General features: G+C 63.2%; 50 protein-coding genes, 6 tRNA genes and 6 pseudogenes (2 of these 62 cut by a window edge). 24 read left to right on the forward strand and 38 right to left on the reverse strand.

From position 1 onward, the window contains the following. From ACFQDL_RS15295 to ACFQDL_RS15325, 7 genes and pseudogenes are all read right to left on the reverse strand, one after another. On the reverse strand, positions 1 to 629 hold the 5' portion of the coding sequence (locus tag ACFQDL_RS15295; RefSeq protein ID WP_379909798.1) for a TRAP transporter large permease. Its footprint begins 652 nt before the window's first position; 629 of the gene's 1281 nt are visible here — the first part of the coding sequence; the start codon lies at positions 627 to 629; its stop codon lies beyond the left edge, outside the window. Beyond that, complete coding sequence (locus tag ACFQDL_RS15300) at positions 626 to 1186, reverse strand: TRAP transporter small permease (protein ID WP_379909799.1); 561 nt, start codon at positions 1184 to 1186, stop codon at positions 626 to 628. Before ACFQDL_RS15300 ends, ACFQDL_RS15295 begins: the two co-directional genes overlap by 4 nt. Positions 1187 to 1243: 57 nt before the next feature. Continuing rightward, positions 1244 to 2272 carry a TRAP transporter substrate-binding protein DctP gene (dctP, locus tag ACFQDL_RS15305; RefSeq protein WP_379909800.1) on the reverse strand — a complete coding sequence of 343 codons (1029 nt, stop codon included), beginning with the start codon at positions 2270 to 2272 and terminating at the stop codon, positions 1244 to 1246. A gap of 72 nt (positions 2273 to 2344) precedes the next feature. Then, positions 2345 to 3016, reverse strand: coding sequence for a DUF1028 domain-containing protein (locus ACFQDL_RS15310; RefSeq protein ID WP_379909801.1), 672 nt, complete (start codon positions 3014 to 3016; stop codon positions 2345 to 2347). Next, complete coding sequence (locus ACFQDL_RS15315) at positions 3013 to 3435, reverse strand: RidA family protein (RefSeq protein ID WP_379909802.1); 423 nt, start codon at positions 3433 to 3435, stop codon at positions 3013 to 3015. Before ACFQDL_RS15315 ends, ACFQDL_RS15310 begins: the two co-directional genes overlap by 4 nt. 86 nt (positions 3436 to 3521) lie before the next feature. Beyond that, positions 3522 to 4520, reverse strand: a pseudogene (locus ACFQDL_RS15320) (flavin-containing monooxygenase); the annotation flags it as partial. Beyond that, complete coding sequence (locus ACFQDL_RS15325) at positions 4487 to 4840, reverse strand: hypothetical protein (RefSeq protein WP_379909803.1); 354 nt, start codon at positions 4838 to 4840, stop codon at positions 4487 to 4489. The pseudogene ACFQDL_RS15320 and the gene ACFQDL_RS15325, both read right to left, overlap by 34 nt. Positions 4841 to 4978: 138 nt before the next feature. Between ACFQDL_RS15325 and ACFQDL_RS15330 the strand changes: the two genes are divergently transcribed. From ACFQDL_RS15330 to ACFQDL_RS15360, 7 genes are all read left to right on the forward strand, one after another. Beyond that, the gene (locus tag ACFQDL_RS15330) at positions 4979 to 5926 is read left to right on the forward strand and encodes a LysR family transcriptional regulator (protein ID WP_379909804.1); all 948 of its coding nucleotides are present in this window, start codon (positions 4979 to 4981) and stop codon (positions 5924 to 5926) included. A 319-nt stretch (positions 5927 to 6245) separates the two neighbouring features. Continuing rightward, entirely contained in the window at positions 6246 to 8096 is a 1851-nt protein-coding gene (gene aspA, locus ACFQDL_RS15335; protein ID WP_379909805.1) for an aspartate ammonia-lyase, read from the forward strand. Positions 8097 to 8119: 23 nt separating this feature from the next. Then, positions 8120 to 9604 carry an aldehyde dehydrogenase gene (locus tag ACFQDL_RS15340; protein WP_379909806.1) on the forward strand — a complete coding sequence of 495 codons (1485 nt, stop codon included), beginning with the start codon at positions 8120 to 8122 and terminating at the stop codon, positions 9602 to 9604. Beyond that, complete coding sequence (locus ACFQDL_RS15345) at positions 9601 to 10197, forward strand: glutathione S-transferase family protein (RefSeq protein WP_379909807.1); 597 nt, start codon at positions 9601 to 9603, stop codon at positions 10195 to 10197. The genes ACFQDL_RS15340 and ACFQDL_RS15345 overlap by 4 nt, the downstream gene beginning before the upstream one ends. A 62-nt stretch (positions 10198 to 10259) precedes the next feature. Continuing rightward, a complete protein-coding gene (locus tag ACFQDL_RS15350) occupies positions 10260 to 11036 on the forward strand; it encodes a TIGR01458 family HAD-type hydrolase (RefSeq protein WP_379909808.1) in 777 nt (258 codons plus the stop codon). Between the two features lie 78 nt (positions 11037 to 11114). Next, positions 11115 to 11597 carry a DUF2489 domain-containing protein gene (locus ACFQDL_RS15355; protein WP_379909809.1) on the forward strand — a complete coding sequence of 161 codons (483 nt, stop codon included), beginning with the start codon at positions 11115 to 11117 and terminating at the stop codon, positions 11595 to 11597. Between the two features lie 35 nt (positions 11598 to 11632). Continuing rightward, positions 11633 to 12007: a hypothetical protein gene (locus ACFQDL_RS15360; RefSeq protein WP_379909810.1), complete on the forward strand. Its 375-nt coding sequence runs from the start codon at positions 11633 to 11635 to the stop codon at positions 12005 to 12007. Between the two features lie 167 nt (positions 12008 to 12174). Here ACFQDL_RS15360 and ACFQDL_RS15365 read toward each other — a convergent pair whose 3' ends face one another. The 8 genes and pseudogenes from ACFQDL_RS15365 to ACFQDL_RS15400 all read right to left on the reverse strand — a co-directional run bounded on the left by ACFQDL_RS15365 (position 12175) and on the right by ACFQDL_RS15400 (position 21557). Further along, positions 12175 to 13563, reverse strand: a complete 1389-nt coding sequence (locus ACFQDL_RS15365) for a response regulator (RefSeq protein ID WP_379913105.1) — start codon at positions 13561 to 13563, stop codon at positions 12175 to 12177. Then, positions 13518 to 14837, reverse strand: a complete 1320-nt coding sequence (locus ACFQDL_RS15370) for a histidine kinase dimerization/phospho-acceptor domain-containing protein (protein ID WP_379909811.1) — start codon at positions 14835 to 14837, stop codon at positions 13518 to 13520. The genes ACFQDL_RS15365 and ACFQDL_RS15370 overlap by 46 nt, the downstream gene beginning before the upstream one ends. Further along, complete coding sequence (locus tag ACFQDL_RS15375; RefSeq protein WP_379909812.1) at positions 14834 to 15520, reverse strand: ABC transporter substrate-binding protein; 687 nt, start codon at positions 15518 to 15520, stop codon at positions 14834 to 14836. The genes ACFQDL_RS15370 and ACFQDL_RS15375 overlap by 4 nt, the downstream gene beginning before the upstream one ends. Before the next feature lie 272 nt (positions 15521 to 15792). Then, complete coding sequence (locus ACFQDL_RS15380) at positions 15793 to 17844, reverse strand: TonB-dependent receptor plug domain-containing protein (protein WP_379909813.1); 2052 nt, start codon at positions 17842 to 17844, stop codon at positions 15793 to 15795. A 317-nt stretch (positions 17845 to 18161) separates the two neighbouring features. Continuing rightward, positions 18162 to 19450: pseudogene (locus ACFQDL_RS15385) on the reverse strand (TRAP transporter large permease). 105 nt (positions 19451 to 19555) lie between these two features. Next, on the reverse strand, positions 19556 to 20071 hold the full coding sequence (locus ACFQDL_RS15390; RefSeq protein WP_379909814.1) for a TRAP transporter small permease subunit: 516 nt from the start codon (positions 20069 to 20071) through the stop codon (positions 19556 to 19558). A gap of 17 nt (positions 20072 to 20088) precedes the next feature. Further along, positions 20089 to 21039 carry a TRAP transporter substrate-binding protein DctP gene (dctP, locus tag ACFQDL_RS15395; RefSeq protein ID WP_379909816.1) on the reverse strand — a complete coding sequence of 317 codons (951 nt, stop codon included), beginning with the start codon at positions 21037 to 21039 and terminating at the stop codon, positions 20089 to 20091. A 431-nt stretch (positions 21040 to 21470) separates the two neighbouring features. Next, positions 21471 to 21557 (reverse strand) — tRNA-Leu (locus ACFQDL_RS15400). 126 nt (positions 21558 to 21683) lie between these two features. Here ACFQDL_RS15400 and queA point away from each other — a divergent pair. The 6 genes from queA to rnr all read left to right on the forward strand — a co-directional run bounded on the left by queA (position 21684) and on the right by rnr (position 29792). After that, on the forward strand, positions 21684 to 22730 hold the full coding sequence (gene queA, locus ACFQDL_RS15405) for a tRNA preQ1(34) S-adenosylmethionine ribosyltransferase-isomerase QueA (RefSeq protein ID WP_379909817.1): 1047 nt from the start codon (positions 21684 to 21686) through the stop codon (positions 22728 to 22730). 14 nt (positions 22731 to 22744) lie between these two features. Next, positions 22745 to 23866 carry a tRNA guanosine(34) transglycosylase Tgt gene (gene tgt / locus ACFQDL_RS15410; RefSeq protein ID WP_379913107.1) on the forward strand — a complete coding sequence of 374 codons (1122 nt, stop codon included), beginning with the start codon at positions 22745 to 22747 and terminating at the stop codon, positions 23864 to 23866. A gap of 35 nt (positions 23867 to 23901) precedes the next feature. Then, positions 23902 to 24234, forward strand: coding sequence for a preprotein translocase subunit YajC (yajC, locus tag ACFQDL_RS15415; RefSeq protein ID WP_379909818.1), 333 nt, complete (start codon positions 23902 to 23904; stop codon positions 24232 to 24234). A 116-nt stretch (positions 24235 to 24350) separates the two neighbouring features. Next, on the forward strand, positions 24351 to 26207 hold the full coding sequence (gene secD / locus ACFQDL_RS15420; RefSeq protein ID WP_379913109.1) for a protein translocase subunit SecD: 1857 nt from the start codon (positions 24351 to 24353) through the stop codon (positions 26205 to 26207). Positions 26208 to 26217: 10 nt separating this feature from the next. Continuing rightward, positions 26218 to 27141 carry a protein translocase subunit SecF gene (secF, locus tag ACFQDL_RS15425; RefSeq protein WP_379909819.1) on the forward strand — a complete coding sequence of 308 codons (924 nt, stop codon included), beginning with the start codon at positions 26218 to 26220 and terminating at the stop codon, positions 27139 to 27141. A gap of 212 nt (positions 27142 to 27353) precedes the next feature. Beyond that, a complete protein-coding gene (gene rnr / locus ACFQDL_RS15430; protein ID WP_379909820.1) occupies positions 27354 to 29792 on the forward strand; it encodes a ribonuclease R in 2439 nt (812 codons plus the stop codon). Positions 29793 to 29992: 200 nt separating this feature from the next. On the opposite strand, the gene ACFQDL_RS15435 is transcribed toward rnr, so the two are convergent. Further along, positions 29993 to 31339 carry a VTT domain-containing protein gene (locus ACFQDL_RS15435; RefSeq protein WP_379909821.1) on the reverse strand — a complete coding sequence of 449 codons (1347 nt, stop codon included), beginning with the start codon at positions 31337 to 31339 and terminating at the stop codon, positions 29993 to 29995. A gap of 118 nt (positions 31340 to 31457) precedes the next feature. Here ACFQDL_RS15435 and serB point away from each other — a divergent pair, with 118 nt between their 5' ends. Next, entirely contained in the window at positions 31458 to 32681 is a 1224-nt protein-coding gene (gene serB, locus ACFQDL_RS15440) for a phosphoserine phosphatase SerB (protein ID WP_379909822.1), read from the forward strand. A 90-nt stretch (positions 32682 to 32771) separates the two neighbouring features. Here serB and ACFQDL_RS15445 read toward each other — a convergent pair whose 3' ends face one another. From ACFQDL_RS15445 to ACFQDL_RS15500, 12 genes and pseudogenes are all read right to left on the reverse strand, one after another. After that, positions 32772 to 34904, reverse strand: a complete 2133-nt coding sequence (locus ACFQDL_RS15445; protein WP_379909823.1) for an EAL domain-containing protein — start codon at positions 34902 to 34904, stop codon at positions 32772 to 32774. Positions 34905 to 35032: 128 nt separating this feature from the next. Further along, positions 35033 to 35107: transfer RNA gene (locus ACFQDL_RS15450), tRNA-Gln, on the reverse strand. A 109-nt stretch (positions 35108 to 35216) separates the two neighbouring features. Beyond that, positions 35217 to 35293, reverse strand: a tRNA-Met gene (locus ACFQDL_RS15455). A 7-nt stretch (positions 35294 to 35300) separates the two neighbouring features. Beyond that, positions 35301 to 35375, reverse strand: a tRNA-Gln gene (locus ACFQDL_RS15460). 47 nt (positions 35376 to 35422) lie between these two features. After that, positions 35423 to 35499, reverse strand: a tRNA-Met gene (locus tag ACFQDL_RS15465). Between the two features lie 193 nt (positions 35500 to 35692). Beyond that, positions 35693 to 36781 (reverse strand): annotated as a pseudogene (ychF, locus tag ACFQDL_RS15470) (redox-regulated ATPase YchF). Positions 36782 to 36798: 17 nt separating this feature from the next. Further along, positions 36799 to 37385 (reverse strand): annotated as a pseudogene (gene pth / locus ACFQDL_RS15475) (aminoacyl-tRNA hydrolase). 22 nt (positions 37386 to 37407) lie between these two features. After that, the gene (locus ACFQDL_RS15480; protein ID WP_379909824.1) at positions 37408 to 38007 is read right to left on the reverse strand and encodes a 50S ribosomal protein L25/general stress protein Ctc; all 600 of its coding nucleotides are present in this window, start codon (positions 38005 to 38007) and stop codon (positions 37408 to 37410) included. A 120-nt stretch (positions 38008 to 38127) separates the two neighbouring features. Then, positions 38128 to 39069, reverse strand: coding sequence for a ribose-phosphate pyrophosphokinase (locus ACFQDL_RS15485; RefSeq protein WP_379909825.1), 942 nt, complete (start codon positions 39067 to 39069; stop codon positions 38128 to 38130). Positions 39070 to 39136: 67 nt separating this feature from the next. After that, positions 39137 to 39211: transfer RNA gene (locus ACFQDL_RS15490), tRNA-Gln, on the reverse strand. An 84-nt stretch (positions 39212 to 39295) separates the two neighbouring features. Next, complete coding sequence (gene lolB / locus ACFQDL_RS15495) at positions 39296 to 39913, reverse strand: lipoprotein insertase outer membrane protein LolB (protein WP_379909826.1); 618 nt, start codon at positions 39911 to 39913, stop codon at positions 39296 to 39298. After that, a complete protein-coding gene (locus ACFQDL_RS15500; RefSeq protein ID WP_379909827.1) occupies positions 39913 to 41616 on the reverse strand; it encodes a tetratricopeptide repeat protein in 1704 nt (567 codons plus the stop codon). Before ACFQDL_RS15500 ends, lolB begins: the two co-directional genes overlap by 1 nt. A gap of 182 nt (positions 41617 to 41798) precedes the next feature. On the opposite strand from ACFQDL_RS15500, the gene hemA reads away from it, so the two are divergent. The 8 genes and pseudogenes from hemA (at position 41799) to ACFQDL_RS15540 (ending at position 48182) form a co-directional block, all read left to right on the forward strand. Further along, on the forward strand, positions 41799 to 43067 hold the full coding sequence (gene hemA / locus ACFQDL_RS15505; protein WP_379909828.1) for a glutamyl-tRNA reductase: 1269 nt from the start codon (positions 41799 to 41801) through the stop codon (positions 43065 to 43067). Then, a pseudogene (gene prfA, locus ACFQDL_RS15510) lies at positions 43068 to 44155 on the forward strand (peptide chain release factor 1). 3 nt (positions 44156 to 44158) lie between these two features. Next, positions 44159 to 45018 (forward strand): annotated as a pseudogene (prmC, locus tag ACFQDL_RS15515) (peptide chain release factor N(5)-glutamine methyltransferase). Next, positions 45005 to 45763 carry a molybdopterin-synthase adenylyltransferase MoeB gene (locus ACFQDL_RS15520; RefSeq protein WP_379909829.1) on the forward strand — a complete coding sequence of 253 codons (759 nt, stop codon included), beginning with the start codon at positions 45005 to 45007 and terminating at the stop codon, positions 45761 to 45763. Before prmC ends, ACFQDL_RS15520 begins: the two are co-directional and overlap by 14 nt. After that, positions 45763 to 46179: a CoA-binding protein gene (locus tag ACFQDL_RS15525; protein WP_379909830.1), complete on the forward strand. Its 417-nt coding sequence runs from the start codon at positions 45763 to 45765 to the stop codon at positions 46177 to 46179. The genes ACFQDL_RS15520 and ACFQDL_RS15525 overlap by 1 nt, the downstream gene beginning before the upstream one ends. Before the next feature lie 147 nt (positions 46180 to 46326). Further along, on the forward strand, positions 46327 to 46680 hold the full coding sequence (locus ACFQDL_RS15530; RefSeq protein WP_379909831.1) for a RidA family protein: 354 nt from the start codon (positions 46327 to 46329) through the stop codon (positions 46678 to 46680). A 20-nt stretch (positions 46681 to 46700) separates the two neighbouring features. Further along, on the forward strand, positions 46701 to 47909 hold the full coding sequence (locus ACFQDL_RS15535) for an MFS transporter (RefSeq protein ID WP_379909832.1): 1209 nt from the start codon (positions 46701 to 46703) through the stop codon (positions 47907 to 47909). 111 nt (positions 47910 to 48020) lie between these two features. After that, complete coding sequence (locus tag ACFQDL_RS15540) at positions 48021 to 48182, forward strand: hypothetical protein (protein WP_379909833.1); 162 nt, start codon at positions 48021 to 48023, stop codon at positions 48180 to 48182. 14 nt (positions 48183 to 48196) lie between these two features. Here ACFQDL_RS15540 and ACFQDL_RS15545 read toward each other — a convergent pair whose 3' ends face one another. Genes ACFQDL_RS15545 through ACFQDL_RS15570 form a run of 6 tightly spaced genes read right to left on the reverse strand, consistent with a single transcriptional unit; the run spans position 48197 to position 50477 of the window. Beyond that, positions 48197 to 49345 (reverse strand): potassium/proton antiporter, encoded by a 1149-nt coding sequence (locus ACFQDL_RS15545; protein WP_379909834.1) that lies wholly within the window; start codon positions 49343 to 49345, stop codon positions 48197 to 48199. Beyond that, complete coding sequence (locus ACFQDL_RS15550) at positions 49255 to 49905, reverse strand: cation:proton antiporter domain-containing protein (RefSeq protein WP_379909835.1); 651 nt, start codon at positions 49903 to 49905, stop codon at positions 49255 to 49257. The genes ACFQDL_RS15545 and ACFQDL_RS15550 overlap by 91 nt, the downstream gene beginning before the upstream one ends. Beyond that, positions 49902 to 50048 carry a hypothetical protein gene (locus tag ACFQDL_RS15555; RefSeq protein ID WP_379909837.1) on the reverse strand — a complete coding sequence of 49 codons (147 nt, stop codon included), beginning with the start codon at positions 50046 to 50048 and terminating at the stop codon, positions 49902 to 49904. Before ACFQDL_RS15555 ends, ACFQDL_RS15550 begins: the two co-directional genes overlap by 4 nt. After that, positions 50045 to 50191, reverse strand: a complete 147-nt coding sequence (locus ACFQDL_RS15560; RefSeq protein WP_379909838.1) for a hypothetical protein — start codon at positions 50189 to 50191, stop codon at positions 50045 to 50047. Before ACFQDL_RS15560 ends, ACFQDL_RS15555 begins: the two co-directional genes overlap by 4 nt. Then, positions 50188 to 50334 (reverse strand): hypothetical protein, encoded by a 147-nt coding sequence (locus ACFQDL_RS15565; RefSeq protein WP_379909839.1) that lies wholly within the window; start codon positions 50332 to 50334, stop codon positions 50188 to 50190. Before ACFQDL_RS15565 ends, ACFQDL_RS15560 begins: the two co-directional genes overlap by 4 nt. After that, a complete protein-coding gene (locus ACFQDL_RS15570) occupies positions 50331 to 50477 on the reverse strand; it encodes a hypothetical protein (protein ID WP_379909841.1) in 147 nt (48 codons plus the stop codon). The genes ACFQDL_RS15565 and ACFQDL_RS15570 overlap by 4 nt, the downstream gene beginning before the upstream one ends. A gap of 143 nt (positions 50478 to 50620) precedes the next feature. Here ACFQDL_RS15570 and ACFQDL_RS15575 point away from each other — a divergent pair, with 143 nt between their 5' ends. Beyond that, a complete protein-coding gene (locus ACFQDL_RS15575; RefSeq protein WP_379909842.1) occupies positions 50621 to 51133 on the forward strand; it encodes an MOSC domain-containing protein in 513 nt (170 codons plus the stop codon). A gap of 6 nt (positions 51134 to 51139) precedes the next feature. On the opposite strand, the gene ansA is transcribed toward ACFQDL_RS15575, so the two are convergent. Beyond that, positions 51140 to 52150, reverse strand: a complete 1011-nt coding sequence (gene ansA / locus ACFQDL_RS15580; protein ID WP_379909843.1) for an asparaginase — start codon at positions 52148 to 52150, stop codon at positions 51140 to 51142. Positions 52151 to 52183: 33 nt separating this feature from the next. After that, a complete protein-coding gene (locus tag ACFQDL_RS15585; protein WP_379909844.1) occupies positions 52184 to 52807 on the reverse strand; it encodes an ankyrin repeat domain-containing protein in 624 nt (207 codons plus the stop codon). Between the two features lie 55 nt (positions 52808 to 52862). Between ACFQDL_RS15585 and ACFQDL_RS15590 the strand changes: the two genes are divergently transcribed. Further along, entirely contained in the window at positions 52863 to 53792 is a 930-nt protein-coding gene (locus tag ACFQDL_RS15590) for a LysR substrate-binding domain-containing protein (protein WP_379909845.1), read from the forward strand. Between the two features lie 132 nt (positions 53793 to 53924). Here the strand turns inward: ACFQDL_RS15590 and ACFQDL_RS15595 are convergent, their stop codons facing one another. Then, positions 53925 to 55001 carry an SO_0444 family Cu/Zn efflux transporter gene (locus tag ACFQDL_RS15595; RefSeq protein ID WP_379909846.1) on the reverse strand — a complete coding sequence of 359 codons (1077 nt, stop codon included), beginning with the start codon at positions 54999 to 55001 and terminating at the stop codon, positions 53925 to 53927. A gap of 60 nt (positions 55002 to 55061) precedes the next feature. Further along, positions 55062 to 55903 carry the 3' portion of an AEC family transporter gene (locus ACFQDL_RS15600; RefSeq protein WP_379909847.1) on the reverse strand. Its footprint extends 121 nt past the window's final position, so the window shows 842 of its 963 coding nt (coding positions 122-963); its start codon lies off the right edge, out of view — the gene reads right to left on this strand; it ends in the stop codon at positions 55062 to 55064.

Here is a 55903-nt window from a genome sequence, read left to right on the forward strand (position 1 = left end):
AACCGCTGTGACCTGCTGGCCTTAGGCTCGACCGGTATCTGTTTGCGCCAGGCATAGATCACGGCATAGATGGAAAACATCGCCAGGATCAGCAACCCGGGTCCGATGCCGGCTATGAAGAGTTCCGATATCGAAGTACCGGACAATACGCCGTAGACGATCATGCCGATGCTCGGCGGGATCAGAAAGGCAATGTCCGAGGCGTTGATCGTCAACGCCATGGTGAATGCATCGTCGTAGCCGGCCTTGAGCATGCGCGGACGCATCGGCCCGCCGACTGCGACCACCGTAGCCTGGGTCGAGCCGGAGACGGCGCCGAACAGGGTGCAGGTGGTGGCAACGGTGACTGCCAGGCCGCCGCGGATATGACCAACGCAGCGCATCACCAAATCGAGCAGCCGGTCGGCGGAGTGGCCGCGGGTGATGATATCGGCGGCGAGGATGAACATCGGGATGGCGATCAGCGCGGTGGGTTTCACGCCGCTGACCATCTGCTGAATGATGATCGTCGGATTGAGCATTTCGAAAAAGAAAAAGAATCCCGCCAGGGTTGCGACGATCAGCGGCATCATCATCGGAAATCCGAGCAGCAGCAGCACGATCATGGTACTGAGCATTACTGCGGTCATGGGCTTACCTCCCCAGCAGCGGAGGTTTCGTCGTAGACGTCCAGTGCGCTGAATGACAGGAAGATGTCCCGGCTCTGCAGGTTCTTGATAAAGGCCAGGCCATATTGCAGACCGCCAATGAAGAGCCCCAGCGGTACCACGAGCAGTGTCCAGTAGACCGGGATCTGCAGCGCCGCAGTGATCATGCCGCGTTGCGCCACCTTGGCGACGTAGAGGCAGGCGTAGTAGCTGAGCAGGAACAGTGTCAGCGCCGTACTAAAGGTGATGACGAGCATAAGCGCCTTCTTGCGCCGGTCATTGAGCAGGTCATAGAAGGCCGACATACGGATATGACGACCCGTGCGGGTGACGTAGCCGAGTCCCATGAAGGTCACGATGACCATCAGGATCTGGTTCAGCTCTTCGGAAAAATAGAGACTTTGTGAGAAAAGGTAACGGCCGAACACGTTGACCACGGTGTTCAGCGCCATCAACAGTATGCTGGCCGACAGGCACCAGGCTTCGAAGCGGCTGATCCAGCCGTCCACCCGGTCCAGGCCACGTAACAGCGCGTGCATCTTGGCATCCTCGAACGATCGGCCGGCCGTCTGGGCGGCCGGCCGGGGTGGAAAGGATCAGTTCAGTTGCGCTTCCCACTGCTCGCGTTCTGCAAGGAAGTTGTCGAGCACCTGCCGACCGTTGTCGCCGACCAGTTCGACGAACTTGCCGCGGGTCTTTTCGGCGCGCTCGCGGAAAAGGTCGCGCTGAGCCTCGTTGAGACGAATGTATTCCATCTGTGGCTTCTCCTCGAGAATCTTGGCCAGGAACTGCTCTTCGAGGCGTGGCACCTCATCCATCATGTGGATGCTGACCTCTTTCAGTGTCTCCTGCACCAGTTGCTGGCGCGCAGGCGGAAGGCTGCCGAACCAGTCTTCGCCGGTGACGATGGCGCTGGTAAACAGCTGATGGCGGGCCGAGATCAGGTGGTCGGTAACCTCGAAAAACTTGCTCTGGTAGATCGACGAGATCGGATTGCCGACGCCGTCGATCACCTTCAATTGCAACGCGCCGTAGACCTCGCCGAACGGCAGCGGCGTCGGGCTCGAGCCCAGATCCTTGAACGCCTCTACCTGCAGCGGCGACACCAGGATGCGCATCTTGAAGTTGTCGAGATCCGCGGGGCTGCGCACCGCGCGATTGGCGGCCCAGGCATCCTCGCCCTCGGAATAGATGCTCATCAGGCGCAGGCCGCTCTTGGCGAAGTCCGGCGCCATGTCCTCGAACACCGTCTTCGACTCGGTCATCAGCTTCTTGTTGACGTCATTGCTCTCCGAGAGGATGAACGGGATCGAGAACAACTGGATTTCAGGTACGAAGGAACCGAGGTGGCCGAGGGAGACGTTGGCGAACTGTAGCGCGCCGTTGGCGGCGAGCTCAGTGGTGTCGGCCGAGGTGCCGAGGGTGCCGCCGTAGTAGATTTTGACCTCGACGTCGCCGTCGGTCTTTTGTTCGATGCGTTTTTTGAACTCCTGGGCGTAGAGGTCCTGAATATCGCCCTGGGACACTTCAATCGAGTACTTCCAGGTTTCAGCCTGGACGCCGGCTGCGAGGCAACTGAGGGCTGTGGCGGCGGCAAAACGGGTGAGGCGTTGGGACCATTTCATAGGATAAGACTCCTGTTGTTGTTGTCGGTGGAGCAAAATTGCCCCGCGCGAGCGCGGGGCCTGGTACGGCTGTTATTCGTCGCCGGGTACGCCGAATGACTCGGCGTTGGACGGATCGCTGGCGCGGGTGACATAAGCCTGCAATTGCGGTTCGTAGAGGAACCAGAGGTTGCGCAGTTCGCCGATCGGCGCCTGGTGCCAGTCTACGCGCAGGTCGACGACCGGCCATTTCGGCTCGGCGGCCACCAGCAGGCCGGCCGAGTGTACCGGCCCCATCTCGCCACCGGCGGCCAGTCCCGCCTCGAGCGCCTGCACCAGCCGTTCGGCCAGGTGGCCCTCGCTGTTTTCGAAGGCACTGATCATCGCTTGCGGCACTTCGGTGTTGGCCAGCAGGTTGCCCATCGCCAGGCAGTGCTTGCCTTCAGCGGTGGCGTGGATGCCCAATGCCCGGGCACCGCTGAAGGTGGCGGTTTCACCGCGGGCGTTGAGTACGCCGAGCTGGCGCCACTCGACGTCGCTGTCGGCCTCGGCCTGACGTGCGAGAATCGCAGCCGGGGCCAGGCCTTGCTGCAGCAGGTCGAGGCCCAGCGATCCCAGGTCGGGGTTGGTGACGTTCTGGGTCAGGGCCACGCCTGTGCCGCTGCGCACCCAGGCGCAGCGGCTGGCGACGCTGATGCTGGATGAGGTGATGGCGCAGCCGAGCATGCCGGTTTCGGGGCAGAACCCCGCTACGGAAAAGGTCATGCGGCCTCCTCGTCGGGAATCACCGCGATGACGTCGATCTCCATCAGCCATTCGGCCTGGGCAAGGCCGGCGACGACCAGGCCGGTGGAGATCGGATAGACACCCTTAAGCCACTTGCCCACCTCGCGGTAGACCGGCTCGCGAAAACGCGGGTCGGTGATATAGGTGGTGGTCTTGACGATATGGCTGAGGTCGGAGCCGGCTTCTTCGAGCAACTGCCTGACGTTTTTCATCGCCTGCTCGGCCTGGGCGCGCGGGTCGCCCAGGCCGACCAGTTTGCCTTCGAAGTCGGTACCGACCTGACCTCGTACGTAAACGGTGTTTCCGGCACGTACGGCCTGGCAGAGATCGTTGTCCAGCGACTGATTCGGATACGTTTCCTTGGTATTGAACATGCGGATTCGAGTATGGGTAGGCATCGACTGACTCTCGTTATGCTGATTGTTTGAACCTGTGAATAGCGACTTTAGAATCAAGGGACAGGCCATCAGGTCCGTCCCTGCGATCAGTCTTCCGCCTGGCGTTGCGAGGCATCACGATAGGCAAGATATTTGCGCTGAGTGGCGATATGGTCCGCAATATGCCTGGCATCATGCCAGACGCCCCAGATGAAACTGGAGCCACGACGTGACAGCCACGGCAGACCCACGAAATAGACGCCGGGCTCGGTTGAGACACCGCGCTGATGCTGCGGCTTGCCGTTTTCGTCGAAGGCGTTCACATTCAGCCAGCTGTAATCGACCGCGAAGCCCGTCGCCCAGACGATCGAGGTAACGCCGGCCTCGGCCAGGTCGAGTTCGAGAATGGGATGGGTCACGCATTCCGGATCCGGGAGCATCGCACGGGCTTCAGGTTCCTCCGGAAGGTCGAGGCCGTTGCGCTCAATGTAGGCGTCAGCGGCATCCAGCAGCGACAGATAGTTCTCATCGCCGCGTGCTAGGTTCCCGGCGAGGTCCGGCTGGAAGGTCACCACACCGTCGTTGAAGGACTTCGTCAGTCCCACGAGCGTCATCCCCTCGTTGGCAAGTCGTCGGAAGTCGACCGTCTGGCCACCATGGGCACCGCTCACGGCAATGGTGACGTGCTCCGTGCCCGGCTTCATGGCCTCGGCATCCCATTCGCCGAGGACGCCCAGCCACCAGACGAAGTCACGGTTGCGATAGGCGCGCGGAGGACGGTCGTGCGGTCCAACCGAAAGGTAGACTTTCTTGCCGGCCCGCTGCAGCTCATCCGCGATCTGCACCCCTGACGACCCCGCGCCTACCACCAGAACCGCACCCTCGGGCAGCTGCCCGGGGTTGCGATAGTCGGCGGAGTGGATTTGGGTGATGTTTTCATCGTCCGGCGCGATCGGCGGTATAACGGGACGCTGGAAAGGTCCGGTGGCGGCAACCAGGCGATTGGCCTCGATCACGCCCTCGGAGGTTTCAATGCAAAAGCCCGGACGATCGGCATTGCGTTCCACCTTCTTCACTTCCACGCCCGTACGGATGGGTGCGTTGAACTTCCTGGCGTAAGCTTCGAAATAGTCCGCAACGCGCTCTTTCGGGGGAAAGCGTCGGCGTCGAGATCGTCGAACTCCAGGCCCGGAAACCGGTCATGCCAGGCCGGGCCGTTGGCCACCAGCGAATCCCAGCGTTTCGTGCGCCAGGCTTCGGCGATACGGTTGCGCTCCAGAACCAGGTGGGGAACCCCGAGGTTGCTCAGGTGTTCGCTCATGGCCACGCCGGCCTGACCGGCGCCAACAACAAGCGTATCTATTTCTATTTTTTTAACTGTCATGTCTTTGTCCTTCTGGAGGGCGGGTTGATTCAGACCGGTCATGGCTTGCCTGTTCTGTATTCGCCAAGACTAGGTGTTGGTGTTGTATCGGTAAAATATTATTAACCTAACAATTGAATTTGAAAATTTGATACAGTGGTCCGAGACCCGCCACCAGGCGGTACTGATGGAGGTTTCAAGATGCGTTTTACCCTCAAGCACCTGCGCTATTTCGTTGTTGCCGGAGAGAAGAGCAGCGTCACCAAGGCGGCCGAGATGCTGCATGTGTCGCAGCCGTCGATCTCGTCTGCGATCCTGCACCTGGAGGACGTGACCGGCCTGCAGCTGTTCGTCCGTCACCATGCCCAGGGCCTGTCGCTGACGCCGCCGGGACGGCAATTTATGCGCAAGGCCAAGCAGCTGCTGGCCGAAGCCGACGGTCTCGAGCACTACGCCCAGACCCTGGGGCAGGATGTCGCCGGCTCGCTGCGTATTGTCGGCTTCCCGACCTTCACGCCGATCCTGCTGCCGGGCCTGATCAAGCGCTTCGTCAATGCTTACCCGGCGGTCAGCGTCCAGTGCGACGAGAAGCATCAGAAGGACATCATCCAGAGCCTGCACGAGGGCCGCTACGAACTGGCGCTGACCTACGACATGCAGATCCCGTCCGATATCGAGTTCGAGCCGCTGATGGAGTTTCCGCCCTACGCCGTGGTGGGACGGGAACATCCGCTGGCGGATCGCCAGGAAGTGTCGCTGAGGGAGCTGGCGCCTCACCCGATGGTGTTACTGGACTGGCCGATGAGCCGGGAGTACTTCTACTCGCTGTTCCTGAGCCTGGAGCTGGAACCCAACTTCGCCTACCAGGCCGAATCGCTGGGGATGGTACGCGGGCTGGTCGGCAACGGCTTCGGCTATACGCTGTTCAACAGCCCGATGGCCTGCAACCTGGCGTTCGATGGCACCGAGCTGGTGGCGATACCGCTGACCGAGAAGCTGCGACCGCTGCGCATGGGCGTGGCGCGTCTCTCCCAGTTCCGGCTGACGCCGGCTGCCGAGGCCTTCATCAAGAAGATCGGCGACCAGGCGCGTGAGCTGTCGAACAGCGTCTTCGAAGACAACCGCTTCTACCGGCTGCTGATCGATTGAATCCTTTGGGAGATTCGGCCATCCCTGATAGTGGCAGGCGCCATGGTCGAGATATCGTAGGAGCCTCGCACCGAGGCGAATGAGTTCGGCACGGCGGTTGTTCGCAACGGGGGCGTTGCTCCTACGGGTTCCACCGATAGGGCGTGGGAGAGGCGCCGGCCTGTGGTTGAAATAGCATAAAAAAAAGAATCCAAGAGAAATTATTTCTATATTTTACAAATATTGGTGCGCTTTCTAGTCTGGCAACCTGGAGTCCGAACAGCCCGTTCGGCCATCCTCGCAAGCGGCCGGCAATGCCGGGACCGTATCGGAGTGAAGAATGAATGCCAACACCAAAAAGTTGATCCGGGCCGCACTTGCGTGCGATGCCCTGGAGGCCAGCGACTTTGCCGGACTGCTCAAGCTGTGCACGCTCGAGGAGGTGAGACAGGGAACCCCGATCCCGGACCTGACACAGGGCCCGGAGCTGAGGATCCTTGTCAGCGGTGAAATTCAGCAGACGCTTCAGGGGCGCAGCTTCAGGCTCAGTGCGCCGGCGCTGTACGGCGGTGTCTGCGGCGGGCTTGAAATGCCGGGGCTGGCAGAGGTCGGTCTGGCGCTGAGCGATATCCTGCTACTGCGCCTGGAACGCAGTGTCCTGGAGGACTGGCTGGCAACGGCGCCCGAGCGCGCCCAGGTCGGCAACCGCCTCCTGCAACTGTCACTGGCGCGCCAGCGAGCCATGAGCGAGGCGCAGGAGCATCTGCCGGTGCGCCGGGAAAAGGACCTGCTCGGCGAACGCGAGGTGCCCCAGAGCGTCTACTACGGCGTCCAGACCCTGAGGGCGGTGGAGAATTTTGCCGTCACCGGCATCAAGTTGATGCATTTCCCGAAGCTGGTGATCGCGCTGGCGATGGTGAAGAAAGCCGCGGCGCGCGCCAACCGCAAACTCGGGTTGCTGGATGTGCCGCGCACCGACGCCATCTGCCAGGCCTGTGACGAAATCATCGCCGGTCGCTGGCACGGGCACTTCGTCGTCGATGTCATCCAGGGCGGGGCAGGCACTTCGACCAACATGAACGCCAACGAGGTGATCGCCAACCGCGGGCTGGAGCTGATGGGACATGCCCGCGGCGACTACCAGCATCTGCATCCCAACAACCATGTCAACCTGTCCCAGTCCACCAATGACGCCTATCCCAGCGCCATCCGCCTCGGCATCCTGCTCAGCCACGGCGATTATGTCCGGGCGCTGTCGGATCTGTGCTATGAACTGAAACAGAAGTCGGTGGAGTTTTCCGACGTGATCAAGATGGGGCGCACCCAGCTGCAGGATGCGGTGCCGATTACCCTGGGGCAGGAATTCGATGCCTGGTACTCGACGCTCAAGGAGGATATCGAGGAGGTGCGCGACGTGGTCGAGTACTTCCGCGAGATCAACATGGGCGCTACGGCCATCGGCACCGGCATCAACACCGACCCGGAGTACTCCAGTCTGGTGATCGAGGAGCTGGCGCAGATTTCCGCCCAGTCGGTGGTGGCGGCGCGCAATCTGATCGAAGCCACCTCCGATATGGGGGCCTTCGTGACCTTTTCCAGCGTACTGAAACGCAATGCCGTGAAGTTGTCCAAACTCTGTAACGATCTGCGTTTGCTGTCCAGCGGTCCGCGCACGGGTTTTGCGGAGATCAACCTGCCGCCGATGCAGCCGGGCAGCTCGATCATGCCGGGCAAGGTCAATCCGGTGATCCCGGAAATGGTGAACCAGGTGGCCTACCAGATTATCGGCAACGACATCACCGTGACGATGGCGGCCGAGGCTGGCCAGCTGCAGCTCAACGTGATGGAGCCTGTCATCGCCTTCAACGTGCTGCAGTCGCTGCAACTGCAGATCCGCGCCATCCGGACGCTGGACGAAAAATGTATCCGCGGCATCAGCGCCAACCGCGAACGCTGCCGGGAGCTGGTCAACAACAGCATCGGCATCATTACCGCGCTGAACCCCTACATCGGCTATGAGAATGCCGGCCGCATCGCCAGGCAGGCGGTCGAGCAGGACATGAGCGTACGCGAAATCGTGCTCGCCGAAGGGCTGCTGAGCCCGGCGGAACTGGACGAGGTGCTGAGCGCCGAGAACATGACCCGGCCACGTCGGCTGGCTGCCAGCTATAGAATGAAAACGGTTGCCTGATCGGCACCCAGGAGAAGAAGATCATGACCGAGAAGAACAAGGCCTACTGGCTGAGCAAACGCGAGCAGATCGAGCTGCGGACCCGTGCCTGGATCGACGGCCGCTTCGTCGAGGCCAGCGACGGCCAGACCTACGAAACCCGCAATCCGGCCACCGGCGAGCATCTGGCGAATATCGCCGCCTGCAGCGCCGACGACGTCGACAGGGCGGTGCAGGCGGCACGGCGTACCTTCGACTCGGGCGTCTGGTCCGAGGCCGCGCCGGCGCAGCGCAAGGCGGTGGTCCGGCGCCTGGCCCAGCTGATCCGCGACAATGCCGACGAACTGGCACTGCTCGAAACGCTCAATGTCGGCAAGCCGATTGCGGATGCGCTCAATATCGACATTATGGGGGCTGCCGGCTGCTTCGACTGGTACGCCGAGGCGGTCGACAAGCTCTATGGCGAGGTGGCGCCGACCGACGGCAACAATATCGCCACCATTACCCGCGAGCCGATCGGCGTGGTCGGCGCGGTAGTGCCCTGGAACTTCCCGCTCGATATCGCCGCCTGGAAACTGGCGCCGGCGCTGATCAGCGGCAACTCGGTGGTGCTCAAGCCCGCCGAGCAGTCGCCGCTGACCGCGCTGCGCCTGGCGGAACTGGCCAAAGAGGCCGGCCTGCCGGACGCTGTGCTCAATGTCGTCACCGGCCTGGGTGAGGTCGTCGGCAAGGCTCTGGGGCTGCACATGGATGTCGACTGTATCGCCTTTACCGGCTCGACGCAGGTCGGCAAGCTGTTTCTCGGCTACTCGGCCCAGTCCAACATGAAACAGGTGTGGCCCGAGACCGGCGGCAAAAGCCCGAACCTGATCTTCGCCGACTGCGATCTGGACGCGGCGGTCGAGCACGCCGTCAACGGCATTTTCTTCAACCAGGGCGAGGTCTGTTCGGCCAACTCGCGGATACTTGTCGAACGCGGCATTCGCGACCGTTTCGTCGAGAAGTTCGTGGCCAAGGCGCAGTCGCTGAAGGTCGGCGACCCGCTCGAGGCCGATACCCGCGTCGGTGCCCTGATCGACAATGAACATGCCGCCCGGGTACGCGAGCATATCGCCAATGCCGCCGACGAGGGTGCGCAGCTGCTGACTGGCGGCGCCGGCGATACCGATACCAACCTGGTAGCGCCGACCATCTTCGACGGCGTCACGCCGGACATGCGCATCGCCCGCGACGAGGTGTTCGGCCCGGTGGCGGCGCTGATCACCTTCGATACCGAGGCGGAGGCGCTGCGCATCGCCAACGATTCGATCTACGGCCTCGCGGCGTCGCTCTGGACCCGGGATCTGAACCGGGCGCACCGCGTCGCGCGCAAGCTGCGGGCCGGCACCGTCTCGGTCAACACCATGGATGCGCTTGATTTCAGCACACCGTTCGGCGGCTACAAGCAATCCGGTTTCGGCCGCGACCTGTCGCTGCATGCCCTCGACAAGTTCACCCAGCTGAAGACCACCTGGATCAAGCTCGGATGATGATTCTCTACAGTGCGCCGCGTTCGCCCTACGCCCGAAAAGTGCGTATGGCGCTGCTCGAGCTCGATCTGGGTGAACGGGTCGAGATCCGTTCGGTGAATCCCTTCGACAACCAGCCCGACCACCTGGCGACGAACCCGCTGGCACGGGTGCCGGCGTTGCAACTGCCGGACGGTACCCGCCTGTGCGACAGCCGGCTGATCCTCGATTATCTGGACGAGACCTTTGCTGCGGCTACGGACCCGGGGCATCGCGACTGGGCGCAGCGCAATCGCATTGTGCTGGCGGAAGGCGTGATGGATGCGGCTTGCGGCCTGGTCAGCGAGGAGCGCCGTCCCCGCGAGGTACGGCACGAGGCCGCCGCCTGGCGACTCGAAGACGTGCTGAGCCGCGCCTTGCTCGCGCTCGAAGCCTCATCGCAAGCGTTGTCCGCCGAGTTGGCGGGACGGCTGGAGATCACGCTGTGTTGCACCCTGGGCTACATGGATTTCCGTCTGTCGGCGATCGCCTGGCGCGCCATCTGCCCGACTCTGGCGGACTGGTTCGGCAGCTTCTCGCAGCGCCCGTCGGCACAGCGCACGGCGCCCCGCTGAGGTTCGGGCAGGGCGGTCGACGTCTATAATTGAGTCGGGTGGCACCTATGGTAGGAGGGCATATGAAAGCCGGGGGACTGCTGTTCGATCTCGATGGCGTACTCTACGTCGAAGACCGGTTGCTGCCCGGTGCGCAGGAGGTCATGCAGCAGGTGCTGAAGCAGGGCATTCCGTTTCGCTATATCACCAACACGTCGACAAAGTCACTGGCCACGCTGGAACGGCAGCTTGAAGACCGGGGGCTGCCGGTGCCCGATAACTCGGTTTTCAGTGCCATCAGTGCGGCAGTGCAATGGCTTGACGACAACGGTGTCCGGCGCATTTTTCCGGTGCTTGCGGATGACGCGCAGCAGGATTTTGCCCGCTTCCGGATCGACGATGCGCAGCCGCAGGCGGTCGTACTCGGGGATATCGGCGAGGGCTGGAACTACGGGCTGCTCAACCGGCTGTTCGGTTACCTGACCGGGGGCGCCCGGCTGGTCGCGGTCCACCGCAACCGCTACTGGCAGACCGAAAGCGGATTGCAGCCCGACCTGGGACTCTTTGTTGCCGGCCTCGAATACGCGGCCGATATCGAGGCGGTGGTGGTCGGGAAACCGTCGGAGCGATTTTTTCGTACAGCTTGCAACGGCCTCGGGCTTGAACCGGGGCAGGTGGTGCTGGTCGGAGATGATATAGAGAGCGATATCGGCGGTGCGCAGCGGGCCGGCCTGACGGGCGTGCTGGTGCATACCGGCAAGTACCGCCGCGAGCGGGTCGAGCGCTCGGGCATCGACCCCGATATCGAGATCGCCTCGGTCGCCGAATTGCCCGGCGTACTGCCGCAGCTGTTCGCTTGACTGGGTTTCGGGCGCCCAATATGGATAATGGGCACCGGGTTTTGTTAACGGTTTTTCCAGGCAGTCGGGTGGTGGCGGATGAGTGATGAAGTTCTGTATGTGTTGATTGGTGTCGGACTTCTGGTGATCGCGGCGCTGGCCGCGCTGATTGCCCGGCAGTTGCGCCAGCAGCGCGAGCAGAAGGCGGCGCAGCGACAACAGCTGGAAGAGGCCAGGAACAAGGCGCGGGAGCAGCGACAGTATCTGATCGACAGCATCCGCGTGATCGCCCGCGCGATGCATGACGATGAAAAGCTGACGCTGACCGAGGGTTGCATCCGGCTCAAGGTGCTGCTCGACAACCTCAAGCCCGACCTTCACCGCAATCCCGATTTCGAGATTATCGAGCGTCACTACGAAGCCACGCGTCATATTCCCTACCTGGACGCCTGGCGCAAGCTCGAGCGCACGGAACAGCGGCGCTATCAGCGCGAGATGGACAGCCTCGAAAGCGAGAACCGTGCTGCACTGCTGCTGGCGGCGGAGAAACTCTGCGCCTATCCCCTGGACAGAATGCACTGATCCAGCCTGACTCCCGGCGTCATCGAGGCTGACAGATGGAATTCGTTGCGGCCTTTGTCGTTACCCTGCTGGTACTCTGCCTGATGGCGGTGGCGCTGCACTTCGGCCGCTCGCCGACCTATCGTCCCTCGCGTACCGAGGTGCTGGATCTTCTGCAGGGCGTGCTCGACGGTTCGACCTCCCGTCAGCGCTGGGACCTGTTCATCGGGCTCCCGGTACACCACGACCCCGAACTCGAAAAGGTTCGGCGCCGCTGCCTGGTGCTGCAGGAGGGGGACGATGAGCAGCCGGCGGCCGGAGAAGGACTCGACGGTCTTCTGTTCGACAGGGCAGGGCGCGAGCGCCTGGGCCATATCGTTGATGATCTGCGAACGCTGATTGCCAGGGAGCCGGTGTATCGGGAGTTCTAGCGTGTGAGGACGTGAGGACGTGAGGGCGTGGAGGCGTGAAGGCGAAACGAACGTAGGGCACCCTGAGCGCAGCGAACCGTGCCGAAGTTATCGATGCAATTCGCTCTGCCCTATAAATCCGGGCTCTGGGATGACTACCCGTAACCCGTAACCCGGAACCGGAACCATTACGCCATCGGCTCGGGAGCCTTCTCCCCCGTTACTTCCGGCAGCGTCTGGTGCTCGATCAGTCGCTGCAGGCGCCAGAGGGCCTGCCAGAGGGCGCGAATGTCGCCGTCTTCGATCAGCTGGTGGAATTCCGCCGTGGCCGCTTCCAGTTCCGGCATCTCGTACAGGCCGGCGATGCCCAGCAGCTGGTGGGCATGGTGACGCATCTGCTGACGGTCCCGCCGGCCGAATCCCTTCAGGCAGCCGTCGAGCTGCAGGCGCAATTCCTGTCCCAGCAGACCGGGGTCTATATCCAGGCGTTCCAGCGGGCCGCTTCCGGTCGCCGTTGCGACGTGCGCAAGGCTGCGCTGACACAGGGTCTGTACCGTTTCCAGCAACGCCTGCTCGTTGATTGGCTTGAGCATGATTCTGGAAATGCCGGCGTCCTGCAGTGCCTGGTGTTCGCGTTTGACCACATTGGCGGTCAGGGCGACGATGGGCAGCCCCGGATAACTCTGGCGCAGCAGGCGGGTGGCCTCGATGCCGTCCATCTCCGGCATGTGCACGTCCATCAGAATCAGGTCCGGCAGCTGCCTCTCGACTTCGGCGAGCACCTCCAGGCCGCTGCGTGCCTGACGCGGGCAGATGCCGGCATGTTCCAGTATCCGGCTGATCAGCAGCCGGTTGAAGTCGTTGTCCTCGGCGATCAGCAGGTCGAAATCCTGCTGCAGCACCGGCTGGCCGGGGCCTGGATCAGCCGGCTGTGCACTGCCGGGTCGCAGCGCCTGCTGCAGCCGTTTCAGCCTGACCGGCTTGTGCAGCATCAGCGTATTGCCATCGGCGGGCGCTTCGCTGACGGTACTGGAGCAGAGAATAACGAGGCGTCCGGAAAACCGCCGGCGCAACTGCTGCAACGCGTTGCGCGGCAGTGTGGCCTCGGCGCAGGGACGCTGACCCCAGATCACCATCGGGTAGTTTTCGGCGCGCTCGCAAAGGTCGCCGAAAGTGTCTGCCAGGCCCACTTGCAACTGGAGGCGCTGCAGCAGGCCCAGCAGCACATCGCGCATCTGCGGATGGGGATCGTAGAGCAGGACCGGGCCGGTATCCGGCAACGGCTCGGGCCGGCCGGTCATGCCTTCGCGGAACGGGAAGGGGATCGACAGGCTCACTTCGGTGCCGTGGCCGACTTCGCTGGACAGCCGGATCTGGCCGCCCATCAGCTCCGTCAGCTTGCGGGTGATGACCAGCCCAAGCCCGGAGCCACCGAAACGCCGGGTGATCGAGGTGTCGGCCTGGGTGAAGGCCTGGAAGAGCTCCTGGGTCTGCTCGGGCGGGATGCCGATGCCGCTGTCGACGACCCGGATCAGCAGCAGGCACTGATCGCCCCCTGGGGCCTGGGTTCGACACAGACCCGGACCTCGCCCTGCTCGGTGAACTTGATGGCGTTGGCAACCAGGTTGGTGAGGATCTGGCGCATGCGGGTCGGGTCGCCGATCAGCGTTGCCGGCGTCTTAGGATCCAGCTGCAGCAGCAGCTCCAGCCCCTTGCCATGGGCCAGTGGCGCCTGCATCTCTAGCACATCCAGCAGCAGGTCCTCGAGTTCGAACGGAATCCGTTCCAGGCGAATGGCGTCGGACTCCAGCTTCGACAGGTCCAGGATATCGTCAATCAGCGTCAGCAGCAGCGTCGAGGTCTGGTTGATGATACGGGTATATTCGCGCTGTTCCTCTGTCGCACCGGACTCTTCCAGCAGCCGCGCAAAACCGAGCACCGAGGTCATGGGCGTACGCAGCTCGTGGCTCATGCGTGCGAGAAATTCGTCTTTTGCGCGGTTGGCGGCGTCGGCCTTCTGGCCGGCCAGCTCGAGCTCGTGATTCTGGGTTTCCAGGTGGTTGAGCGTGGCTCTGAGGCGGCGGGTGGCGGTTTCGACCCGGCTTTCCATCACCTGGTTCGACTCCTGGACGCGCGCGGCCATACGGTTGATACCGCGGGCGAGGGTGCGCAGTTCACCGGTCAGGGTCACTTCGGCGCGGGTATCGAGGTGTCCCTCCTGCAGCCGTTCGATCACCCGGCTCAGGCCCTGTATCGGCGCGGTAATGCGCTGGCCGAAGCGCCGGGCCAGAATCGAGGTGACCAGGAAGCTGCCAAGCATCAGCAGCAGGCCACCGAAGAGGATGCTGCGCTGGCGCGCCAGCGTCTGCTCCTTCGACAGTATCACCAGCGCATAGCCGATGGTGTCGAGTTGAGGCTCGCCTTCGGGGTACTCCGGCACATCCTGGAACGAGATACCGGTGACCCTGACCGGCTGCATGAAATACCACTGCAGGTCATGTTCATAGACATAGGTGCGGTCCTGGTTGAGCTGGAGCTCGAATTCGCGCGTGCGCAATATCAGTTCGAAGTCGCCGTCGAGGAAAACCACATCGGCGACATCGGGCTCCTGGCTGATGCCCCGCGCCAGGTTCCCCAGCACTTCGTGGTTGCCGACCATGAGGCCGAACTCAGATGCCGAGGCCAGCAGTCGGCTCATCGACTTGCCGCGTTCGATCAGCGCGGTCTGGGTATCGTCGATGCGGGTGCTGATGAAGTAGCTGCCGAGGATAACGGCGAAGATCACCAGCGGCAGCAGCGAAATCATCAGCACCCGCTGACGGATGCTCAGGGGTCTGAGGCGGTGCATCATTCGATCAACTCCGCCAGAGCGGCATCGTCCGGCACCTTCAGGTCAAGGGTGCGGGCGACGACGGGATTGCTGCTGACCGTGAAATAGCGTGGAAAAGCCGGTCCCGGCAGCGGCAGGCCGCCCTCCAGCTGCAGCAGCAGCTCGCCGGTCTGGCGGCCGATCTGTTCCGGCGTCGAATAGACGGCCGCAAGCGCACCGGCTTCGACATAGGTTCGTGAGAAGCCGATAACCGGGATTTGCTGGCGCAGCGTCACATAGAGCAGCCATTTCGCCGTGGCCCGGTTGAACAGGGCGCTGTCGGGCAGGGCCAGGAACACATCGCTCTGGCGTACCACCGGCTGCAGTTTCTCGATCGGGTTGTCGGTCTCCGCCAGGGTGATGGAAACCGGCGACAGCCCTTCGGCTTCGGCCGCCTTGTTAAACAGCTCGCGTTCGGCGGATGAAAAGGGGCCGAACATGGCGCCGATGCTCTTGGCATCGGGCACCAGCGTATGGGCCAGACGCAGATGACGCTCCAGGGGCTGATCGAGGTAGATGGCGGTCAGGCGCTGCTGGCGCACCATTTCCGTGCTGCCATACAGTGCGGCAAGCGACTCGAAGGTGGCGCGGGGTATAAAGGCGCAGATCAGCGAAAAGGCTTCGTCACTGCGCTGCAGCAGCTGTTCACAGGCCCGGGCACCCACGGCTACCGCCCGTTCGGCCCGGAGCGGCTCCCGCGGCGGGAGTTCGTCGGTTGCATAGCGCCTCGTGGGTGCCTTGAAGGCACTTTCTATGGCGCGGCCCACCTGGCGGTAGATAGCGCTCTCGTCGCTCAGCAGAACCAGGGGGCGCTCCAGGCAGGCGTCCAGGGCATAAGGAGGAGCAAAAGCAGGCCGAGACTCAGAGACCCGAGCTTGGCTATGCTGTTGCTGCCTGTACCCTGCATGCTGCCTGTCCCTGCGCCTGCGGTTAACGATCAGAAGTCCAGCGTCAGTTGCAAATAGGTGCGTCGATCGAAGCGGTTGAACTCATAGAACTCGGAGTACTCGTTGCCGAGAAAGTTTTGCATAATCAGCGCTCCCTGCAGATTATGGTCCGGGCCAAGCGCAATGCTCTTGCCCAGGCGAAGATCGGTCCTGTTGTAGCTATCGCGGAAACCGCCTTCGTCCCACTGTACCTCATCGACATAGTACTGGGCCAGGCTCAGCTCCCAGCGCGCCGGCAGGCTCAGGTTCAGCAGTGCCGAGGCCGTATGCAGCGGGGTCTGTGGCAGGCGTGCGCGCACCAGGCCGTCGTCTGCCGGCCCCTCGTCATGGATAAAGTCGGTGGTGTTGACATAGGCATAGTTCAGCAGGAACCAGAGGCGGCTGGCGGGCTGTAATCTGAGTTGAAACTCCAGGCCGTCGTTTTGCCAGGCAGTGCCGTTGTACTGCTGGCGTATCCGGCTGTCGATATCGGCGGCCGGTATACGGTAGCTGTCGACCACCTGCTCGACTTCCTCCCGGAAGATACGGGCGTCGAAATGACCGTTCAGCGAGGTAAAGGCGCGATAATAGCCGACTTCCGACGTACGGATGCGCTCAGGCCCGAGTTCCGTATTCGGTATCGTTACCCTGTCCATCACGTTGCCGGACGGATCGAAGATGGTGAACTGACTGTTTTCCTCCAGCAGAGATGGCATTCGGTAGGCCTGGCTATAGGCCACCCGGAACACCGACTGCCGGTCGGGTCTGAAGTTGAGCGCGGCGCGGGGCGACAGGCGGGCTCCGCTGCTGCTGGTGGTGCTGGTTTCCACCATGCTGCCGAGGTTGAGGGTCAGGGACTCGGAGGGCGACAACTCCAGGTTGCCGAACAGGCGCCAGCGGTCTTCCTCGATGCGACCGCGGTCCTGCAGCAGCACCTCGCTGCTGGCGGTCTCGTGGCGGTAGCCCAGTCCCCACAGCAGCGAGGCCCGCTCCGGCAGCAGCCGGTAGGTGTGCTGCAGCTCGAGATCGTACAGCTCGGCCCTGCCGTGTTCGTTGTCGAGCCGGAAGTCCGGGTTCTGTGCCAGCAGGGCCGCCGCGAGCCCCGCTGGCAGACCTTCGTACTGCACCAGGTCCGCGACGGTCGCAGTCGGTGTCGAGAGGTTGAGGTAGTTGTGGTAGGCCGAGACTCTTATTTCGTTGTCGATATCGCGCAGGTGGTCCCAGCGAAGATACTGGTAGTTGGAACGGTGCTCCCGCTTCACGATCGGCTTGTCGGTGCTGTCCAGGTCGCCGCGATAGGCATAGCCGTCCGTGAAGCCGGCCTGCAGCGACAGGGTGTCGGCGATCGTCGGCGCCAGGCTGCTGCTGAGGTTCAGGTACTGGCCGCGGGCACCGTCCCGGAACCGTTCGCTGCCGTCGTTCTGATCGTGGCCGACGGAGACCCGGGTCTGGCTGCTGCCGAGGCTGGTGCCGAAACGGCCTTCGACTCTGCGGGTGTCATGGGAGCCGCCGAGCAGCTTCAGCGTCGCGCCCGATTCGCTGTAGGGGGAGCGCGTCACGATGTTGATCGCGCCGAGAAAGGCGTTCGAGCCATAGGCCGGTACGCTGGAGCCGCGCACCACCTCGATGCGTTCGATATCGTCGAGTGCAAGTCCGAGGGAGTTCCAGTCCACGGTCGACAGCAGTGGCAGATAGACCGAACGGCCATCCACCATCACTTCGAGGCGCCGGGGGTGGTCGTCGCTGGCGCCATGATAGGTGACGCCGAACTTGTTGCTGTTGACATGGTAGGCCTGGAATCCGGGGACCAGCCGGAAAAGATCCGGAATATTGATCGCGCCCGAGGCACGAATCATCTCGCGATCGATAATACTGATCGACGCCGGTGCCTCCGTCAGTTTCTGCGGCATGCGGGTGGCTGAAACAACATCGGGAATATCGGCGTAAAAGTCGGCTTCGCTCAGCGCAAGGGTGAATTCATCGGCGCCGGCGGTGGCGCTGCCCGGCAGGCTGAGGGCGAAGATCGCCGCAAGGGGCAGGGCAACGGGAGAATGGATTCTCATCTTGGAGTCACAGCAATCAGTAAGGTTGTCGTTTCAGATCCGGGTTCCGACATAGACGATGACGGCAATCATCAGGATCGCTTCGAAAATGAAACCGTTGGTGGAAAGGATCCAGTCCAGCATCGTGATACCCGGCCGGGAACAGGGACGGTTAAGCTACCATAAATGCTGGCCAAGGCCCATTTGCTATTGGTGGCAGGCGAGTGGAGATGTTGGAAAAACGCCCATCCCCGTGCAGCTATGCGCCGGTGGTATTTCGTACATCCTGCACACAAAAAACGGGGCCGCAGGGGCCCCGTTTGCTGTCCGGTACGGGGTCAGGGCCCGTACAGCTGCTCTGGCAGCCAGAGTACGATCTGCGGGAAGGCCAGCAGCAGGCCGAGACCGACGATCTGCAGCAGGATGAAGGGGATTGCCGCCTTGTAGAGATCGTAGATGGTGATCTCGGGCGGCGCCACCGATCGCATGTAGAACAGGTTGTAGCCGAAGGGCGGCGTCAGGTAGGCGGACTGCATGCTGACGATGAACAGCACGGCAAACCAGACCGTATCGAAGCCCAGGGATTCGACGATCGGCACGAACAGCGGCACCGTGATGAAGACGATGGCGAAGTCGTCGAGGAACATGCCCAGCACGAAGTAGCAGGCCAGCATCATGATGATGACCCACATCGGCGACAGTTCCGCGTCTTCGACGATATCCTGCAGCAGGAAACCGGCATCGAGGCCGATATAGACCTTGCTGAAGAAGATCGCGGCGATGGTGATCCAGATCAGCATGCCCATGAGCCGGGTGGTGCTCAGCAGCACATCCCTGAGCATGGCCCAGGTCAGGGTGCGATAGGCCGCGGCGCAGAGAATGGCGCCGAAGGCACCGATGGCGGATGCTTCGGACGGTGCGGTGACGCCGGCTATGATGCAGTACAGCACGGTGGTGATCAGTGCGCCTGGCAGCACCAGTGCCTTGAGGGACTTGAGCTTGTCGACCAGGCCGAGCTGCTGCTCTACCGGGACCGGCGGTGCCAGCGACGGATTGATGCGGCTGCGGACCAGGATATAGACGATGTAGATGCCGGCCAGCATCAGGCCCGGTATCAGCCCTGCCGCGAACAGTTTGCCGACCGACTCGCGGGCCAGGAAGGCATAGAGAATCATCAGCACGCTGGGGGAATCAGGAAGCCCAGCGCGCCTCCGGCCATGATGGTGCCGGTCACCAGTTTCTTGTCGTAGCCACGCTTGAGCATGGCGGGGAGGGCGATAACCCCAAGACTGACGGTGGCTGCGCCGGACACCCCGGCCATGGCGGCGATCAGGGCGCAGATGATGACGGTGCCGATTCCCAGGCCGCCGGGAATCTGGCCCATCAGCTTGTTCATCATCTCGAACAGGTCGTCGGTGATGCCCGAACGTTCCAGCATCAGACCCATGAAGATGAACATCGGCAGGGCGACCAGCAGAAAGTTGTCCATCGCATCGAAGGAGCTGATGGTCAGCAGTTCGAGACCGCCGGTGCCCCAGAGGGAGTAGGCGAAAACGACGCCGACGCTCAGCAGTGACCAGGCCAGCGGCGCACCCAGCATCAGCATGACGAACATGGCGCCGAACATGCCTATTGTAACGAGTAGCGGATCAAGTTCTGACACCTTGAGTTCCTTTGCATTCCTTGTAATTGTCTGGCGCCAGGGCGCCGTTTCTTAGTCCGCCGGCGGCCATCAGGCCTCGTTGCCGGCGTCTTCATCGGGTGTCAGGTTGAAGACCACCAGAAAGTCCCGGATCCAGTGTGCAATGCTCTGCAGCAGTACCAGACCGACGCCCAGCGGCAGCATGGTCTTGAACGGATAGACCGGAGGGCCCCAGGTGCTTTTCGAGGACATTTCGTTTCTCTGCCAGGATTCGATGGCGAATTCGCAGGCCGCGTAGAAAAACACGGCAAAGACAACCAGCACGACGGTGCCGGTGATCAGGTCGAAGATCGCCCGGCCGCGTTTGAACAGCAGATGATAGATGACTTCACTGCGCACATGCGCCTGGTGCCTGTGTGTATAGGCGCCGGCGAGGATGCAGAAAGTACCATACAGCATGGTGGTGGTTTCATGGGCCCAGGAGGTTGGATTCAGGAAGAAATAGCGGGCCGTTATTTCGTAAAGCAGGACGCCGATCATGGCAAGGCACATCCAGGAGACGGCCTTGCCAATGAATTCGGATATCCCGTCGATTGCATCAAGCAAGCGAGATATCCCTGTCATCAGGCTCTCCCGGTCGCCTTGGCGGCTTCCCTGAGAATCTCGATGGCCTTCTTGTTGCGCTCGGACTTGGCGGCTTCCTCTTCCCAGATGACCTGTGCGGCCTCGCGCAGGCGGGCCGAGTCTTCCGGCGGCAGGGCGCTCATCACGAAGTGTCCGGTGGTGGAGGCGTCGATGGAGCCGCTGACCATCCAGGTGTGCATCTTGCTTGCATGCTTGGCGTACGCCAGTTCGATGCACTTGCGCTGCTCTTCGGTCAGGCTGTTCCACTTGTCCAGGTTGACCAGGATCTGGTCGGTGTAGCCGGGGTTGACCATGTTGAGCGAGGTGTAGTGCTTGGCGGCTTCGTAGAGTTTCATCGACAGGTATTCGTTGGTGCCTGCGTAGATGACGCCGTCGATGGTGCCGGTGCTCAGGCCGACGTAGAGTTCGGAACCCGGCAGGAATACGGTCGGAATATCGAACTGCTCGAGAATCTTCGCGACACTGGGGGTGGCGCGGATCTTCATCTGCTTCAGGTCGTCCAGGCTCTTGACCGGCTCCTTGGTCAGCAGATCGAACGGACCGCCCATGATCGGGCCCAGGTAATGAACGTTGTGCTCCGCGTAGGCTTCACGGATCAGGCCGATCAGGCCCTTGGTGTCCATGATGTACATGGCTTCGTCGTAGTTGGTCCAGGCGCCGGGCAGACCCGCTTCGATGGACGCGATATCGAGCTGCCCCGGCCAGTAACCGGCATAACCCTGGCACATGTCGATGGTGCCCTTGCCGACGGCCTGGAACATTTCGGCGTCGGGTACCAGGGAGCTGCCGGTGTAACGGCGCACGCGCAGTTCCTCGTTGGACGAGATTTTCACGTCATCGGTAAAGGAGTCGAAGATCTCGTTGGCTTCCTTGCCCCAGTAGGTCTGCATGCGCAGGTTGGTGGCGGCCCTGGCAGAAGTGGCGCTCATGGCCAGGGGGCGGCGGCAAGTCCGGCTGCTGCAGTTTTGATCAGATCGCGTCTTTTCATGACTAGGGGATTCCCTTTTTTGGTTGTTATGGCTGGCACGACTGCTAATTGTTGGTTGTTAATTCGATCTGCGGCGTGTTGCTGTGCGACCCATGTCTGTCTGGCTGCGACACAGAACGGGTTTTACTGAAAAATAGATCCTCAGCGCCAAAAAGCCAGTGTCATGCGGTACTTTCCTTGTTGATCTGGCGCAATGCAATCTCTGGAAAGAGCCGAAACAGCAACCCTGTTGCCGGACTTGCGGAGCCGCCCTTGTGTGGGCGCGGCGCGGCATTTTCATTCAGGGCACATACCGATTTCCGCCGGGCGCGAAGTCCGGGCTGGCGCCAAAACGAAAAAAGCCCGCCCCGGGAAGGGCAGGCTTTTCGTATCTGGTACCAGTGGCCGGACTCGAACCGGCACGCTTTTAAGGGCGGGGGATTTTGAATCCCCTGTGTCTACCAATTCCACCACACTGGCAAAAGTGAAGCCGTATTATAGGTAGCTTTGTGACAGCGTCAATCGCGAAAGTGCACAGCGACTGAAAAAAGCGCCGGATTCGGTTACAATCCGCAGCCTTCCTTTTCAACTCTTGCAAGTATTCTGATGCAGGTAAAAGACTTTAGTTTCGAACTGCCGGAAGAGCTGATCGCGCGCTATCCGCTGGAACGGCGTTCGGCCAGCCGGCTGCTGTGCCTGAACGGCGACAGCGGCGCCATCGCGCACCACCGGTTCAGTGATATTCTCGAGCTGCTCGAGCCCGGCGATCTGCTGGTGTTCAACGATACCCGGGTGATTCCGGCACGGCTGTTCGGCGAGAAAGCCAGCGGCGGCAAGGTCGAGGTACTGATCGAGCGGGTACTCGACGGTGCGCACGCACTGGCGCATGTGCGTGCCAGTCGGTCGCCGAAGCCGGGTACGACGCTGCGCCTCGAGGGCGCTGTCGAGGCCCGGGTGACCGGACGCCGGGACAATCTGTTCGAACTCGAGTTCGAGGTCGATCGCCATCTCGTCGAGGTGCTGGAGCAGCATGGCCATATGCCGTTGCCGCCGTACATGAAGCGCGACGATCAGCTGTCGGACCGGGAGCGTTATCAGACGGTCTACAACCGCAAGCCGGGCGCGGTCGCCGCGCCGACCGCAGGGCTGCACTTCGACCAGGAGTTGCTGGCGCGGCTCGAGGAGAAGGGGGTCCGCAAGGCGTTCGTCACGCTGCACGTCGGCGCCGGTACCTTCCAGCCGGTCAAGGTGGAGCAGGTCCAGGAGCACCGCATGCACGCCGAGTATATCGAGGTCGGCGAGGATGTGTGCGAAGCGGTGCGCGAGACCCGGGCCCGCGGCGGCCGGGTGGTGGCGGTCGGTACCACCAGCGTGCGCTGTCTGGAAACCGCCAGCCGCGACGGCGAGATCCGGCCCTACAGCGGCGATACCGATATTTTCATCTACCCCGGTTACCAATACCGCCAGGTGGATGCGCTGATTACCAATTTTCACCTGCCTGAATCGACGCTGCTGATGCTGGTCAGTGCCTTCGCCGGTTTCGACCATATCCAGCAGGCCTATCGCGAGGCGGTTGCCGAACGCTACCGCTTCTTCAGTTACGGTGATGCCATGTTTCTGACCCGCCGGCGCGGGTGTCTGGAGGACAAGTGAGCAGAACCTGTTTCATGCAATTCGAGCAACTGGCCAGCGACGGCAAGGCCCGTCGTGGCCGGCTGAGTTTTCCGCGCGGTCAGGTGGAGACCCCGGCTTTCATGCCGGTCGGCACCTATGGCACGGTCAAGGGCATGCTGCCGCGCGACGTCGAGGCGACCGGTGCCCAGATCATTCTCGGCAACACCTTTCATCTGATGCTGCGACCGGGTACCGAGATTATCGGCCTGCATGGCGACCTGCATGATTTCATGCAGTGGCAGGGGCCGATCCTGACCGATTCCGGCGGCTTCCAGGTGTTCAGCCTCGGGCAGATGCGCAAGATCACCGAAAAGGGCGTCTCCTTCCGCTCGCCGGTCGACGGCAGCAAGGTATTCATCGATCCGGAGAAGTCGATGGAGGTGCAACGCGAGCTGGGCTCCGATATCGTCATGATCTTCGACGAGTGCACGCCCTATCCGGCGACCGAGATGGAGGCGGCGGACTCGATGAGGCTGTCGCTGCGCTGGGCCAAAAGATCCAGGGCGGCCCACGGCGACAGCCCGTCGGCCCTGTTCGGCATCGTTCAGGGCGGCATGTACGAGCACCTGCGTGACGAGTCCCTCGAGGGCCTGACCGATATCGGCTTCGATGGGTATGCCATCGGCGGCCTGTCGGTGGGCGAACCGAAGGAGGACATGATCCGCGTCCTGGACCATCTGGCCTGGAAGATGCCGGAGGACAAGCCCCGTTATCTGATGGGCGTGGGCCGGCCGGAAGACCTGGTCGAAGGGGTGCGTCGAGGTGTCGACATGTTCGACTGCGTGATGCCGACCCGCAATGCCCGCAACGGCTTCCTCTTTACCACCAACGGGGTCGTCAAGATCCGCAATGCGGTGAACAAGACCGATACCCGGCCGCTGGATGAAAACTGCGACTGCTACTGCTGCCGCAACTTCAGCCGGGCCTATCTGCACCACCTCGACAAGTGCAACGAGATTCTCGGTTCGCAGCTCAACACCATCCACAATCTGCACTATTACCAGGTGCTGATGGCCGGTTTGCGCGAGGCAATCGAACAGGGTAAATTGTCCGCCTTTGTCGATGACTTTTATGCTAGGCGGGGCCTTGAAACGCCGCCGCTTGCCACCATTTAAGATAGAGCTTTCAAACACTCAAGGAGTAAAGCCACATGAGCTTTCTGATCTCTTCGGCCCAGGCCGCAGAACCGGCTGCCGGCGCCATGGATCCGGGTATCTTCAACATCCTGTTCCTGGTCGGCTTCGGTCTGATCTTCTATTTCTTCATGTGGCGGCCGCAGGCCAAGCGGGCCAAGGATCACAAGAACCTGATCAGCAGCCTGTCCAAGGGTGACGAAGTCCTGACCGCCGGCGGCATCATCGGCAAGGTCGTCAAGGTCAGCGACGACTACGTGGTCCTGGAAGTCTGCGAAGGCACCCAGCTCAACTTCCAGAAGGCTCATGTGGCGGCGGCCCTGCCCAAGGGCACGATCAAAAGCATTTAAGCCGGCCGGATGGAAAACGCCACTGTTCGAGTGGCGTTTTTATTTATGGACAGGAAGTAATGTCTGTCGCGGACGCCAAGAAGCGCGGGCGCGGCAATGAACCAACAGGGCACCCTATGCTCAATCGCTATCCTCTGTGGAAAAACCTGCTGATCCTGCTGTTGCTGGGTCTGGGGCTGCTGTATGCAGCGCCCAATATCTATCCTGACGATTATGCAATCCAGCTCTCGGGTACCCGCGAGGCCTACCAGGTCGACGCGCCATTGCTCGAGCGGGTATCGGCGGCGTTGGATCGCGAGGGGATTGCCAACAAGGGGGTCGAGGTCGACGAAAGCGGCAACGGCCTGATCCGTTTCGCCGACGGCGAGTCGCAGCTGCGGGCGAAGCCCGTGATCTCGAAGCTGCTGGGCGAGCAGTACGTGGTGGCGATGAACCTGGCGCCGACCACGCCCGACTGGCTCACATCGATTGGGGCCGGCCCCATGAAACTGGGTCTCGATCTGCGTGGCGGCGTGCACTTCCTGCTCGAGGTCGACACCGTTCAGGCCGTGGGGCAGCGCCTTGACGTCTATGTCTCCGAGATCAAGACCAAGCTGCGCCAGGAGAAACTTCGCTACCGGCTGGTCGATCACCGTGCCGACGGCAGCCTGGAGGTGAAGTTCGCCGACGAGGCCGTACGCGACGAAGCGCTCAGCCTGCTGCGCAAGGATTATCCGGAATTCCTGATCACCGCGGAAAGGGCCGACGACGCCTTCTTCCTGGTGATCAACCTGACCGAGCAGAGCATCCGCGAGATCGAGGACTATGCGGTCAAGCAGAACCTCACCACGCTGCGTAATCGAGTCAACGAACTCGGGGTGGCGGAGCCGCTGGTGCAGCGCCAGGGCCGCAATCGCATCGTGGTGCAGCTGCCGGGGGTGCAGGACGCCGCGGCGGCCAAGCGCATTATCGGCAAGACCGCGAACCTGGAGTTCCGCCTCGAGGCGACGCCGAACGCGGCGGCCGGCTCCACCGAAACCTACGAGTTCCGCAGCGAGCCGGGCCGCAAGGCCGCCCTGGAGCGCGATATCATCATTACCGGTTCCAGCGTCGCCAACGCCCAGGCCGCGTTCGACGAGAACGGCATGCCGCAGGTCTCGATCACCCTCGATGCCAAGGGTGGCCAGATGATGGCGCGGGTGACCCGCAACGCGATACAGCGGCGCATGGCGGTGCTCTTCGTCGAGCACAAGAGCCGTACCCTGACCGAAACGGTCGACGGCGTGCCGCAGGAGCGGCGCATTCCCTATGTCGAGAAGCGGATCATCTCGCTGGCGACCATCCAGTCGCAGCTGGGCTCTCAGTTCCGCATCACCGGCCTCGAGAGCTCGACCGAGTCGTCGGAGCTGGCGTTGCTGCTGCGTGCCGGTGCCCTGGCGGCACCGATCTACTTCGTCGAGGAACGCAGCATCGGCCCGAGTCTCGGTGCCGAGAACATCGAACTGGGCGTGATGTCGGTCAAGATCGGTTTCGCCCTGGTACTGGTGTTCATGGCGCTGTACTACCGTATCTTCGGTCTGCTGGCGAACGTCGCCCTGACGCTGAACCTGGTGTTGCTGGTGGCGGTCATGTCGCTGCTGTCGGCGACCCTGACGCTGCCCGGCATCGCCGGTATCGTACTGACGGTGGGCATGGCGGTGGATGCGAACGTGCTGATCTTCTCGCGTATCCGCGAGGAGCTCAAGAACGGCATGCCCGCGCAGTCGGCGATCAACGCCGGCTTCGGACGCGCCTTTACCACCATCCTGGATGCCAACGTGACCACCCTGATAGCGGCGCTGATCCTCTTCGCGATGGGCACGGGCCCGGTCAAGGGCTTCGCCGTCACGCTGTCGGTCGGCATCATCACCTCGATGTTCACGGCCATTCTGGTCACGCGGGCGCTGGTCAATCTGATATACGGCGGGCGCAAGCTCAACCGGCTGGCGATCTGAGGAGGCGATCATGGCTAAGCAGGAAAAAGTGCTCAATTTCATGGGCCTGGGCAAGGCGGCGCTGGCGGTATCGGCGCTGCTGTTGCTGATCTCGATCGGTTCGCTGGCGACCCAGGGGCTCAAGCTGGGCCTCGATTTCACCGGCGGCAGCCTGGTGGAGGTGGGGTATCAGCAGGACGCGGATCTGGGCAAGATTCGCCAGACGCTGACGGATGCCGGCTACCAGGACGTCGTCGTGCAGAATTTCGGTGCGCCGACCGATGTGCTGATCCGTCTCGGCGAAACCCACGACCCGAAACTGGGCGACAATGTTCTCGCGGCACTGCAGGACACCGAAACCCAGCAGCTGGAACTGCGCCGCAATGAATATGTCGGCGCCCAGGTTGGCGAAGAGCTGCGCGAGCAGGGCGGGCTCGGCATGCTGCTGGCGCTGTTCATGATCATGGTGTATATCGCCTTCCGCTTCCAGTTCAAGTTCTCGATCGGTTCGGTCGCGGCGCTGGCGCATGATGTCATCATCACCCTGGGCTTTTTCTCGGTTTTCGGTATCGAGTTCGATCTCACGGTGCTGGCGGCGGTACTGGCGGTGATCGGATATTCGCTCAACGACACCATCGTGGTGTTCGACCGCATCCGCGAGAATTTCCGCATCGTGCGCAAAGGGGAGCCGGTCGAGATCGTCAACCTGTCGCTGACCCAGACCCTGAGCCGTACCCTGATGACCTCGCTGACCACCCTGCTGGTGGTGCTGGCGCTGGCCATCTTCGGCGGGGAAATCATACACGGCTTTGCCGTGGCGCTGCTGGTCGGGATCGTAGTGGGCACTTACTCGTCCATCTATGTCGCGGCCAATATCATGCTGATGCTGGGCGTCAGTCGCGATGACCTGATTCCGCCGCCGAAGGAAGACGAAGCGGTCGACGAAATGCCTTAGTACGCGAAAAAGCCGGCTTTTCAGCCGGTTTTTTCGTAGCAGGCAGGTTGGAATGAGCGAAGCGAATTCCGACGCTTGTGTAAAGCCGGCACGATGCCGTGACGCTGGATTTCGGGACCCGGAATTCGCTCCGCTCATTCCAGGCTACGGCAGGCGCCCTGCGGCAATCACATCTATTATGTTTCAGTAAAATGGAACAAGCTGGGAAATCAATGAGTAAAGATTGGATCAAGCGTGATCCCCAGGCTGCGGCCGAGGCGGAGAAATATGGCAACCCGGTGCCGAGCCGGGATTTTATCCTGGAATTCCTGCAGGAGTGGGGCGCGCCGATCAGTCACGGGCGTCTCTGTCGTGAGCTGGGTATCGAGGACGAGGACAGTCTCGAAGGCGTCTCGCGACGTCTGAAGGCCATGTGTCGTGACGGTCAGCTGATGAGCAACCGTCGCAACGAGTACGGCATCATCAAGAAGATGGACCTGATTCCCGGCCGGGTGATCGGTCATCGGGACGGCTTCGGATTCGTCACCCCCGATGCCGGCGGCGACGACCTCTTCATCAGTCCGCGCCAGATGCGTCAGGTGTTCGACGGCGACCGCGTACTGGTGCAGGAAGTCAGCATCGACTACCGCGGCCGGCGCGAAGGCAAGATTATCGAGGTGCTGGAGCGCAGTACCAAAACCCTGGTCGGACGCTACAAGTCCCAGGGCGATTTCGGTTACCTGATCCCGGAAAACCAGCGCATCACCCAGGACATCATGGTGGTGCCGGACCCGTCCAGCAAGATCAAGTACCGCGACGGTCAACTGGTCATCGTCGAGTTGCAGCAGCAGCCCGGCAAGCGGCAGATGCCCCAGGGGCATGTGATCGAGGTGCTCGGCGATCACATGGCGCCGGGCATGGAGATCAAGGTCGCTATCCACAACTACGAGATTCCCAGTGAATGGCCCGATGCGGTGCGTCAGGAGATTGGCAGTCTCTCTCCGGAGGTCGAGGAGTCCGCCAAGCGTAACCGTGTCGACCTGCGCAAGCTGCCGCTGGTCACCATCGATGGCGAGGACGCCAAGGACTTCGACGATGCCGTCTATGCCGAGCGCAAGCGCAGTGGCGGCTGGCGTCTCTGGGTCGCCATCGCCGATGTCTCCTGGTATGTCCGTCCCGGCACCGGGCTGGATACCGAAGCGCTGAGTCGCGGCAACTCGGTCTATTTCCCCGAATACGTCGTGCCGATGCTGCCGGAACTGCTGTCCAATGGCCTCTGCTCGCTGAATCCCAGTGTCGATCGTCTGGCGATGGTCTGCGAAATGACCATCAGCAGCAGCGGCAAGCTGTCGGGCTATCGCTTCTACGAGGCGGTGATCCAGTCCCATGCGCGCCTGACCTACAACAAGGTCGGCACCATGCTGATGCAGCCGAAAAGCCCCGAAGCCAAGGCGCTGCGCAACGAGTATGCGAACGTCGTACCGCACCTCGAGGATCTATACAGCCTCTTCTTCGCATTGCGCAAGGCGCGGGAGGAGCGCGGCGCGATCGATTTCGAGACTACCGAGACCCGGATCCTGTTCTCCGATCAGCGCAAGATCGATGAGATCGTGCCGGTCGAGCGTAACGACGCCCATAAGCTGATCGAGGAGTGCATGCTCTGCGCCAACGTCGCGACAGCGCGCTTCCTCGAGAAACTCAAGCTGCCGGCGCTGTACCGCATCCACGAGGGGCCCAAGGAGGAGAAGCTGCAGAACCTGCGCTCCTACCTCGGCGAGCTGGGGCTGGCGCTGGGCGGCGGCGCGAAGCCGGAGCCGTCCGACTACCAGACCCTGGCAAAGTCGATCGAGGGGCGCCCGGATCAGCATATCATCGAAACCATGATGCTGCGTTCGATGCGCCAGGCGGTTTACAGCCCCGACAACGTCGGTCATTTCGGGCTGGCGTTCCCGGCCTATACCCACTTCACTTCGCCAATCCGCCGTTACCCCGACCTGCTGGTGCATCGGGCGATCCGTGCGGCGATCCATGCCGAGAGCGATCGAGGCTTCCTCGAACGACTCAAGTCCGCTTTCCGCGGCGGTTCCGACAAGACGATCCAGCGTCCGGAGCGGTTCGAGGCCAATCCCGCGTTTCGCTACAAGTACTCGCTGGAGCAGATGCTGCAGTTCGGCGAGCATTGCTCGATGACCGAGCGCCGCGCCGACGACGCCACCCGGGATGTGATGTCCTGGCTCAAGTGCGAATACATGCAGAGCGAGGTCGGTGGCGAGTTCGACGGCGTGATTGCGGCGGTGACCGGTTTCGGTGTCTTCGTCGAGCTGACCTCGGTCTATGTCGAGGGGCTGATCCATGTGACCGCGCTGCCGTCGGATTACTACCATTTCGATGTCGCCAAGCAGCGTCTGGTGGGCGAGCGCACGCGCAAGACCTTCAAGCTCGGCGATCAGTTGCGGGTCAAAGTGATGCGGGTCGACCTGGACGAGCGCAAGATCGACTTCGAACTGGTGGAGCAGGTCAAGTCTGCTCGTCGCAAGAGCACCCGTCAGCGCCTGGCGGAAGGCTCGGTGGGTGGCGAGGGCGAGGCGGCGCCGAAGCGCAAGAAGCGTTCCGGCAGTCGCGGTGGCCGCTCGGGCGGCAAGAGCAAGCCTGCCCGCGCCGCACGGTCGTAGGTTGGGTAGGGGGCCGCGTAACGCACCAAGTCGTGTGCAGCCCGACCCCACGAATATCGGAATGCGTAGCCCCGGCGCTCGCCGGGGTTTCGTCTATACGTAGGGTCGTTAGCGGCGCAAGCCTCTAGACGTCGGTGTCCCTAAGTATGGTAGGGCGCGCGTAACGCACCAAGTTGGGCGCAGCCCGACCCGGCAGCCGTTTACGACACCGCGTATCGCGCCAGATCCGCCCCATAACGCCAGGCGGTGAGAGCCGCCAGCAACAGCGCGACTGCCAGGCAGATCAGGCCGGTGTCCCGGCCGTCCAGTGGCTGGCGGCCGCGCTCAGGGCGCAGCAGCCAGAGCCTCAGGGCGGCGGCGGCCATCATCCCCTCGCACCAGGCCGCCAGCACGTCCAGTGGCCAGTGGGCGCCCACCAGGATGCGCGATAGACCGATCGTCAGCACCGGCAGCAGGGCCAGCAGGTAGTAGATCCTGCGCAGCCGTACCGGATGTCCCGTCGCGAGCAGTACTGCCAGCATTGCGAAAAAGGCGAAGCTGCCGCTGCTGTGGCCGCTGGGAAAGCTCGGGTCGGCAAGTACCGGGGCACTGTCGGGACGCTCGATCTGCAGCAGCCATTTCAGTGATGCATTCAGTGCCAGCGTCAGCATCAGCAGGCACAGCAGGCGCCAGCCATCGCCGGATCGGCGTATCCCCTGCAACCCCAGCGCCAGCAGCAGGGCCGCTGCCAGCAGGCTGCGGCCATCGCCCATCGAGGTCACCAGCACCCAGAAGGGACGCGCACCGGCGGCCGCCTGCAACAGCAGCTGTTGCAGGTGCTGGTTCCACGGCTGTGCCAGCCCCAGGCTCTGTATCAGTGCCAGGCCGGTCAGGCCGGCGCTGGCCGAGGCCAGCAGCAGCAGGGCGGCGAGGCGTTCCGGTTTCAGGCCCAGGGTGCGGGCGCCCCAGCGCGCCAGCGGCTGTCCCGGCTGCAGGTGCTGGTGCAGGGTGGTGGCGACCAGCAGCAGCAGCACCAGGCCGAGGGCGGGATAGAAGAGCGCCTGCCAGTGCCCCAGGAGCTCGTCGGCCGAGCGCCCGATCAGAAAGCCTGGCAGGACATAGGCAGGGGCCCAGCCGAGCGCCGACAGGACGTTGAAGGTGAAATAGCGCCTGGCCGGCATCTCGAAGGTGCCGGCAACGAAGGGCATCACCGGCCGGATCGGTCCGATAAAGCGTCCCAGAACGATGCTCAGCGGCCCATAGCGGCGAAAGAAGCGCTCGCCGCGTGCGTGCCAGTGGGGATGGGCATTGAAGGGCCAGTGCTGCCGCAGCCAAGTGTCGGCATGGCGGCCGAGCAGGTAGCTCAGACCGTCACCGGTGACAGCGCCAACGAAGGCCGCAAGCAGCAACGGCGGCAGACTCATACCCTGCTCGCCGGCGGCCAGCGCCAGTGCGAACAGCAGTGCCACGCCGGGAATCAGGATACCGATGAAGGCCAGGGATTCGCACAGGGCAACGGTGCCGGCGATAAACAGCAGGGCGGGCTGTGACAGCAGTGCCAGGTCCATAGTGGTGCGTCCTCTGATCCCTGCCAGGTGCCGGCGTGGCGTCGATGGGTTAATATATTCCGCCCGATAGTATCCCGTGTCCGCCGCGCCTGTGAAGGCGCCCAGAATGGAACCCGCCGTGAAAGAAATAATCCTGATGACCGTCTCCGGTACCGACAAGCCGGGCGTGACCTCTGCCATGAGTGCCATACTGGCACGCTACAAGATCAATATACTCGATATCGGCCAGGCGGTGATTCACAACACCCTGTCACTGGGAATGCTGATCGAAGTGCCGCAGGCTGCCGAGTCGTCGCCGGTGTTGCGGGACCTGCTGTTCAAGGCGCACGAGCTGCAGATGACCGTCCGCTTCGAACCGGTCGAGGAGCAGGCGTACGAGTCCTGGGTCGGGGTCCAGGGCAAGTCGCGTCATATCATCACGCTGCTGGCGCGCCGCATCACCTCTGAACATATCGCCCGGGTTACCGAGATCGCCGCCAGTCACGATCTCAACATCGACAGCATCAATCGCCTCTCGGGGCGTATCTCGCTGCGCGAACAGTCCGGGGCCAATGATCGGGCCAAGGCCTGCGTCGAGTTTTCGGTCCGCGGGGTGCCGCGGGACAACAGGGTGCTGCGTGAGGAGTTCCTGCATGCAGCCAGCGAGCTCGACGTCGACATCGCTTTCCAGGAAGACAATATCTACCGCCGCAACCGTCGTCTGGTGGTATTCGACATGGACTCGACCCTGATCGAGGCCGAGGTCATCGACGAGCTGGCGAAGGAGGCCGGCGTCGGCGACCAGGTCGTGGCGATCACCGAAGCGGCGATGCGCGGCGAGATCGACTTCGACGAGAGCTTCCGCCGCCGCGTGGCGCTGCTCAAGGGGCTGGATGCATCGGTGCTCGAGCGTATCGCCGAGCGCCTGCCGCTGACCGAGGGGGCCGAGGCCCTGGTCTCCAACCTGCGGGCGCTGGGTTTCAAGACCGCGATCCTTTCCGGCGGCTTCACCTATTTCGCCAACCGCCTGCAACAGAAGCTCGGTTTCGACTACGTTCATGCCAACGAGCTGGATATCGTCGACGGCAAGGTGACCGGCGAGGTCAGGGGGAGCATTGTCAATGGCCAGCGCAAGGCCGAACTGCTGCGCGAGATCGCGGAAAAGGAAGGCGTGAAGCTGGAGCAGACCATCGCCGTCGGCGATGGCGCCAATGACCTGCCGATGCTCGGTATCGCGGGCCTGGGTATTGCCTTTCGCGCCAAGCCGCTGGTGCGCCAGAGCGCCCGTCACGCGATCTCGACCCTCGGTCTCGACGGCATTCTCTACCTGATCGGCTTCCGCGACCGCGATACGATCGTGTGACTGTGGGAGCGGCTTCAGCCGCTCCCACAGTCATCTGGTAAAACGGCTTCCCCTCGGAAGCCGTTTTTTATTTCGCCGGCGCTTAAAAGCTCAATGCTCGAAAAAGTCGTAATCCATGCGTTCGCGGGGCGGCTGCAGGTAGTAGCCCTGGATGAAGTTGACGCCCGATTTCCACAGCTTGCTCATTACCTTGGTGCCTTCGACCAGTGGGGCGATGGTCACCTTGTCCATGCCGTTGAGCTGTTCCACCATGCGGCTGAAGCTCTTGTCATGGGCCTGGCCGCTGGCCAGGTCCTGAACATAGGAGCCGTCGATCTTGATATAGTCGGCCGGGATCGCCTTGATCACCTCCTTGTAGCTGGTGGAGGTGCCGAAATGCTTGATGCAGACATGGCCGTGCATCTCCTGAACGGCGCGGGCGAATTCGGTTGCGGCGGGCAGCTGTGAGGAAATGTCCGTCTCGCTGAGCTGAAAGACGATGCGGTCGGCCGGAAGGCGGAATTCGCGCAGTGTCTCCGAAAGCCAGCCGACCAGCTCCTTGTCCTTCAGCGTACTGCCGGTAATGGTGATAAACAGCCGGTTGCGCTTGCCCTTCTCGAGTTCGTCGCGCAGTTCGCGCAGGCTTTCCTGAATGACCCAGCGGTCCATCTGCTGGCTCAGCTCGGCATGATCGACGGTGGCGAGGAAGATATTGGGAGAGATCTCGCGACTCTCCGGGTCCAGCAGGCGCAGCAGCACCTCGTAATGATTGATGTCGGTTTCGGAGTGCAGCGCTACAACGGGCTGGAACAGCAGACGGAAGCGCTGGGCCTTGATGGCGTCGCGCAGCATGCGAGCGGTCTTGGTATCGCTGGCTTTCTGCACTTCCACCGTGTAGAGCTTGACGCCGTTGCCGCCGCCCTGGCGGCCGCGCAGGCTCTCGGCCGCCATGCGTGCCCGGGACACCAGTTCCTCGGGGCGTGGCGCATTGTCGTTGATGGTGGTGACGCCGATCGAGCAGGTCACATGGAGCAGCGTGTTGTTGACGGTGGTGGTGTTGTCGGCAATGGCTTCGCAGAGTTTCCTCGCCAGCCTGATCGACTTGTCCGGGCTCGGGTCGCGGAAAATGACGACGAAGATGTCGTCGCTCGGACGGGCGATCAGGTGGGCCCGGTTGATGTGCCTGCGCAGGATGTCGGCGATATCCCGCGCAACCTGATCGCAGCCCTCGAAGCCGATTTCCGAACGGATGATGTTGTACTGGTCGATGCTGACATACAGCAGGTTGCAGTCGTGGCCCCCGTCAAGCGCATGCTGAATCACCTCGTCGAGGCTGTGCTGCAGGAACTGGCGGTTATAGAGGCCGGTGACCAGGTCCTGCTGGGCGGCCTGCTGCAGCTCGCGGAACTGCCGGTCCGGGCGGATCGTCAGCAGCACGCAGCTGCGGTCTTCGAATCGGGCTTCCTGCATCTCGAGATTGGCCACGAAGTTGCTGCCGTCGGCGCGCTCGGCCGACAGTTGCATCAGCATGTCCTTGCGCCGGGCCTCCTTGAAGGCCTGTAGCTGCTCGTTGAGCTCGTCGCGGTCTTCCGAGATCACCAGCTGTTCGAACGGCAGGTTGGTCAGTGCACTGCTGTTGTCGTATCCGAACAGGTGGCAGAAACAGGGGTTGGCATAGAAAATCCTGTCGCCCTCGAGACAGGCGATGCCATGGCTGGACACTTCCATCAGTTGCTGGCAGCGCCGCTCGGCATCGGCCAGGCGCGACTCGGCCAGGCGCAGCAGGCGACGGGTTTCCAGGCTTTCAAGCTCCTGCTGCAGCGTCAGCAGGAGCAGTTCGTTGTCCTGCTTGCCGATAACGGCGCGCATGCCCTCCTTGAGGCCTTTCACCCTGCGAGCGCAATCGACCTCGTCGGTCAGCTGGATAACCGGGATATCCTTGTCGAGGCGCGTCAGGTGATGCAGCACGCGACTGTTCTTGAGCTCGCCTTCGTTGGGCGAGCAGATGATCAGGTCCCAGGATCTTTCGCTCAGGGCCTCGAGGAAGTCGCGTTCCTGCTCGATCTGGCGGCCGCGCGGAGCCAGGCGGGCGGTGCGCAGCAGTGATATGATCGGATCGGTGTCCTGCGGGCTCAGGCCGAGAAACAGAATATGGACGTTCTTGCGCAGGCGACGGCGTTCGCTGCCTTCGGCCGCTACAATGGGCGTATCGCTCGTACTGCTCAATTCATTCGAGTCGGACATCTGAGGCTTCCAGTAACCGTCTAACCATTGGCCGGGTTCTGGAAAGTGTAGCGGGTTTGCCTGGGGCTGTCAGGAGATCAGAAGCGGGGGAGGATACTTTCAGTGTGACGCTTGCGGCTGCAGGAAAATGGCTGGGGTAGGAGGATTCGAACCTCCGCATGCTGGAATCAGAATCCAGTGCCTTACCGCTTGGCGATACCCCAGTAGACGAACTGAAAGCTTTCAGCTTCGCTGGAATGGTGGCCGATACGCCGGGATTCCCGAAGCTTCAGATTGTTCGAATATGCATCCCAACAACCGGTTCTTTCAGAATGGTGGCAATGGCGGGACTCGAACCTGCGACCCACGCATTATGAATGCGTTGCTCTAACCAACTGAGCTACATTGCCACGATGTTGGCAGGGGTAGGAGGATTCGAACCTCCGCATGACGGGATCAAAACCCGTTGCCTTACCGCTTGGCTATACCCCTGCATTTCGACAAAACGAGCATCCGGAATCGATATGAAAACCCGGAAATGGTGGCAATGGCGGGACTCGAACCTGCGACCCACGCATTATGAATGCGTTGCTCTAACCAACTGAGCTACATTGCCTTGCCCTGTCGAGGTCGCGAATTATTCTCTGTTTTTGCTTTGCTGTCAACAGCTTGGCCGGAAAAAGTCTCGCGCGAATCGCTTATTGCCAAGATGGCCGGTCAAGTCGCCGGTTCGTCCGGAGACGGGCCTCCCACTAAGGTGGGAGGCCCGTTGTAACCCTGTGGAGCCCGCTCCGCGGGCGAAGCATTTATCAGACGTTGAAGCGGAAGTGGATGACGTCGCCGTCCTTGACGATGTATTCCTTGCCTTCGAGACGCCACTTGCCGGCTTCCTTGGCGCCCTGCTCGCCGTTGTAGGTGACGAAGTCTTCGTACCCGATGACTTCGGCGCGGATGAAGCCCTTTTCGAAATCGGTGTGGATCACGCCGGCGGCCTGGGGGCGGTGGCGCCGACCTTGACGGTCCAGGCGCGGACTTCCTTGACTCCGGCCGTGAAGTAGGTCTGCAGGCCCAGCAGGTTGTAGCCGGCACGGATCACGCGGTCGAGGCCCGGCTCTTCCATGCCCAGGTCCTGCAGGAACTCGGCGTTCCTCATCGTCGAGTTCGACGATTTCGGACTCCAGCTTGTTGCAGATCGCGACGATCTCGGCGCCTTCGGCGGCCGCCAGTTTGCGAACCTGATCCAGGTAGGGGTTGTCCTCGAAACCGTCCTCGGCGACGTTGGCAATATAGAGGGTCGGCTTGGTGGTCAGCAGATGGAAGCTGCGCACCAGTTTGCGCTCGTCGTCGTCCAGTGCCAGCGAGCGGACCGGATGGCCTTCGCTCAGGTGCGGCAGCAGCTTTTCGAGCAGCGCCTTGGCGCGGATGGCATCCTTGTCGCCGCCCTTGGCGGTACGGGTCACGCGCTGCAGCTGCTTCTCGACCGAGTCGAGATCCGCCATCGCCAGTTCCAGGTTGATGGTTTCGATATCCTCGAGCGGATGAATGCGGTTGGCGACGTGGATGACGTTCTCATCCTCGAAGCAGCGCACGACATGGGCAATGGCATCGGTTTCGCGGATGTTGGCCAGGAACTTGTTGCCCAGGCCCTCGCCCTTGGAAGCGCCGGCGACCAGGCCTGCGATATCGACGAACTCCATGGTGGTCGGGATCACCCGTTCAGGCTTGACGATCTCGGCGAGCCGGTCGAGGCGCGGGTCCGGCATCGGGACCACGCCCGCATTGGGCTCGATGGTGCAGAACGGGAAGTTCTCGGCGTCGATTCCCGCCTTGGTCAGTGCATTGAACAGGGTGGACTTGCCCACGTTGGGCAGGCCGACGATACCGCATTTGAAACCCATGATGGTGGTCCTGTCGATTAAGCTTGGAAACTGTGCAGCCCGTTCATTGCCCGGGCCCATTCGCCGGCGACGGCATCGTCCAGGTAGCGCAGGGCTTCGTCGCTGGCGGCGAGGGTCTTGTCCCGCTCGCCGGACGGCGCCTTTTTCAGCACGAAGGCGCTGACCTGGCTGCTGTGGCCAGGGTGGCCGATTCCGAGACGCAGACGGTAGAAATTCTTCTCATTCCCGAGCCGGGTGATGATGTCGCGCAGACCGTTGTGACCGCCATGGCCGCCGCCGCGCTTGAAGCGGGCTACGCCGGGGGCAGGTCGAGTTCGTCGTGGGCAACCAGGATGGCTTCGACGGGAATCTTGTAGAAAGTCGCCAGAGCCGCAACGGCCTGACCACTCAAATTCATGAAGGTATGGGGGATCAGCAGGTGGATCGGCCGACCGTCGACGACGATCTTGCCGTACTGTCCCTGGAACTTGCGTTCCGGTATCAGCTTGCAGCTGTGCCGGGCAGCGAGCTGCTCGACGAAATCGGCGCCGGCATTATGGCGGGTCTGATGATACTTGTCGCCCGGATTTCCGAGCCCGACGATCAACTGGATCCTGTCATTCATGCCGGCGCCTCAGGCTGTTGCCTTACTTGCCGGCTTTGGCGCCGCGCGGAGCGTAGACGTAACCGATACCCTGGTCGTGGTCTTCGCCGCGACGCAGAGCGACGATTTCGACACCTTCCGGCAGGCTGATGTCGGACAGGTGGAGAACCTGGCCGGCTTCGGCGTTGGTCAGGTCGACGCTCAGGCCTTCCGGCAGCTGGTCGGCACGGCAGAGGATCTCGGCGGTGTTCTTCTCAACGGCGAACTTGGCAGCGGCCTTGGAGGCAGCGGACTTTTCGAAGTTGACGAACTGCAGCGGCACGGTGATGCGGATCTTGCTATCGTCGGTGACGCGCTGGAAGTCGGCGTGCAGGACAACCGGCTTGGACGGGTGGCGCTGCAGGTCACGGATGATGACTTTCTGCTCGGCGCCGTTCAGCTTCAGCGTCAGGATGGACGAGAAGAACGACTGGTCGTCCAGCTGCTTGTACAGCTCGTTGGCGGAGACGGCGATGGATACCGGGTTCTTGTCTTCGGCACCGCCGTAGACGACGCCCGGAATCTGACGCTGAGCACGCAGGCGGCGGCTCGCACCTTTCCCCTGGTCCTCGCGGGATACAGCTTCGATTACAAAGTTGGTCATGATGTTTCCTTCAATAAATAAAAGCTGCAACACCTCGCGACCAAGGTCTTGCAGCAGTGCGGTGCCCTTGTGGGCTGTAACACCGTCGCATCCGCGGCGGTGCGGTTCAGGCGGTTCCGCTTAGCGGAACATCGCGCTGATGGATTCTTCGTTGCAGACGCGGCGCACCGCCTCCGCCAGCATCGGCGCAAGGGTCAGCTGGCGCACTTTCGGGCAGTTCCTGGCGGCGTCGGACAGCGGGATGGTGTCGGTGACGACCAGTTCGTCCAGTTCGCTGCCGGTCAGATTCTGTACCGCCGGACCGGACAGAACCGGGTGGGTGGCGTAGGCGTAAACCTTGGCGGCACCGTTCTGTTTCAGCGCCTTGGCGGCCTTGCACAGGGTGCCGGCGGTATCGCACATGTCGTCGACCAGGATGCAGGTGCGGCCTTCGACGTCACCGATGATGTTCATCACCTGGGATTCGTTGGCGCGCTCGCGGCGCTTGTCGATGATCGCCAGGTCGCAGTCGAGCTGCTTGGCGATGGCGCGGGCTCGGACCACGCCGCCGACGTCCGGCGAGACCACCATGACATTCTCGTACTGCTGGTCGATGATGTCGTCGAGCAGGACCGGAGAGCCGTAGACGTTGTCCACCGGCGTGTCGAAGAAGCCCTGGATCTGGTCGGCGTGCAGGTCCACCGTCAGGACGCGGTCGATGCCGACGGCCGAGATCATGTCGGCGACGACACGGGCGCTGATGGCGACACGGGCGGAACGGGGGCGGCGGTCCTGGCGGGCGTAGCCGAAGTAGGGCACAACCGCGGTAATGCGGGTGGCCGAGGCCCGGCGCAGGGCATCTGCCAGCACGATCAACTCCATCAGGTTGTCGTTGGTCGGAGCACAGGTCGACTGGATGATGAAGACATCCTTGCCGCGCACGTTTTCCTGGATTTCTACGCTCACTTCGCCGTCGCTGAATCGGCCGACCTGGGCCTTGCCCATCGGGATGTCGAGGCGCTCGACGACTTTCTGAGCGAGTTCCGGGTTCGCGTTGCCGGTGAAGACCATCATTCTAGACACGGCGAGCACCTTCTCGGTAGGTTCGGAGTTGGAATTCGTATCTGACAGGGAGTAATTCATGAGCAAATGGCTGGGGTAGGAGGATTCGAACCTCCGCATGCTGGAATCAGAATCCAGTGCCTTACCGCTTGGCGATACCCCAGTATCTCTCCTTTTGGAGGTTTGCCTCCCGAAAGAAGGCGCATATTCTGCAAAAACAGAAACCCCAGGTCAACCCTGAAATGGCTCAAAGGGGCTTGCTTTGCGATTCTGTCGCCGAGGACAGCTCCCAGTCCTTGATAATTACCGTGATGGTGAGATCGGCGCGCCGCAGCCGAATCCGTTCGGGGAGACCGGGGTCGCCCTGCTGCGAATAGCCCGAATAATGGATCAACCATCCGCCCTGTTCAAGGGTTTCCAGGCGATTTTCCCGGAACCCGGGGCTGTAGGGGAGTCCCGGTGCCGGCAGACCGCGGACCCAGTAGGTGGCCTGCTGTACCGGGAAGCTCCAGCCGAGCAGCTCCTGCAGCAGCCCCTCCGGGCTCGAGGCCCGGTAGCGCCCCTCGCCGGCCACGTCGATGATGACGCCCTGGTCCGAACCTTCGATCAGGGCGCCGCCCTGACCGAGCGGGCCGCTGATAAGGATGCGGTAGTCGCCCGGGCGCTGCTGCCACTGCAGCCGTGCCGAATGGCTGTCTTGACCGGTGCGGATGCCTATCTTGCCGTCCAGCGCCCAGGTTTCGAGGGCCAGGGCCCGGCGCTGGTAGTCTTCCCAGCTGCCGCTGCCGGGCATGGGCGTCTGCGGCTTGAAGGTGCTGCAGCCGGCCAGTATCAGCGCCAGCATCAGGGTGCAGCCGAGGCGCATCAGGGCATCCCCACCGCATTCACCGCTTCGCGCAGGTGCTCGTTCTGTGGATCTTCGCTCAGGTGCTGTTCCAGCAGTTCCCGCGCCCGGTTCTGCTGGCCGTCGGCCCAGTAGGCGCGGATCAGGTGGCTGGCGACCTCGGGGTCCGGGTAGCTGTCATAGGCCTGCTGCAGATAGCGGATGGCTTCCGGATAACGCTCCAGCTTGAACAGTATCCAGCCCATCGAGTCGAGGATCGCCGGGTCGTCGGGTTTCAGCTCCAGGGCCTGGGCGATCAGCCGGTAGGCTTCGTCGTAACGCTCGGTATGGATCGTCAGGGTATAACCCAGGGCGTTCAGGGCACTGGCATTATCCGGTTCCAGTTCCAGCACCTGGCGCAGATCCCTTTCCATCTGTGCGAAGTTGTCCGGTTCGATGAGCATCGCCCGGGTATATAGAAGGGCGACGTCATTGCCGAGCTCGTCGATCGCCTGGTCCAGCAGGCTCAGCGCGTCGTCGCGCTGGTCGTGCAGGTTGAGCCATTCGGCTTCGAGGTTGTAGAGACGCGCGGCAAGTTCCGGGAAGCGGGCGCGGGCATCCTCGAGCACCAGTTCGATGCGTGCACGGTCCTCGTCTCGATCGAGCAGGCTCAGGGTGCGGGCATAGGACTGGAACAGATTGGGGCCTTCCTCGACCCGCCCGTAATGCTCGATGGCCTGCTCGTTGCGCCCCTGGGTCTGGGCGATATAGCCCAGGTAGAAGTGCGGTGCGGTATTTTCGGGGTCGTTTTCGACCAGCGTCTCCAGCACCCTGCGGCTGTCGTTGAGGCGGTCGTTTTCCAGCATCAGCAGTGCCAGGTAGTAGTGCAGCTGGTTGTCGTCGGGAAAGCGCAGCGTCAGATTGCGTGCCGCGCGCACACCCGCGTCCATGGCGTCGCTCTGGAACAGCAGCTGCACATGGAGGACCTGGACCTGGCGGTTGTCACCCAGCGTCTGCTGATAGGGGCGAATCAGCGCCAGGGCCTCACGGCTGCGATCGCTGAGCCGCAGCAGTTCGGCCTTGAGCATCACGGCATCGAGGTTGTCCGGATTGAGCTCCAGGGCGCGGTCGAAATCGGCCAGCGCCTCGTCGGTTCTGTCCAGCTGCTTGAGCAGCTGGCCGCGGGTCAGCAGCAGGTTGCCGTCATTGGGTGTTTTGGCGAGCTGGCGGCCGATCATCTCGATATAGCCTTCGAGCTCCGCCGGCGCCATATTGCCGGCCTGCCCACTGAGCAGTGCCAGCGCCTGACGGCTGTCGGCGGCCATTGCCTGCTCCATCAGCGGCAGTGCGGCCTCGAAATCGCCCTGGTGCAGCAGCAGCCCGGCGGCCAGCTGGTAGGGCTCCGGGTTGTCCGGCTGGCTTTCGAGCCAGAGCCGGGCGGCGATCAGCATTTCGTCCGGACGCTGCAGGTACTGGGCGATACGGGTGGCTCTTTCGGCCACGGCGGGGTCCCCGGTCAGGCGTGCCTGCTCCAGGTAGATCTCCAGCGCCAGGTCGAACTGGCGCCGCTGACCGGCGATCTCGGCCCGCAGCAGTTCGTAGAGGGACTCGCGGTTGAATTCCCCGGGAATCTGCTGCACCGGCTCCTGTGCCACGGGCGCTGCGTTTTCGGTGGGGGTGGGTTGAGAGCTGCAGCCCGCTACGAGCAGGGTGCCGAGCAAAGTGCCGAACAGAGTCTTGTTCATGGGGCTAACGGTCGATCCCTCAGGTTATTCAGGTCACTATAGAGCAGGGCGCGGGGGATTGTCATGCGTCCGTTGGGCCGGCCCGGCGGCGGAAAGTTCCGGCCATCCGGTTTTCTGTTTGGTGTAAAGAAGGTGTATGATTACGCGCCTGATTAATCCCGCAGAGGTTGTGCGACATCTCCATGGCTCTACTGGCGCTAGGTATCAACCACAAGACCGCACCGCTCGAAGTGCGTGAAAAAGTGGCTTTCACGCCGGAGCAGCTGGTCGATGCCCTGGAGCGTGCCCGTGTCTCGGTGCGACTGCGGGAAATGGCGATTCTGTCGACCTGCAACCGCACGGAACTCTATTGCAGCACCGACCTCGAGGGCTCCCGCGCCCTGCTCGAATGGCTCGGTCAGTATCACCGGCTCGACCCGTCGCTGTTGCAGCAGTGCTCCTACATGTACTGGGACAACGCGGCGGCGCGTCACATGATGCGGGTGGCCAGCGGGCTGGATTCGCTGGTGCTCGGGGAGCCGCAGATACTCGGTCAGCTGAAATCCGCCTATGCGCTGTCGCAGGAGCACGGGCTGGTCGGTGCCGAGCTGGGCCGGCTGTTCCAGCAGACCTTCGCCATTGCCAAGCAGGTACGCACCGATACCGCCATCGGTCAGAACCCCGTCTCCGTGGCCTATGCCGCCGTCAGCCTGGCGCAGCATATCTTCTCGGACCTGCGCCAGAGCCGCGCGCTGCTGATCGGCGCCGGTGAAACCATCGAGCTGGTGGCGCGGCATCTGAAGCAGGCGGGCGTGCAGTCGATGACGGTCGCCAACCGTACGCTTGGGCGGGGCCTCGCACTGGCCGAGTCGGTCGGCGGCAAGGCGATACTGCTCGGAGACATTCCGCAGGCGCTGGTCGAGAGCGATATCGTGATCGCCTCCACGGCGAGCCAGTTGCCGATTCTGGGCAAGGGGGCGGTCGAGGCGGCGTTGAAAAAGCGCAAGCACAGGCCCATCTTCATGGTCGACATCGCCGTGCCGCGGGATATCGAGCCCCAGGTCGGCGAGCTGGATGACGTCTATCTCTACAGCGTCGACGACCTGCAGGAGGTGATCGAGGAGAACCAGCGCTCACGCGAGAGCGCGGCCCTCGAGGCCGAGGCGATCATCGAGACGGGTGCCGATACCTTTATGCGGCAACTGCGCGAGCTGGGAGCGGTCGATACCCTGACGGCGCTGCGCGGCCAGGCCGAAGCGCAGCGGGACGAAGCCCTGGAGCAGGCGCTGAAGCTGCTGCGCAACGGCAAGCCGGCGGAAGAGGTGCTGGCATTGCTGGCAAACCGCCTGACCAACAAGATGCTGCATACGCCGACGATTCAGTTGCGCAAGGCCAGTGCCGACGGCCGCGCGGAACTGATTCAGCTGGTGCAGGAACTCTATCAGCTTACCGATACGGCTGGACCCGAATAAATGAAAGCTTCAATCCGTCAAAAACTGGAGCGGCTCGCGGACCGTTACGAAGAAGTGTCGGCGCTGCTGAGCGATGCCGAGACCATCGCCGATCAGAACCGCTTCCGCGACCTGTCGCGCGAATATGCAGAACTGGAGCCGGTGGTACAGTGCTTCACGGCCTATCGCGGCGCGCTCGACGATCTCGCCGAAGCCGAGCTGATGCTCGAGGACAGCGATCCCGAGATGCGGGAGATGGCCCGCGACGAGATCGACGGCGCCCGTGCCCGTATCGAGCAGCTGGAGGCCGAGCTGCAGATTCTGCTGCTGCCGAAGGATCCGAACGATGCCCGCAACGTCTTTCTCGAAGTCCGCGCCGGTACCGGCGGTGACGAGGCGGCGATCTTCGCCGGCGACCTGTTCCGGATGTATTCCCGCTATGCCGAGCAGCAGGGTTGGCGCATCGAGGTGATCAGCGCCAGCGAGGGCGAGCATGGCGGCTACAAGGAGATCATCACCCGGGTCGCGGGCCAGGACGTCTACTCGAGGCTCAAGTTCGAGTCCGGCGCGCACCGGGTGCAGCGGGTGCCGGAAACCGAATCCCAGGGCGCATCCATACCTCGGCCTGTACCGTGGCGGTGATGCCCGAAATGGACGAGGTCGCCGAGATCGCCATCAACAAGGCCGATCTGCGCATCGATACCTTCCGCGCCTCCGGCGCCGGCGGCCAGCACGTCAACAAGACCGATTCGGCGATCCGCATCACCCATATACCCACGGGCGTGGTGGTCGAATGCCAGGACGAGCGTTCCCAGCACAAGAACCGCGCCCGGGCGATGTCGCTGCTCGCGGCACGACTGCAGGCGGCCGAGCAAGAGCGTCACGCGGCGCAGCAGGCCAGCACCCGCAAGAGTCTGGTTGGCAGCGGCGACCGCTCCGAGCGCATCCGTACCTACAACTATCCCCAGGGACGGGTCACCGATCATCGCATCAACCTGACGCTGTACAAGCTGCAGGAAGTGATGGCCGGCGAACTGGGCGCCGTGATCGAGCCGCTGCGGGTGGAATACCAGACCGAGCAGCTCGGTGCCCTCTCGGACGAGCCCTGACCGATGAACATCGCCCAGGCGCTGGTCAGGGCCAGCGAGCTCGCGGCCAGCGACAGCCCGCGGCTGGATATCGAGCTGTTGCTCTGCCATCTGCTCGGCTGCGGCCGTACCTATCTGTTCATGCATCCTGAGCGGGCGCTCGACGAGACCCAGGCCGCGCAATTCGAGGTTCTGCTGGCGCGGCGCCAGGCCGGCGAACCGGTGGCACATTTAACGGGCCGCCGCGGCTTCTGGACCCTGGACCTCGAGGTCAGCCCGGCGACCCTGATACCAAGACCCGATACCGAGACCCTGGTAGAGCAGGCGCTGGCGCTGCTGCCCGACGGTGACTGCCGGGTCGCGGATCTGGGTACCGGCTCCGGCGCCATTGCACTGGCGCTGGCCAGTGAAAGGCCGGGCTGGACGGTGTCCGGCTGCGATCGCATCGCCGCTGCGGTGGCGCTGGCCGAGCGCAACCGTGCCCGGCTCGGCATCGCCAACGCGCGTTTCGTCCAGGGCAGCTGGTTCGAACCGCTGGACGGGCGCTTCGCGATGATCGTCAGCAATCCGCCCTATATCGACCCCGACGACCCCCATCTGGAACAGGGGGATGTGCGCTTCGAGCCCCGCAGTGCGCTGGTGGCCGACGATCGCGGGCTGGCGGATATCGCGTCGATCGCGCGCCGGCGCCGGGGCATTTGCTGCCGGGCGGCTGGCTGCTGTTCGAACACGGTTATGATCAGGGCGAGGCGGTGCGCAACCTGCTGGCCGGCCTCGGTTATGACGATGTCGAGACGCTGCAGGATCTCGGCGGCCGGGATCGTGTGACCCGCGCCCGCCGCCCCCATTCATCCGACGAGGAGAGCGCCCATGCTGAGCGATGAACAGCTGCTGCGTTACAGCCGGCAGATCATGCTGCCTGAGGTGGAAATCGACGGGCAGGAGGCCTGGCTGAAGTCCCGGGTGCTGATCATCGGTCTCGGTGGTCTCGGCAGCCCGGTGGCCATGTACCTGGCGGCCGCCGGGGTCGGCGAGCTGGTGCTGGTCGATGACGACGATGTCGATCTGAGCAATCTGCAACGGCAGATCATTCACCATAGCGGGCGCATCGGTTCGCCGAAGGTGGAGTCGGCCCGCGAAACCCTGACGGCACTAAATCCCGAAGTCGGGATCCAAACACTGTACGAGCGACTCTCGTCGCAGGGGCTGGATGAGCTGGTCGAGACCGTTGATCTGGTGGTCGATTGCAGCGACAACTTCAGTACCCGATTCGCCATCAACCGTGCCTGTTTCAGGCATGGCCGTCCACTGGTCTCGGGCGCCGCCATCCGGCTCGAAGGTCAGGTGGCGGTGTACGACCCCCGCCAGCCGGAATCCCCCTGCTATCAGTGCCTCTACCGCGAAGGCGAGGAGGAGAGCCTCACCTGCTCGGAGTCGGGCGTACTGGCGCCGCTGGTGGGCATCATCGGTTCGGTGCAGGCGATGGAAGCGCTGAAGGTCCTGGCCGGCATCGGCAAGCCCCTGGTCGGACGGCTGCAGCTGCTGGACGCCCACAGCATGGACTGGCGCACCTTGAAATTGAAGAAAGATCCCTCATGTCCGGTATGCAGTACCGTCGACAAGGAGTAATGGTTTTGAGCAACGATAAGATCATTCGCGATATCCTTGTGAACAGCAAGACGATCGCCCTGGTGGGCGCCAGCCCGCGTCCGCACCGGGCCAGCCATCAGGTGATGGGTTACCTGCTGGCCAAGGGGTATCGCGTGATCCCGGTGAACCCCAATGAGGCGGGCTCCACCATCCATGGTCAGACGGTCCGGGCTTCGCTGGCGGAGATCGACGAACCGATCGACCTGGTCGATATCTTCCGCAATTCCGTCGGTGCCGGCGACGCCGTCGACGACGCCATCGCAGCCCATGCCAAGGCGGTCTGGATGCAACTGGGCGTCATCAACGAACCGGCGGCCGAGCGCGCCGAAGCGGCGGGCATGGAAGTGGTGATGGACCGCTGTCCGGCTCTGGAAATTCCGCGTCTGGGGCTCTGAGGCCGCAGACGGAAGTTTTGCTGTCAGTCGTACAAGTTCATTGAATTTTGCTGTGAAAACGCCGCTTTTTGAAAGCTTCTTTCTGGCCGTGTCGTTAGGGGACGGTAGAATGGTCTGTTTTTCAAGCAAAACGACAGGAAAGACCGAATGACCATTACCCGCATGGAAACCGGCCAGCGCATGAGCCGGATCGTGATTCACAACGATACCGTCTACCTCTGTGGCCAGGTAGCCGAAGACGCCAGCGCCGATATCGCCGAGCAGACCCGCACCATGCTGGCCAAGGTCGACCGCCTGCTGGAGCAGGCCGGCAGCGACCGTGAGCACATCCTGTCGGCCACCGTCTATATCCGTGACATGAAGGATTTCGCGGGCATGAATGCGGTCTGGGATGCCTGGGTGCCGGAAGGTCATGCCCCGGCCCGCGCCTGCGTGGAAGCGCGCATGGCCCGCCCCGAGCTGCTGGTCGAGGTATCCGTCACCGCGGCGGTGAAGAAGTAGAGGGGCAAGCACTGTCCCCCTTGAACCCACCCTCGATCCTCCACGAACGCAACTATCTGACCTACCTCTGCGGCAGCGTCTTCTCGACTCAGGGGATCTGGATCCAGCGCATGACGCTGGGCTGGATGATCTGGGATCTGACCCACTCGGAGACCTGGCTCGGGCTGCTGGCCTTCCTGATGTTCTTCCCGGTGGTGCTGGTGGGGCCGCTGTTCGGTGTGCTGGTCGATCGTATCAACCGGCGCCGCGCGGCGGTGCTGATCAGCCTGATGCTCAGTGCCTTCGGCTTTTGCCTTGCCGTGCTGGTGGCCGGCGGACTCATCGGGGCGCCCGGCGTATTGCTGTTTGCGCTCGGAATCGGCATCACCAACAGCGCCTATCAGGCGGTGCGGCTGTCACTGGTGCCGGAGCTGGTGAGTGCGCCGAACATGTCACGGGCCGTTGCCATCAATGCGATCCTGTTCAACAGCGCGCGCTTTATCGGGCCGATGATCGCGGGTCTGCTGATCAATCTTCAGGGCAGTGCGCTATCGTTCGCCGTGACCGGTGCCTGTTATCTGCCGCTGACCGGGGTGTTACTTTGTCTGCGGCTCGATGAACACCGGCGGCGGGACGGGAAGGCGCCGGGCGCCTTTCTGGTGGATCTGGCCGCCGGGGTGCGTTATGCACGGCGTGAAAGCCTGATCGCCCGACTGCTGCTGGTGATCTGCTGTGCCGCCATCTTCGGCCGCGGCCTGCTGGAGATATTGCCCGCGGTGGCCGACGGCCTCTACGGCCGGGGCGTCGAAGCGCTGGCGGCGCTGACGTCGGCGGCGGGCTTCGGCTCCATCATCGCCGGCCTGCTGCTGTCGGCTTCCGGGACGGAGCGGCTGCCGCTGGCATTGCGCCTGGCGGGGATCGGCTCCGGCGCGCTGCTGATACTGTTCAGTCTTGGCGGGCGTTTCGAGTCCGGCCTGCTGATCGTCACGGCCCTGAGTTTTTGCGCCACCGTCTGCGGCGTTGCCACCCAGTCGCTGATTCAGATCTCGCTGGACAGTGCCTATCGCGGTCGGGTCATGAGCCTCTGGGGTGCGCTCAATGTTGGCGGTGGCGCGATCGGAGGTCTGCTGTTCGGCCTGCTGACCGAGTTCGCAGGCTTCGGTCCGAGTCTGTTGCTGCCGGGACTGGCGATGATGGCGACAAGCGCGTACGCCACCCGGAACCTGCACGCTTTTCGTAGGGTGGGTTAGGCACGCAGGGCATCGTTTTGTCCGCCGGCACAGGGATTGCGCGTGCCGTAACCCACCCTACATGCCGCTTTCAGCCACCTGGAATCCGATTCACCGGTAGAGCGCCACCCGGTGGAACGCCGCCCGGTGGAACGCCACCCGGTGGAACGCCACCCGGTGGAACGCCACCCGGTGGAACGCCACCCGGTGGAACGCCACCCGGTGGAACGCCACCCGGTGGAATTCGCAGGCTCATTCCACCCTACATCTTTGGACAATACGCAGGATGCGTAGGCCTTGCCGGCCAGTCAATGCAGCTTCAGGCCGACCCGGGTGACCGTATCGCCCTCGACCTCCTTCACCACCAGGGTCACCGGGCCCAGCATCAGGCTGTCGCCGACCACCGGATGACCATGCTGGTGGCGGGCGATGCAGGCCGACAGCGTCTGCTGCGGGTCTTCCTGCTCGACGCGGATGCCGTAGACCTGTTCGACATCGGCCAGCTGTGCGTCGCCGTTGAGGACGAACTCGCCGAAGAAGGCCATTTCGGCCAGGTGTTTGGGGCCGTGAGGCGCATTGAAACGGTGGCCGAGGGCGTCGATCTGGTCCGGCCGGGCGAGGACCGCGATCAGGTCGTCCGCCTGCAGTGCGGTAGTGGGAGCTGGCGGCAGGTACTGGCCGTCGCGGAAGACCGCGGCGATACCGCTGTCCGGCGGCAATCGCAGGTCGCTCAGGGGTGACGGACGCAGCCAGCGCTCGCCGCTGAGCCTGAACAGCAGCAGTTCGTGTTCGCCCACCGCTGGCACGTCGATCGGAATGCGCCGGTGCGCCTCTTCGTGACCCGGAACCTCCAGCTTCAGCAGACGGGCGACCGGCGCCAGGCTGGTGCCCTGTATCACCAGCGATACCAGCACGATGACGAAGGCGATATTGAACAGCAGCGTGGCCTGTTCAATCCCGGCCATGACCGGAAACAGGGCCAGGACGATGGGCACGGCACCGCGCAGTCCGACCCAGGCGATAAAGCCCTGCTCCCGGACATTGAACTTGAAGGGCCAGAGGGTGCCGAAGGCCGCCAGCGGGCGTGCCAGCAGGATCAGCACGGCGGCCAGCAGCAGGCAGCCGGGGGCGATCAGCAGCAGCTGGGACGGGTCGACCAGCAGCCCCAGGATCAGGAACATGCAGAGCTGTGCCAGCCAGGCGAGGCCATCGTGGACCTGCAGGATCGCCGGCATCATCCGTACCCGCCCGTTGCCGAGCAGGACCCCCGCGAGATAGATCGCCAGGAAGCCGCTGCCGCCGAGCGCATTGGTGCCGGCGAAGATCACCAGGCCCGAGGCCGTCACCAGCAGCGGATAAAGCGCGGTCACCAGGTCCACGCGGTTGACCAGGAAGACCAGTGCGCGTCCGCCCAGCCAGCCGCAGAGCGCGCCGATGCCGAACTGCTGCGCCAGCATGAGGGGGCCGACCAGAGCGATGCCTGATCGCCGAGTGTGATCAGCTGGATCAGCACCAGTGTCAGGAAGATCGCCATAGGGTCGTTGCTGCCGGACTCGATCTCGAGCGTGGCGCCGACACGGGTGTTGAGGTTGAGCCCGCGCCCCTGAAGCAGGGCGAAGACCGCGGCGGCGTCGGTGGAAGACACGATAGTGCCGACCAGCAGCCCATCGAGCAGCGGCAGGTCGAAGATCAGCATTGCCGCCAGGCCTGTCAGCAGCGCGGTGATCAGTACCCCGAGGGTCGCCAGTACCAGCGCCGGCCGCAGACCCACCCTGAAGGTTTCGCCGCGGGTGCGCATGCCGCCGTCGAGCAGGATCACCGCCAGCGCCAGGTTGCCGACCAGAAAGGCGGTTTCGAAATCGTCGAACTGGATCTGGCCAATACCGTCCTCACCGGCCAGCATGCCGACGCCGAGGAACAGCAGCAGCACCGGCATGCCGATACGGTTCGACAATGGACTGAGAAGGATGCTGAGCATCAGCATCAGGGCGCCGATCAGCAGGAACAGTGAGGTCATGCGTCACCGCCTTGCGCTTCTGGCATCCCGACGCCGAGGAACAGCAGCACAGGCATGGGCATGCCGATGCGGTCGGGCAGGGGTCTGAGAAGGATGCTGAGCATCAGCATCAGGGCGCCGATCAGCAGGAACAGTGAGGTCATGCGTCACCGCCTTGCGCTTGTGGCATCCCGACGCCGAGGAACAGCAGCACAGGCATGGGCATGCCGATGCGGTCGGGCAGGGGTCTGAGAAGGATGCTGAGCATCAGCATCAGGGCGCCGATCAGCAGGAACAGTGAGGTCATGCGTCACCGCCTTGCGCTTGTGGCATCCCGACGCCGAGGAACAGCAGCACAGGCATGGGCATGCCGATGCGGTTCGACAATGGACTGAGAAGGATGCTGAGCATCAGCATCAGAGCCCCGATCAGCAGGAACAGAGAGGTCATGCGTCACCGCCTTGCGCTTCTGGCATCCCGACGCCGAGGAACAACAGCTCAGGCATGGGCATGCCGATGCGGTCGGGCAGGGGTCTGAGAAGGATGCTGAGCATCAGCATCAGGGCGCCGATCAGCAGGAACAGTGAGGTCATGCGTTCTATCCTTGAGTTGTCCCGGTTGCCATCGAGGCCTGACCGGAGAGGGTGACCGGACTGTTCTTGTTGGAAGACGGCCTGAAAAATCATTATAAGGCCGGGCCCGGCTCCGGCAAGCGGCCTGGACGGGAGAATGATCGATGCGTGGCAATATGGCGAAGCTGCTGGCGACCCTGCCCCAGCAGGGGCGACTGGAGCAGATCCTGATACGGCCGTCCCGCGGCGAGCCGATGCGAAGCCTGGATCGGGCCGAGCTCGTGCCGGGGGAGGGCATCCTGGGCGATCGCTTTCACGGCCGCATCGACAGCAAGCGCCAGGTGACGCTGTTTCAGGCCGAAAACCTGGCCGTGCTGGCGTCCCTGCTGCACGTCGAGGCCGTCGACCCGGGTCTGCTGCGTCGCAACCTGCTGGTGCGGGGCATCAGCCTGCAGGCGCTCGGCGGCCGGTGTTTTCGGATCGGTGGGGTGCTGCTGGAGGGCGCCGGCCAGTGCCATCCCTGCTCGCGCATGGAGGCGGCGCTGGGGCCGGGCGGCTTCAATGCGATGCGCGGCATCGGGGGCCTCTGCGCCCGCATTCTCGAGGGTGGCACCATCCGCCCCGGCGACACCGTCACCGTGGTCGACGATACTGACGGCTGGACGGCACGGTTGTAGGATGGGTTAGCTCTGTTCGCCGCAGATCGGCATCTGCATCCGCTTGCGGATCTCCTCGGGCGAGTGACCGCTCGCTATCAGGAAGTGCAGCTTGGTAAAGGCGGCCTCGACGGTCAGGTCGCCGCCGGGAACGACGCCGATGCGGTTCAGGGTGGAGCCGGTGGCGTAGGCGCCCTGGCTGACCTTGCCCTGCAGGCACTGGGTCAGGTTGACCACCACAATGCCACGTTCGCAGGCCTTGCCCAGCGTATCCATCAGTTCGCGATTGCCATCGGGCGGATTGCCGACGCCGTAGCTGCGGATCAACAGGCCCTTGAGCCCGGGTTCTTGCAGCAGGCGCTCGGCGACAGACCCCGGCATCCCCGGATAGAGGTGCAGCAGCGAGACCGCGGCCGGGTCGAAGTCCGGCACCCGGAACTGCGGTGCGCCCCGCTCCAGCAGCAGGTGCTCCAGCAGTTCGATATGGATGCCGACCTGCCCCAGCCAGGGGCAGTTCGGCGTATCGAAGGCATCGAATCCGGTGGCGCGCAGTTTGCTGGCGCGGTTGCCCCGCAACAGTCGGCCATTGAAGTAGAGGCCCACCTCGGGTATCGGATAGTTGCCGGCCAGGATCAACGCGGTAATCAGGTTGTCGAGGGCGTCGTTGCGTGGTTCGATCAGCGGAATTTGCGAGCCGGTCAGGATCACCGGCTTGTCGAGGCCCTGCAGCATGAACGACAGCATCGAGGCGGTATAGGCCATGGTATCGGTGCCGTGCAGGATCACGAAACCGTCGTAGCGCGCATACTCGGCGATCAGGGTATGGCCAATCCGGGTCCAGTCGCGAGGCTGTATATTCGAGCTGTCGATCAGCTGATTGAACTCCAGCAGTTCGAACTGGGGCAGGTTCTGCTGCGCCTGGTCACTGAGGCGTTCGCGCAGCACCGTCTCGAATCCGGGGACCGGAACGTAGCCCTGATCCGAGGGGTGCATGCCGATGGTGCCGCCGGTGTGGATGATCAATACTCTGGATTTCATGGGCGCAGGGTCTCCATGGCCAATAGGGGGTTGTCAGGGCGCGAGAAACCGCTGGCGGATGCAATAGTCCTGGTGGCACCTGCAGGCGTAGTCCCAGGTGTCGGGCTCGACGTCCGCTGGCGCGCTTGCCGGCAGCGGGCTGCCCGAGTGAACGAGAAAATGAATCAGCTCCCGGCGCCCGTCCGGCAGCGCCCGTTCGAGAAGAGTGCGTCCCTGCTGATCGGTTGCCTCGATGGTGGCGCCGGCCTGCAGCAGCCGGCTCAGATGCAGCATCTGCTGCGTCGGTTCGCAGTGGTCGAAACAGGCATGCAGCGGTGGCAGTCCCGAAGGCAGCCGGCGGTTGGGATCGGCGCCGGCCTGGAGCAGTGCGCTGATCAGGGCCAGGCTCTGCTCCGGCTGCATCAGCGCCAGTTCCAGCAATGGCCGGTCGTCGCGGTCCGTGCTTCCGGCATCGGCACCGGCGGCCAGGATCAGCTTCAGCAGTTGTGGTCGCCGGTGGCAGATCGCCAGCTCGGCGGCATGGCGCCCGTCCCGGATCGGTTGCCCCAACAGGGCGTCGTCCGCCTTGCCGAGGGCCTTGTTCAGCGCGCTGGTATCGTCGTTTTCGATAGCCGAAGCCAGCCGCTCCGGCCGGGTGTCCCTGAAGATATTGAGCATGCAGAGGCTACCGCGGTTAAAATCATCGTCTTCTGATTCTATCCCAGGATGCGCCATGCCTGCCCAGATTTCCCTCGAAGCCCTCAAGGTGCTGGATGCCATCGATCGCCACGGCAGCTTCGCCGCGGCGGCCGAAGCCCTGTATCGCGTGCCTTCTGCCATCACCTACACGGTGCAGCGCCTCGAAGAGGAGCAGAACATCAAGGTGTTCGAGAAACAGGGGCGACGGATGGTGCTGACGCCGGTCGGGCGCATGCTGCTGCAGCATGGTCGCCAGATCCTTCAGGCCACCGAATCGCTGGCGGAAATGGCCCAGCGCATGGCCCATGGCTGGGAGGCCCAGCTGACCATTGCCATCAACGGCATCTTCCCGATCGAGCTGATCTTCCCGCTGATCCGGCGCTTCCAGCAGGTGCAGCCCGATATCCATCTGGCGCTGCGCTACGAGACCCTGGCCGGTACCTGGGACTGCCTGCACGAGAACCGCGCGGACCTGGTGATCGGTGCGCCGGGGCTGCCACCCGAAGGGCGCTCCTACGATACGCTGCCGTTGCCGCTGATGCCGGACGATGCCTTCTGCTACGTCGCGGCCCCCGGCCATCCGATCTGCGAGCTGGAGCAGCCGGTCAAACGCGATGCGCTGCGCCGCTTCACCTCGGTGGTGATCCCGGACAGCTCGACGCGCCTGCCGGCCCTGACCTACGGCCTGCTCGAAAGCCAGCCTCGCCTCTTCGTGCCCGATGTCGATGCCAAGCTCAAGGCCCACCTGGGCGGGCTGGGCATCGGCTACCTGCCGCGCTTTCGCGCCGCTCCCCACCTCGAAAGCGGCGAGCTGGTGGAGATCCAGGTCGAGCTGGTACGCAGCGACCACAGCCACTATGTCGCTTGGCACAGCAGCAACCAGGGACGGGCCCTGCACTGGTTTATCGATGCGCTGCGCGAGCAGAATCCCTACGCCGAGCTGCTGACCGAGAGTTTCGCCTGAGCGACCGTTTTTCCTGTCGCGGCGTCGTCGCGGTGCGCATCACTTCGTTCAGCAGCCCCCAGCAAGGTAACAGGCCAAAGTAGGGTGCTGGTAAGCGCAGCGCACCGCACCGAAGAACCGCGCCTTCGACGTTCAGGAATCGCAGCAGCCTGCGCCGGTTTCGGCGGGCAGCAGCCTGCGGCGCAGCGGGCGGATCGCGAGCAGCAGCAGAACGGTGGCGGACAGCCACTGCAGGGCGCCGAAGAGGGATGCTTCCTGATGCCCGGCCTGCCGTATCGGCAGATACAGGTCGCTGCCGTCGAGCAGCCAGTTGGTGGCGTAGCCCAGCAACAGCGCACTGCCGCAGATGCCGGCCAGATAGAGCGCCACCGTGCGCCTGCCCAGTTCGCGCACCAGGATGCCGAGTGCGGCGATATTGGTCGCCGGTCCCGCCAGCATGAACACCAGCACCGCACCGGGCGACAGGCCCGCCGCCAGCATCGCCGCCGCCAGCGGTGTCGATGCGGTGGCGCAGATATAGAGTGGCAGTCCGACCAGCAGCATCAGCAGCAGTGCCCAGACGCTGTCGCCGACTTCGAGTAGCGCCGAGGGCTCGACCAGGGTGCTGACCAGGGCCGCCAGCACCAGCCCGAATGCGAGCCAGGCGGCGATATCGTCCACCAGGTCGGCAACATCGTGCACAAAGGCGCGGGCCCGGTTGCCGGAAGAGGGCCGGGCGACAGCCGCCGTATCGCAGCCGCCGGCGCTGCTGCAGCAACTCGATGGGGCGGCTTTCGCCACGGGCGCCGGCAGGGGCTCATGCCGGCTGTCGAAGCCGAGCACCAGCAGGCCGCTGGCGATGGCGCTGAGGATCGCCGCCAGCGGGCGCACCAGCGCCAGTACCGGCCCGAGCAGGGCATAGGAGACCGCGACCGAGTCGACTCCGGTTTCCGGCGTCGCGATCAGAAAGGACACGGTCGAGGGTTTCGAGGCTCCGGCCCGGCGCAGCCCGATCGCTGCCGGCAGCACGCCACAGGAGCACAGTGGCAGCGGTGCGCCGATCAGCGACGCCCGCACTACCGTCCCGGCACCGCGTCCGTCCAGCCAGCGCCGTACCAGCGCCTGGGGAATCCAGCCCTTGATCAGCCCGGCCAGCAGCAGCCCGGCCAGTAGCCAGAAGGCGGTGTCGAGGTAAAGGTCGAGGAGATTATCCAGAAACTGCCAGAGCATAGACTGTTCCTTTCAGTGGCTGTACCTACAGCTTACCCGATGCGCCAGGATGCTGTCGGCTCAGATCGTACCCAGCAATCGCAACAGGAAAATACCGCTACTGAGCGATACCACCGAACCCAGCGTAGTCGTGAGGATGACATTGGCGGTCAGTTGGGCATTGGCGCCCATCGCCTTGGCCATGACGAAGGCAGCGGCGGCAGTGGGACAGGCAAAAAGGACGAACAGCAGCGTCAGCTCCTGTCCCGCGAAGCCGAGCAGGGCGGCGATCGGCGTCAGTACCAGCGGCAGGAGCAGCAGCTTGGTGGCCGTGGCCCAGAAGGCGGTGGCGGAGCTGGCGCGCAGGCTGCGCAGGTCGAGCGAGCCGCCGATGGTCAGCAGGGCCAGCGGCAGCGTCAGGTTGGCGAAATAGCGCCCGGTGGTGTCGAGCGTCTCGGGCAGGTGCAGGCCGAAGTAGGAGAACGGTAACGCCAGTGCCACCGCAATAATCAGCGGATTCTTCACCACGGCCAGCAGAATGCCCCTGAAGCCGGCACCGTGGCCGTCCGCAGCCTTCATGGGCAGCGTCAGCGCCAGTACCGACAGCACATTGAACATCGGAATCACCAGTGCCAGCATCATCGAGGCCTGACTGAGGCCGGTGCTGCCGAAGAGGTTGTAGCTCAGGGCCAGTCCGATGATGCCGTAATTGCTGCGACAGGCGCCTTGGACGAAGGCGCCGAGATCCCCGGGACTGTGGATCAGGCGAGCGGCCAGCCACCAGGTGACGGCAAAGCTGGCGAGAATGCCGGCGAAAACGAAACCCAGCAGGCCGGGGTTGAACACGGCCTGGAAGTCGGTGCGGGAAATCGACATGAAGACCAGGATCGGCAGCGTCACCATGAAAACAAGTCGCGAGGCGG

Source organism: Marinobacterium aestuariivivens, assembly GCF_042661465.1.
GTDB lineage: Bacteria > Pseudomonadota > Gammaproteobacteria > Pseudomonadales > Balneatricaceae > Marinobacterium_A > Marinobacterium_A aestuariivivens.

Coding starts and splice junctions, on each gene's coding strand:
- ACFQDL_RS15300 (WP_379909799.1), bottom strand. CDS start 1,186: ATGCACGCGCTGTTACGTGGCCTGGACCGGGTGGACGGCTGGATCAGC.
- dctP (WP_379909800.1), bottom strand. CDS start 2,272: ATGAAATGGTCCCAACGCCTCACCCGTTTTGCCGCCGCCACAGCCCTC.
- ACFQDL_RS15310 (WP_379909801.1), bottom strand. CDS start 3,016: ATGACCTTTTCCGTAGCGGGGTTCTGCCCCGAAACCGGCATGCTCGGC.
- ACFQDL_RS15315 (WP_379909802.1), bottom strand. CDS start 3,435: ATGCCTACCCATACTCGAATCCGCATGTTCAATACCAAGGAAACGTAT.
- ACFQDL_RS15325 (WP_379909803.1), bottom strand. CDS start 4,840: ATGACCGGTCTGAATCAACCCGCCCTCCAGAAGGACAAAGACATGACA.
- ACFQDL_RS15330 (WP_379909804.1), top strand. CDS start 4,979: ATGCGTTTTACCCTCAAGCACCTGCGCTATTTCGTTGTTGCCGGAGAG.
- aspA (WP_379909805.1), top strand. CDS start 6,246: ATGAATGCCAACACCAAAAAGTTGATCCGGGCCGCACTTGCGTGCGAT.
- ACFQDL_RS15340 (WP_379909806.1), top strand. CDS start 8,120: ATGACCGAGAAGAACAAGGCCTACTGGCTGAGCAAACGCGAGCAGATC.
- ACFQDL_RS15345 (WP_379909807.1), top strand. CDS start 9,601: ATGATGATTCTCTACAGTGCGCCGCGTTCGCCCTACGCCCGAAAAGTG.
- ACFQDL_RS15350 (WP_379909808.1), top strand. CDS start 10,260: ATGAAAGCCGGGGGACTGCTGTTCGATCTCGATGGCGTACTCTACGTC.
- ACFQDL_RS15355 (WP_379909809.1), top strand. CDS start 11,115: ATGAGTGATGAAGTTCTGTATGTGTTGATTGGTGTCGGACTTCTGGTG.
- ACFQDL_RS15360 (WP_379909810.1), top strand. CDS start 11,633: ATGGAATTCGTTGCGGCCTTTGTCGTTACCCTGCTGGTACTCTGCCTG.
- ACFQDL_RS15370 (WP_379909811.1), bottom strand. CDS start 14,837: ATGATGCACCGCCTCAGACCCCTGAGCATCCGTCAGCGGGTGCTGATG.
- ACFQDL_RS15380 (WP_379909813.1), bottom strand. CDS start 17,844: ATGAGAATCCATTCTCCCGTTGCCCTGCCCCTTGCGGCGATCTTCGCC.
- dctP (WP_379909816.1), bottom strand. CDS start 21,039: ATGAGCGCCACTTCTGCCAGGGCCGCCACCAACCTGCGCATGCAGACC.
- queA (WP_379909817.1), top strand. CDS start 21,684: ATGCAGGTAAAAGACTTTAGTTTCGAACTGCCGGAAGAGCTGATCGCG.
- tgt (WP_379913107.1), top strand. CDS start 22,745: ATGCAATTCGAGCAACTGGCCAGCGACGGCAAGGCCCGTCGTGGCCGG.
- yajC (WP_379909818.1), top strand. CDS start 23,902: ATGAGCTTTCTGATCTCTTCGGCCCAGGCCGCAGAACCGGCTGCCGGC.
- secD (WP_379913109.1), top strand. CDS start 24,351: ATGCTCAATCGCTATCCTCTGTGGAAAAACCTGCTGATCCTGCTGTTG.
- secF (WP_379909819.1), top strand. CDS start 26,218: ATGGCTAAGCAGGAAAAAGTGCTCAATTTCATGGGCCTGGGCAAGGCG.
- rnr (WP_379909820.1), top strand. CDS start 27,354: ATGAGTAAAGATTGGATCAAGCGTGATCCCCAGGCTGCGGCCGAGGCG.
- ACFQDL_RS15435 (WP_379909821.1), bottom strand. CDS start 31,339: ATGGACCTGGCACTGCTGTCACAGCCCGCCCTGCTGTTTATCGCCGGC.
- ACFQDL_RS15445 (WP_379909823.1), bottom strand. CDS start 34,904: ATGTCCGACTCGAATGAATTGAGCAGTACGAGCGATACGCCCATTGTA.
- ACFQDL_RS15480 (WP_379909824.1), bottom strand. CDS start 38,007: ATGACCAACTTTGTAATCGAAGCTGTATCCCGCGAGGACCAGGGGAAA.
- lolB (WP_379909826.1), bottom strand. CDS start 39,913: ATGCGCCTCGGCTGCACCCTGATGCTGGCGCTGATACTGGCCGGCTGC.
- ACFQDL_RS15500 (WP_379909827.1), bottom strand. CDS start 41,616: ATGAACAAGACTCTGTTCGGCACTTTGCTCGGCACCCTGCTCGTAGCG.
- hemA (WP_379909828.1), top strand. CDS start 41,799: ATGGCTCTACTGGCGCTAGGTATCAACCACAAGACCGCACCGCTCGAA.
- ACFQDL_RS15520 (WP_379909829.1), top strand. CDS start 45,005: ATGCTGAGCGATGAACAGCTGCTGCGTTACAGCCGGCAGATCATGCTG.
- ACFQDL_RS15525 (WP_379909830.1), top strand. CDS start 45,763: ATGGTTTTGAGCAACGATAAGATCATTCGCGATATCCTTGTGAACAGC.
- ACFQDL_RS15530 (WP_379909831.1), top strand. CDS start 46,327: ATGACCATTACCCGCATGGAAACCGGCCAGCGCATGAGCCGGATCGTG.
- ACFQDL_RS15545 (WP_379909834.1), bottom strand. CDS start 49,345: ATGCTGGCGCAGCAGTTCGGCATCGGCGCGCTCTGCGGCTGGCTGGGC.
- ACFQDL_RS15550 (WP_379909835.1), bottom strand. CDS start 49,905: ATGACCTCACTGTTCCTGCTGATCGGCGCCCTGATGCTGATGCTCAGC.
- ACFQDL_RS15555 (WP_379909837.1), bottom strand. CDS start 50,048: ATGACCTCACTGTTCCTGCTGATCGGCGCCCTGATGCTGATGCTCAGC.
- ACFQDL_RS15560 (WP_379909838.1), bottom strand. CDS start 50,191: ATGACCTCACTGTTCCTGCTGATCGGCGCCCTGATGCTGATGCTCAGC.
- ACFQDL_RS15565 (WP_379909839.1), bottom strand. CDS start 50,334: ATGACCTCTCTGTTCCTGCTGATCGGGGCTCTGATGCTGATGCTCAGC.
- ACFQDL_RS15570 (WP_379909841.1), bottom strand. CDS start 50,477: ATGACCTCACTGTTCCTGCTGATCGGCGCCCTGATGCTGATGCTCAGC.
- ACFQDL_RS15575 (WP_379909842.1), top strand. CDS start 50,621: ATGCGTGGCAATATGGCGAAGCTGCTGGCGACCCTGCCCCAGCAGGGG.
- ansA (WP_379909843.1), bottom strand. CDS start 52,150: ATGAAATCCAGAGTATTGATCATCCACACCGGCGGCACCATCGGCATG.
- ACFQDL_RS15585 (WP_379909844.1), bottom strand. CDS start 52,807: ATGCTCAATATCTTCAGGGACACCCGGCCGGAGCGGCTGGCTTCGGCT.
- ACFQDL_RS15590 (WP_379909845.1), top strand. CDS start 52,863: ATGCCTGCCCAGATTTCCCTCGAAGCCCTCAAGGTGCTGGATGCCATC.
- ACFQDL_RS15595 (WP_379909846.1), bottom strand. CDS start 55,001: ATGCTCTGGCAGTTTCTGGATAATCTCCTCGACCTTTACCTCGACACC.